This window comes from Variovorax sp. Varisp36 (assembly GCF_047304235.1).
GTDB lineage: Bacteria > Pseudomonadota > Gammaproteobacteria > Burkholderiales > Burkholderiaceae_C > Variovorax.
Map to the genome: position 1 here is coordinate 109,793 of NZ_JBGLYU010000003.1, position 57,503 is coordinate 167,295.

A 57,503-nucleotide genomic window follows, 5' to 3' on the forward strand; every position below is an offset into this window, starting at 1 on the left:
AGACACGGTGCTGTTCAGCTTCTCCGACCGTCCCGTGCAGCAGGCCATGGGCATCCTGCGCGAAGCCTTCCTCGAAGACGCCTGAACCGGGCGCCCGGCTTTTCTTCTTGTTTGTTCGACCCAGCGCCGCCCCATGCGGCAGGAGTTTTCATGTCCTTCGTCTTCACGCCTCCTTCCATCGTCGGCCTGCCCATCGTGGGCTCCGACCAGCAGTTCCCCGTGCGCCGCGTCTACTGCGTGGGCCGCAACTACGCGGCCCATGCGCGCGAGATGGGCTTCGACCCCGACCGCGAACCGCCGTTCTTCTTCTGCAAGCCGAACGACGACGCCTCCGTCGTGCCCGTGGCGGACGGCAAGGGCGCCTCGATCCCCTATCCGCCGCTCACCAGCAACTACCACTACGAAGCCGAGCTGGTGGTCGCCATCGGCAAGGGCGGAAAGGACATCCCGGCCGAGCAGGCCGCCAGCCACATCCACGGCTACGCCGTCGGCCTGGACATGACCCGCCGCGACCTGCAGATGAAGATGCGCGAGCAGGGCCGTCCGTGGGAAATCGGCAAGGCCTTCGACTTCTCCGCGCCCATCGCGCCGCTGCGCACGCTGGCCGACGTGGGCGAACTCAACGCCGGCACCATCACGCTCGAAGTCGACGGCGAGGTGCGCCAGAACAGCGACATCACGCACCTGATCTGGTCGGTGAACGAAGTCATCGCCAACCTGTCGACGCTCTTCACGCTGCAGCCCGGCGACCTGATCTTCACGGGCACGCCCGAAGGCGTGGGTGCGGTGAAGCCGGGCCAGACGATCAAGGTGAGCATCGAGCGCCTGCCTTCGCTCACCGTGCACATCGACTGACTCCCTCCACCGCGCAGGCCTGCCATGACTCCCTCGAAGAATCCTCCCTCGGTGCTGCTGGTCGGCGGGGGCATCGGCGGCATGGCTGCCGCACTGGCACTGGCGCGCCTGGGCGTTTCCATCGACCTGCTGGAGCAGAGCGCTGCCATCGGCGAGATCGGCGCCGGACTGCAGCTCGGCCCCAACGCCTTTGCCGCGCTCGATGCGCTGGGCGTGGGCGAGGCGGTGCGCCGCGGTTCGGTCTTCACCGATCGGCTCGTGATGATGGACGCCGTCGATTGCGGCGAAGTGGCCTCGGTGCCGGTCGGCGAAGCCTTTCGCGCACGTTTCAGGAACCCGTACGCGGTGAGCCATCGCGCCGACCTGCACGGCGCGATCCATGAAGCCGTGAGGCAGCACCCGCTGATCCGCTTCCACACCTCGGCGCAGGTCGAGGCCATCGACACCGGTGCGCACGGTGTCACGGCTGTCACGCGCGATGGCCGCCGCTTCCAGGCCGATGCCATCGTCGGTTGCGATGGCGTGAAGTCGGTGGTGCGCAGCAAGCTCATCGGCGACGCGCCGCGCGTGTCGGGGCACGTGGTGTACCGCGCCGTCGTGCCCGCGGCCGACATGCCCGCCGACCTGCGCTGGAACGCGCCCGTGGTCTGGGCCGGCCCCGACTGCCACCTGGTGCACTACCCGCTGCGCCATGGCGAGCAATACAACCTCGTCGTCACCTTCCACAGCCGCGGGCAGGAGGAGTGGGGCGTGACCGATGGCAGCAAGGCCGAAGTGCTTTCGTACTTCGAGGGCGTGCATGCGCGCCCGCGCCAGCTGCTCGACCGCCCGACCTCGTGGCGCCGCTGGAGCACCGCCGACCGCGACCCGGTCGAACGATGGAGCGAGGGCCCTGCCACGCTGCTGGGCGATGCGGCCCATCCGATGATGCAGTACCTCGCGCAGGGCGCCTGCATGGCGCTCGAGGATGCCGTGACGCTCGGTGCCGCTGTGCAGGCCTGCGGTTTCGACATGCCCGCCGCGTTCAAGCTGTACGAAGCGGCGCGCATTGCCCGCACGGCGCGCGTGGTGCTGTCGGTGCGCGAGATGGGGCGCCTCTATCACGCCAGGGGCGTGGAGCGACTGGTGCGCAACAGCCTGTGGGCAGGGCGCTCGCCCGAGCGCTTCTACGATGCGGTCGAGTGGCTCTACGCCTGGCGGCCGGAGCATTGCCTGGACGACGCGCCCGAGACGCTGCGGCCCGGGGCGGTCGCCGTGCTTTCGCCGCATTGAAGCCTGCTTCTTCCATCACCCATAACCATCGAGGCCACAGGCCCAGGAGACAAGACACCATGAACTTTTCGCGCGCACTGCTGACCGCGGGGCTTGCCCTGACCGTCGCTACAGGGGCGTTGGCGCAAGCCGGCGACTTTCCCAACAAGCCCGTGACCCTGGTCACGCCCTTCGCGGCCGGCAGCGGCCCCGACGCGGTGCTGCGCCTCGTCTCCGACAAGCTCTCGCGCCTGTGGGGCCAGCGCGTGCTGATCGACAACAAGCCCGGCGGCGGCGGCTTCATCGCCATCGACCAGGCCCGGCGCGCGGCGCCCGACGGCTACACGCTGCTGCAGCTCGACAGCGAGCACATCGCCGCGTTGCCGCACCTGTACAAGTCGCGCAACTTCGTGACGCTGCAGCACTTCGATCCGGTGGCCTCGCTGTTTCGCACGCCCTTCTTCGTGGCCGTGGCCACCGATTCGAAGTGGAAGAACATGAGCGACCTGATCGGCGCGGCCAGGGCCAACCCCGATGGCATCGTCTACGGCTCGTGGGGCGTCGGCAGTCCTGGCCACCTGGGTGCGCAGCAGCTCGAGGCGCTCACCGGCATCCACATGCGCCACGCGCCCTACCGCGAGGTGTCGCAGCTGTTTTCCAACGTGGGCGCCGGCGAGGTGCCGTGGAGCTTCGCGAGCATTCCGTCGAGCCAGGGCATCTACAAGGCCGGCAAGCTGCGCTACCTGGCCATCGCGGCGCCCAGGCGCATTCCGCAGATGCCCGACGTGCCCACCATGGCCGAGGCCGGCGGCCCGGCCTCGCTGGAGGTCAACTCGTTCGTGTCGCTGCTCGCGCCCAAGGGCGTGCCGGCGGCCGTCAAGGCGAAGATCAATGCCGACGTGGCCAAGGTCATCGCCGACCCCGAGATCCGCGCGCGCTTCGACACCTTCGCCTTCGAGCCGCTGGCCTGGTCGCCCGAGGAAATCGAGCGCAATGCCGAGGCCAAGTCGAAGGTGTATGGCGAGCTGGTGCGCAGGGGCAACATCAGCCTCGAATAGCGAGGACGCGCCTTGCCCGGCGCTTCGCTCGGCAGTTAAGCTGGCCTGCTCTGGTTTTTGACAACTTTCTCACACTTTTTTTCCATGCAAGCCACCAAGAGAGCTCTCCTGATTGCCTGCGGCCTGACTGCCGCCGCCGCACTGCCGCTGGCCGCCAGCGCACAGAACGCCGCCTGGCCGACCAAGCCGATCCGCCTGCTCGTGGGGTTCCCGGGCGGCTCCACGCCCGACATCGCGGCGCGCACCATCGCCGAGCCGCTGGGCAAGGCGCTGGGCCAGCCGATCGTGGTCGACAACAAGGCTGGCGCCTCGGGCAACATCGCGGCCGACCAGGTGGCCAAGGCCACCGACGACCACACGCTGGGCCTCGTCATCAACGGCAATCTCACGTCGTCGAAGATGCTGTACCCCAAGCTGCCCTATGACCCGGCCAAGGACTTCACGTACCTCTCGCTGATTGCCACGGCGCCGCTGGTGCTGGTGGCGCAGAACAACCTGCCCTCGGGCACCGCCTTCTTCGACGCGGGCCGCAAGGCCGGCGACAAGTGGAACTACGGCTCGGTGGGCATCGGCTCGGTCGGCCACCTGGGCATGGAACTGCTCAAGACCCGCGTGAGCGGCTTCAAGCCCGAGCACGTGCCCTACCAGGGCAATCCGCAGGTCGTCACGGCGATGCTGGGCGACCAGGTGCAGATGGGCCTGATCCCGCCGGGCGTGGCCATGCCGCAGATCCGCGCCGGCAAGCTCAAGGCCATCGGCCTCACGGGCGGGCGCAGCGCGCTGGTGCCCGAGATCCCGCCGCTGGCCGAGGCCGGCGTGAAGGACTTCAACCTCGAGGTGTGGGTGGCGCTGCTCGGTCCGGCCAACCTGTCGAAGGCCGCGCAGGCCCGCATCAGCCGCGAACTCGAAGTGGTCATGAAGAACCCCGACGTGCGACGCAAGCTCTTCGAGCAGGGCTGGCAGGCCGTGGGCACTTCGCCGGACGGCATGCGCACGCGCGTCAATGAAGAGGCCGCGATCATGACCAAGATCATCTCGGCCCGCGGCATCAAGTTGCAGTGATGACAGCGCAGACATTGAACGAGCCGGCGCGCGCGCTGCCGGTGTTCGGCGAATACGACGTGGTGGTGGTCGGCGGCGGCCCCGCCGGCATCGCGGCCGCCGTGAGCGCCGCGCGCCACGGTGCGAGCACGCTGCTGGTGGAGCGCTACGGCTTTCTCGGGGGCATGGGCACGGCCGGCGGCGTCACCAACTTCGCGGGCCTGTACGGCAAGCGCAAGGGCGAGATGACGCAACTGGTGCGCGGCGTGGTCGACGAGCTGATCGACCGCATCGCCGCGTTGAACGGCGTGAACGCGCCGCAGAACGGCATGGGCGGGCGCATCTGCGTGCGTTCGTACGACACCTCGGCCTACAAGCTGGCCGCCGACCAGCTGCTCGGCGCCGCCGGCGTGAAGCTGCTGTTCCACGCGCTGGCCGCGTCCGTCATCCGCGACGGCAGCCGCATCGACGCGCTGGTGGTCGAGACCAAGTCGGGCCGCCAGGCCATTCGCGCCAACGCCTTCATCGACGCCAGTGGCGACGCCGACGTGGCGGCCTTTGCCGGCGTGCCCTTCGAGGTGGGCGACGGCCACGGCAGCGGGCTGTTTCCGACCACGATGTTCCGCATCGGCCAGGTCGACGCGCCGGCCGCGCTGGCGGCTGTGGGCGAGTTCTCGGCCATCAACGACTACATGGCGCGCGCCGAGCAGCAGCATCCGGGCAAGTACAGGTTTCCGCGCGAAGGCGCCATCCTGCGGCCCAACAGGGACCCGCGCGAATGGCGCGCCAACGTCACGCAGATCCGCAATGCCCAGGGCCGCGCGATGAACGGCGTCGACGCGCGCGAGCTCAGCGAGGGCGAGCTCGAAGGCCGCCGCCAGATCGCCGAGTACTTCAAGTTCTTGAAGGCCGAGGTGCCGGGCTTCGCGCAGTCGGCCATCGTGGAGATCGCGCCCCAGGTCGGCATCCGCGAGACGCGGCGCATCCAGGGTCTGTATGCGCTCGGGCGCGAGGACATCCTGGGTTCGGCGAAGTTCGACGACAACATCGGCCTGAACGCCTGGCCGATGGAAATGCACGCCGACGGCCGCATCGAGTGGGCCTTTCCGCACGACGAAGCCAACGCCTACAACCACCTGCCCTGGCGCATGCTGGTGCCGCAGGCGGTCGACAACCTGCTGGTGGCGGGCCGCTGCGCGTCGATGACGCACGAAGGCCAGTCGGCCGCGCGTGCGAGCGGCGGCTGCTTCGTCATGGGGCAGGCCGCGGGCACGGCGGCGGCGTCGCTGGGCAGCACCGCGTTCGCCGGCGTGGACGTGGCCGCGCTGCAGAAGAAGCTGGCCGCAGACGGCGCCGATCTCGACCGCCAGAGGCTAGAGTCCGGGGCTTGATGAACTCGAACCCTGGACGAAAAGTGCACCTCCCTTCGTTGCCGACCTCCGCACGTCGCATCTTCCTGGCGCTGTCCTGCGCCGCCCTCGGCCTGCTGCAGGCCGGCTGCGCCAGCACGCCCGAAGGCGACCCGGTCCACGGCAAGGACCGGGTCGTGAGCTTCGTGGCGGCGAAGGACGGCCGCAAGGTCGCCATTGCCGGCGAGAACTACCACTACGTGTTCGACGGTGATCCGTCCGTGGCGGCGCTGCTGCGCTGGGATGGCCGCACCAAAGTCACGCCCGCGCTGATCGGCGAACTCAAGGTGGCGCGCAACCAGAGCTTCGAGGGCCAGTACGTGCTGATGGCCTTCGACGCCGACCTGACGCCCGAAGACCGCACCTTCCTCGTCCAGACCGGCTTCGCGAAGGCCGACGTGAAGTACGGCGACCGCACCGGGCCGGCACTGCGCTACTTCGGCACGGTGTACGGCAAGCGCTACGAGGCCGCGCCGCTGAAGTCGGCCGACAAGGTCGACTTTTCGCGGCGCCAGTACCTCAAGTACGTCGAGCAGGAAACGCTCAGCGGCACCTTCGCCAGGGCCGCGCCTTCGCCGCTGGTGTATGCCGACGACGGTTCGATGCTGCTGGGCGGCGTGCCGGTGCGCGTGGTTCAGGGCGGCACGGATTCCGGTTGCAGCGCCCGCTTCATGGGTGTCTGCTTCTACAAATAGGCCCATCGGGAGCGCCGGCTGACCGGCCCGCGACAGTTTTCGGGCGCGGCCTTTGCTATGGTCGAGGGTTGCTTTTCCGCTTGCCCTGAATGCCTCCGATGACCACCGATCACGCCACCGCCTCCCGCCTCGTCAACGAACTCGTCGCGCTCATGCAGCTCGAGCCACTGGGCGGCGACCGCTTCCTGGCGCAGAGCGAAGACATCGGCACGCCCGCCGTGTTCGGCGGCCAGGTGCTGGGCCAATCGCTGATGGCCGCCAGCCTCACCGTGGGCGCCGAGCGCCCCGTGCATTCGATGCACGCCTACTTCCTGCTGCCCGGCGAGCACGCGCCCATCGAGTACAGCGTCGACCGCGTGCGCGATGGCCGCAGCTTTACCACCCGCCACGTGGTGGCGCGCCAGCAGGAGCGGATCATCTTCGAGATGTCGGCCTCGTTCCAGACCGTGGACGACGGCGTCGAGCACCAGTTCGACATGCCCGAGGTGGCCGGCCCCGAAGGCCTGATCAGCGAGCTCGACCAGCGCATCGCCCTCGGCGATCGCCTGCCCGAGCCCTGGCGCGCCAAGGCGGTCCAGCCGCACGGCATCGAGTACCGCCGCGTCGACCCCGAGGACCTGATCGCCCCGCAGGTGCGCCCGGCCTCGGCGCAAAGCGCCATCTGGATGCGCGCCATCGCGCCGCTGCCCGACGACCCGATGGTGCACCGCGCGCTGCTGGCCTACGCCTCCGACCACGGCCTGCTGCGCGCCGCGATGCTGCCGCACGGCCTGAGCTTCATGAGCGGCCAGGTGCGCCCCGCCAGCCTCGACCACGCGATGTGGTTCCACCGCGATTTCCGCATGGACGACTGGCTGCTGTACGTGCTCGACTCGCCCAGCGCGGGCGGCGCGCGCGGCCTGTGCCGCGGCAGCCTCTATGCGCGCGACGGCCGGCTGGTGGCCTCGGCAGCGCAGGAAGGCATGCTGCGCATCCGCCGCAAGTAACAACGCCACACCGGAGCATCGCCCGCCATGCAGATTTTCTTCTCGCCCGCTTCCCCCTTCGTGCGCAAATGCATGGTCGTGGCGCACGAACTCGGCATCGCCGACCGCATCGAGAAGCTGCCCAGCGCGGCCGGCCCGGTGAAGCGCGACGCCACCATCATCCCGAAGAACCCGCTCGGCCAGGTGCCCACCCTCATCACCGACGACGGTCAGGTGCTCTTCGACAGCCGCGTGATCTGCGAGTACCTCAACGCCACGCAGTCGGGCAAGCTCTTTCCAGCCGACGGCAAGGAACGCTGGGCCCGCCTCACCGAACTCGCACTCGCCGACGGGATGACCGGCGCCGCGCTGCTGGCGCGCTACGAGACCGTGCTGCGTCCCGAGGAACTGCGCTGGGCCGACTGGACCGACGGACAGCTCGCCAAGGTGCGCACCGGCCTCGAGTGGCTGGAATCCGCAGCGCCGTCCTTCGGCGACCGCGTCGATATCGGCACCATCGCTTTCGGCTGCGTGCTGGGGTACATGGACTTCCGCTTTCCTTCGGTGGACTGGAGAGCCGAGGCGCCGAACAGTGCGAAGTGGTTCAAGGGGTTCAACCAGCGGGCTTCGATGCAGGCGACGGTGCCTACTGCCTGAGTTCCGTTCGGGGCGCGCTCACGCCGACGGGGTACCTTGCTCCGCGAATGTCCCCCGGCCTGCGGCCTCCTCCTTTATTTCGCTGCGCAAGGCACCCCATCGGCGTGATCGTTGAACGCAGCGCTCGTGCGGCCGGCACAAGCAGTGCGCTCATGTGCGAATGGCACCGGGTGCTCCCCGCAGCGAAATAAAGGGGGAGGCCGCAGGCCGGAGGACATTCGCGGAGGGGAGTACCCGGTGTCATTCGCACGCACCCCGAACCCGGACGCAAATCACAGCCTGGCAGGGGAGTCGATTCCTTGGCTAAATGCGGGCTCTCGCACGAACCAAGGAATCCCGAATGTCCTCTGAAGACCAGAAAAAAGTAGCCATCGTCACTGCAGGTGGCAGCGGCATGGGCGCCGCAGCGGCGCGCAAGCTCGCCGACGACGGCTTTCGCGTGGCCATCCTCTCGTCGTCGGGCAAGGGCGAGGCACTGGCCGCCGAGCTCGGCGGCATCGGCGTGACGGGCTCGAATCAGTCGAACGACGACCTGAAGCGGCTGGTCGACAAGGTCGTGGCCCAGTGGGGCCGTGTCGACGTGCTGGTCAACAGCGCAGGCCACGGGCCGCGCGCGCCCATCCTCGACATCACCGATGAAGACTGGCATCGCGGCATGGATGTGTACCTGCTGAGCGCGGTGCGTCCCGCACGGCTGGTCGCGCCGCTGATGGTGCAGCAGGGTGGTGGGGCCATCATCAACATTTCCACCTTCGCGGCCTTCGAGCCCGACCCCGTGTTCCCCACCTCGGGCGTGTTCCGCGCCGGCCTCGCGGCCTTCACCAAACTCTTTGCCGACACCTACGCCGCGAAGAACGTGCGCATGAACAACGTGCTGCCCGGCTTCATCGACAGCCTGCCGGAGAAGGCCGAGTTCCGCTCGCGCATTCCAATGGGCCGCTACGGCAAGAGCGCGGAGATCGCGGCGGTCATCGGTTTTCTCGCCTCGGAAGGCGCGGGCTACATCACCGGTCAGAACCTGCGCGTGGACGGCGGCATCACGCGCTCGGTGTAGTGGCCCAAATCACAAAGCGGCGCCGGGGCGCCGCTTTGTGTTCGTGGCCGATCGGGCCGATCAGCCGAAGGGGTTGGCGGTCGCGAACCAGAGGGCGATGCCCGTCGCGATGATGAATGCGCCGTCCGTCACGCCCGCGATCAGGAAGAACTTGGTCTGCAGCGTGTCGACCAACTCGGGCTGGCGCGCGGTGCTTTCCAGGAACTTCTGGCCGACCAGTCCGATGCCGAGGCACGAGCCGAGCGCGGCGATGCCGATCAGCAGGGCGACTGCGAGGGGAAGGATGTTGAAGCCGGTCATGGTGTTTTCTCCTGGTGGTTGATTGATGGATCGATGGAGGTACTTTCCCAGAGGGGGTGCGCACGGTCCATGACGTGGGAGGTCATGGGCGGCATGAAAAAAGCCGGCCGCATGAAGCGGCCGGCCTTTCGTGGAACGCTGCTGGCGCTACGGAAGCTGTGTCCAGTTCTGGTTGTTCCCGCCGTTGCAGGTCCATGTGATCAGCGCCGTGTCCTGCGCCGTCGAGCTGTTCGGCACGTCCAGGCACGAACCCGAGGCGCGGTTGCGGATGCTCCCGCCGACCATGCTCCACTGCGCCGTGTTGCCCGCCGTGCACGCCAGCTGCACCACCGGCGCGTTCGTCGTCGCCGTGCCGTTCTGCGCCAGGCACAGCCCGCTGTGCTCGGCCACGAACTGCACGTAGCCGCCGGGGAGGCTCGTCACCGTGAACTTCTCGTTGCCCGCCGTACCGCATGGCCATTGCACGGCCGTCGCGCCGCTGGTGGTCGCCGCACCCTTGATGTTCACGCACAGGGTGGGGTTGAGGTCCGAGCGGATGCGCGAGATGACGGCCGGGGCCGTGTCCTGCGAGCGCACGTACTCGCGGATCGCCACCACGTCGGCGGCCGGCAGGCTGTTGGCATTGCCATGGCCGCTGCCGAGCACGTCCTGCAGCGTGGCCGCCTGGCCGTTGTGGAAGAAGGCGGCGGTGTTCCAGGTGCCCGACAGCGTCGGCGTGTCGAAGCCGATGCCCGCGAGCGGCTGGTTCATGCCCTTGCCCGACGAGGCCTGGATCGTGCCCACGTCGTGCCGGATGCCGTCGCGGAAGGTGCCGCCCGCGTGGCAGGTCACGCACTGCGCCGAGGTGAACAGTGCCTGGCCCCGCGCCGCATCGACGCTCAGGCTGCCATCGGCATTGCGCGCCGGGCTGCGCATGTACTTGTTCAGCGAGCTCAGGTAGGCCGCGAGGTCGTCGAGCTGCGCATTCTTGCCGGCCTTGGGCGCACCGAGCGGGTCGGAGGTGGCCGCGAAGTCCGCATTCGTCAGGAAGCCGGTGCCGCCGAACTCGTTGCGGATGTCGTTCTCGAAGTCCTGCACCTCGTCGAAGTTGGCCGTCCAGTGCAGCTTGCCGTGGCCCAGCCCGCGCCGCCCCTGCAGGCTGATGGTGCGGCGCAGGCCTTCGCCGCGCTGGGTGAAGTCCCACACCATGCCGTCGTCGCCGGCGTCTGCGTGGCAGCTCGCGCAGGAGATGTAGTTGTCCTTGCTCATGCGACGGTCGGAGGCGTTGTAGAACACCTGCTTGCCGCGCAGCGCCGCGGCCGCCATCGGTTCCTGTGCCACCGTCGCCACGTTCTGCAGGAAGATCGCGGCCGCCGTCTCGGACGACAGCACCGAAGCCACGTCGTGCACGGACACCGAGCGCGCCAGGAAGTTGTTGACGAACAGGCGCTTGCGCGTCGCGTCCAGGTACAGGCCATGCGGCGCGCTGCTGGTGTTGATCTCGCCGCGCACCGCGCGGCTGTACGGATCGACGATGGCCACGCGGTTGCCTTCCATCTGCGCCACAAAGAGGTAGTCGCCCGACGGCGAGAACAGCGCCGCGCGCGCCGGTGCGCGGTCGTCGAAGTCGATCTGCTCGGCGAACACTTCCGCGGCCGTCTGCAGGTTGACCTGCGAGAGGATGGAACGCACCGTCTTGTCGTGCTCCAGCGCAAGGCCGTCCCTGAACTTGCCGCGCACGATGTTGTCCTTCTTCGAGGGCAGCACCGCCCGCGTTCCGTCCGGCGAGATCACCACCTGGCTCAGGTAGTTGGCCACGCCGCGCGCGTGGCTCTCGGTGTCCACCGTGGCGGTGTCCACCGGCAGCGCGATGGTGGTCATGGCGCTCATGCCCTGCAGGCTGACCTTGTGCAATTGGCCGCCGGTCATCTTCGACTTGAAGCGCGTGACATAAGCCACCTGCGAGTCGGCGTTGACCGCGATGCCGCGCAGGTTGCCTTCGAGCGCGACCGCGCCGGTAGTGCTGCCGTTGCTCGGGTCGAAGCTCATCAGCACCGACTTGCTCTCCAGCGTGAGCAGACCTTTCGCACCGTCCGGCGTGAAGGCCACGCCGTAGGGGCCGCTGCCGTAGGCCAGTGGCACGGTGGTCGAGAGGCTGCCGTCGGCCGCGTTCAGCGCGACCAGCTTGTCCTCGCCCTGCACCGTGACCCAAATGCGTCCGTCGGGGCCGACGGCCAGCGTCTTCGGCTCATCGCCCACGCGCGTTTCCCAGCGCTTGGCCAGGGTCTGCGCATCGATGGCGGCGACCGTGCCGCTGTCGGGGTTTACCGAGTACACCGAATTCGCATCGCCCGCGATGTTGGTGGTGTGCGTCGGCGCCCGCGCCGTGACCGGGGCGATCACGGTGAGGTTGTAGGTGTAGAAGGTCTCGCGGCCGTTCACGTCCTTCACCGTCAGCGTCACCGTGAAGTGGCCCGGGCGGTTGTAGGTGTAGGTGTAGTTCGGCTGGTTCGAGTACGCCGTCTGCGTGCCGTCGCCGAAGTTCCAGCGGAACTGCGCGCCGCTGCTGCCGAGCGTGCCCGGGTTGAACACCAGCTGGCCGTTGACCAGCTTCGGACCGCCGCCGATGCCGGGGTCGCCGATGATGGCCTGGCCGCGCAGCGTGTTGACCTCGGTGTCGCTCAGCACGCGGCTGTAGACGCGCACCTCTGCCAGCGTGCCCTTGAAGAGCGCGGCATTGCCCTGGATCTGCCCCAGCACGCTGAACTTGTTCGTGAGGCCCTTGTTGCCCGTGGGGCCGGTGGAGGTGGTCTTCACGCCGTCCACGTACACGGCCTGGGCGCCGGAGGCCGCGTCGCGCGTCAGCACCACGTGGTGCCAGGTGCCGTCGTTCACCGCCGCGGTGGAGGTGGTGCCGGCGTCGTTGCCAGCCGACAGCTTGATGCGCCCGCCGTTGTCGAGCCAGCCCCAGAACACGTCGTCCGTGCCGCTCGCCTGGTCGCGCCCGAAGATGCCGGGCGCGGTCCACGAGTTCGCACCGCCCGCCTGCGTGGTCTTCATGTAGAAGCTCAGCGACGCGGTGCCGCCGAGCACGGTGGCCACTGAATCGTTCTTCAGCGGCACGCCGGCGGTGCGGTTCGCGAAGTTCAGGCCGATGCTCTCGAACGCGTCGCCCGCGACCGGCGTGCCGTTGTTGCTGCCGATCTGGTCGGACAGGTTGCCCGCCAGCGTCCAGTAATGCATCAGGTTGATGTCGGTCGCGTTGCCGGTGTTGAAGGTCGACTTGTAGTCGGCCGCGATGGCGTTGCCCGCATAGTCCTTCACGCCGTTGGCCGGCAGGAACACTTCATAGCTCGTGCCGGGTTGCAGCGGCTGGTCGGGCGAGAAGTTGATGATGCCCAGCTGCACGCTGTAGGTGCCCGCCAGCGTGTTGCCGCCCACCGGCCGCACGATGAAGGTGTTGGAATTCACGCTCTCGGGCCGGATGTTGTCCGTCATGCCCAGGCCGATGCGCGAGGTCAGCGCTTGCTGCTTCGCGCCGTTGGCCGGCGAGACCTGCTTGACTTCAGGCTTGGTGGTGTCGGGGTCCACTGCATGCACGATGAAGCCGCTGCCCGAGCCGTGGTCGTTGCCCACGAAGACGAGGTTGCCGAACATCGCGACCTGGCCGTTGTCCGAGTGCGTGAAGTTCGGGTCGTCCTCGCGCAGGATGCTGCCGCGGCCCACCTCCACGTGATTGAGCGGATTGCTCACATCGACCTTGTGGATGCGCGTTTGCGCGCCCTGGATCACGTAGTTGTCCTGCGTGGCGCAGTACAGCATTTCGTCGATGACGAGCCGGTTGTCCTCGGCCACGAAGCGCGAGCGGTCGCTCAGGTCGTAGCTGTACATCCTGGCGCCGCTGTTGCGCGCAGAGGCGTGCAGGTTCCTGCCGTCGAAACAGGTGGCGTAGTAGAACGGCGTGGTGCCCGCGATGGAATCGAGCACCTTGGGGTTGAGCGGATCGGAGATGTCCAGGCTCGCGAAGCCGCCGTTGCTTTCCATCGCGGTCAGCACCATGTGGTTGCCCATCGTGAAGATCGGGCCGATGCGGAAACCGCCGAGTTCGCCGGTGGGCACCGGATTGGGCTTGCCCGCACCGCGGTTCGCGATCACGGCGTTCGCAGGGTCCCTGGCATCGACGATGAAGATGCCCCGGCCGGCCGATGCCACGTACAGGTAAGGCGCCTGCCACCAGAGCTGCCAGGCGACGTCCTCGTAGTCGCCCCCGTTGACGCCTGGCAGTGCTAGCTTCTTCACCTGCTTGATGTCGTTGATGTCGGAGAAGTCCCAGAACTCGATGCCGTTGATGCTGGGCAGGACGACATACGTCTTGCCGCCGATCTTCGCGGTGCCGAAGGAATGGGTCTCGCGGAACTCCTTGGTGCGAGCCTCGGGTTCGTAGATCTTCTTGACGAGTTGAATTTGGCGCGGGTTCGACACGTCGTACAGCAGGAAGCCGCCCGGCCCGAGGCCGCTGTCCGGCGCGAAGGAGGTGAGGAAGTAGCCGTTGATCATGATGCCCGCGTTCATGCCGTAGTCCTTGCGGCCCGGGTAGGTGGCGGGCACCTCGCGCGACTCGTAGGCGCTGCTGTGTGCCGGATCGAGCGGGTGCGCCGCGCTGGTGATCATCGACACCGGCTTGAACAGTTCCGCCGAGGTGTAGGTGAGGTTGCCCAGGCCCGGACCCTGCAGCGGGAGCGGGTCGGCGACAGCTTCGGAAACCGCCGCCGCCATGTTGCCCAGGGTCGTCATCGGACTGACCCCGGTGATTGCCGCGTGCGTCAGCAGTGTGACGAACGGCACCATCAAAGCCATCAGGTAATACCGGATCTTCATCGTCGCCTCCAAGTTGTGGTGTTCACTCGCGAAAGCGCGCGCGCAGGGCGCACCCCGGCCGGCGACGAGTGCGCCGCCTGCCGTACAGCCTCTCCCTCTCTTTTTTTCCGGCGGCGCTGCGTTACTTCTTCGTGCCGCCCGATTCGTAGATGCCCCACGCCTCCTCGGCGCTTGCGCCGCGGTGGATCATGGCCATCAACGCATTCACCACCGCCGACGGGTTGGCGTGCTGGTACACGTTGCGCCCGTACACCATGCCGACCGCGCCCTGGTCCAGCAGCACGCGCGAGCGCGCGAACACCTGCTGCAGGTCTTCGCGCCCGCCGCCGCGCACGAGCACGGGGCAGCGCGCGGCCTGCACCACGCGGTGGAACTCGGCGGGATCGGCGGTGGGGTCGGCCTTGACGATGTCGGCGCCCATCTCGCGCGCAAGGCGCACCAGCGTGACGATTTTTTCGGCGTCGCCATCGACCATGTAGCCGCCCTGCTCGCTGTGCGGGCGCATCACCAGCGGCTCGATCATCAGCGGCATGCCGTAGCGGTCGCAGTCGGCGCGCACGCGCGCGATGTTCTGCACGCACTGGCGCAACAGGTCGGGCTCGTTCGGCAGCATGAACAGGTTGACGACCACGCAGGCTGCGTCGCGTTGCACTGCCGGCAGTACCGGGTCGTGCTCGTTCTGCAGCACGGCCCACATCACGCGGTGGGCGGTGGCGTTGTAGGGGTTGCCCATGTCTATGCGCTGCACCAGCGCGGGCTTGTCTCGGCCCGGGCGGTCCTGCAGCAGATCGGCCTGGCCGTAGTTGAGCTGGATGGCGTCGGGGCCGGCGGCCACGAGCTTGTCGATCACCTGCGGCATGTCTTCCAGCCCGTTGAGGAACGAGGGCTCGTTGCACACGCCGTGGTCGAGCGCGATGTCCAGGCAGCGCCCGTTGTTCAGCAGCCGGTTCAGGCGTGCGGTCTTGTCCTTCGACATACGAAAGAGGTCCTTGTATTGAAAGTGGAGAGGATCAGGCCAGCGCGTTCAGGTGCTTGGCCGCAACGGCGTCGACGAGTTGCAGTGCGTCGTCGCGCAGGCGCACCGAACCGGCCGCTGCGTTCTCGACTGCCTGCTTGCTGACGCGCGCGCCGCACAGCGCCACCGAGACGCTGCCGCGTGCCAGCGTCCACGCGATCATCAATTGGCCGAACGAGCATTCGAGCTGCTTGCGCAGCGGCTCCAGCTCGTCGAAGAAGGCCTTGAGCTTCGCGCGGTTCTGCGCGCTGAAGCGCGGGTTGCTCGCGCGCTGGTCGTCGCCGGTGAACTTGCGCCCGGGGTCGATCGGGCCGGCCAGCAGGCCCAGCGCCAGCGACGAATAGCCCAGCACCGCCACGTCGTGCTCGCTGCAAAGTGGCACGAGCGCCTGCTCGATCTCGCGGTCGATCAGGCTGTAGCGCTCCTGCGCCGCATCGACCGGGCCATGGCGCAGGTATTCGGCGAGCGTTTCGGGGCTCACATTGCTCACGCCGATGGCGCGGATCTTTCCCTGCTTCTTGAGCTCCAGCAGCGCGTCCATCGTTTCCTCGACCGGCGTGGTGCTGTCCTGCCAGTGCGTGATGTAGAGGTCGATGTAGTCGGTCTGCAGGCGCTTGAGGCTCTCTTCGCACTCATGGACGATCGATTCGCGCCCGAGGTAACGATGCACCGGGTGGCCATCCTCTTCGAAGAAGTGCGTTCCCTGTTGCGTGTGCCATACCAGTCCGCACTTGGTGGCGATGACGGCCTCGTGGCGGCGTCCCTTCAACGCGGTGCCGACGATGCTCTCGGAGCGCCCGAGCCCGTACGCCGGCGCGGTGTCGATCAGGTTCACGCCCGCGTCGAGCGAGGCCTGGATGGCCAGCACGGCGGCCGCGTTGTCCCCGCCGCCCCACATCCAGCCGCCCATCGCCCAGGTGCCCAGGCCGATGGCCGAGCATTCGATGCCCGACGGGCCGAGGGTGGTCTTCTTCATCGATGCGTTGTTGCTGCTGTTCATCGCTTGGTCTTTCTCGTGTTCAGGATGTGGTCGATGGTCACGGCCGCGAGCAGGATCAGGCCCTTGATCACGTCCTGCCAGTAGGGCGACACGTCGAGCAGGATCAGCGAGCTGGTCACCACCGACAGCAGCGCAAGCCCGAGCACCGCGCCCAGCACGGTGCCCGAGCCGCCCTTGAGGCTGGCGCCGCCGATCACCGCCGCGGCGATCACGTTGAGCTCCATGCCCATGCCGAAGGTCGGCGTGGCGGCGCCGAAGCGCGCGGTGTAGATCACGCCCGCCAGGCCCGCCGAGGCCGCGCACAGCACCGTGACCCAGAACTTCACGCGGCCCACGCGGATGCCGGAGTAGAGCGCGGCCTTCTCGTTGCTGCCGGTGTAGAACACGCGGCGCAGCAGGGTGGAGCGGCGCAGCAGGAAGTCGCTCACCACCACGATCGCCAGGAAGATCAGGATCACGGCCGGAATGCCGAACAGCGTGCCCTGGCCGATGAACTTGAACTCCGCCGGCAGCGAGAACAGCGACTGCGGCGTGCCCTGCGTGAGCGCGAGGCACAGGCCGCGCACGATGACCATGAAGGCCAGCGAGGCGATGAAGTGGTTCAGGCCGATGCGCGTGACGCAGCCGCCGATCATCGCGCCGATCATGGCGCTCGCCGCAATGGCGATGAGCCCGGCGGTCCACGGGTCGAAGCCCATGAGGAAGAGCTTGCCCGTGACCACCATGGCGAAGCACACCACCGAGCCCACCGACAGGTCGATGCCACCGACGATCAGCAGGATCGTCATGCCGACGACCACGATGCCTTCGATGGAGAACGACAGCAGCATGGCGCGCACGTTGTCCCAGGTCAGGAAGTAGGGCGACGCGAAGCTCATGCCCGCGCACAGCACGGCGATGATGAGCAGCAAGCCCATCTCGCGCATGCTGCCGAGCTTGCTGGCGGGTTTTGCGGGGGGTCTTCCTTGCTGTCTTGCTGGAAGGCCTGCGTCGAGTTGGGCCGGGTAGTTCATGTCGGATGCTCCACTGCGCGTTGTCTTGCTTGTCGGTTGTGTTCTTGATGTTTGTGTTCTTGGCGCTCTTGTTCGGGGCGCGTGCACAGGCCACCGGGTGCTCCCCTCCGCGAATGTCCCCCGCCTTCGGCTCCTCCTTTATTTCGCTGCGGGGAGCACCCGGTGCCCTGTGCACAGTGGGCGCTGTCGTTGTGTCCTGCGATCAACCGCGGCGTCCATTGATCACGCTGGCGGGGTGCCTTGCGCAGCGAAATAAAGGAGGAGGCCGCAGGCCGAGGGACATTCGCGGAGCAAGGTACCCCGTCGGCGTGAGCGCGCCCCGAACCGACCGAACCGACCAAAGCGCCGCACGAACCCTGTAGGTCTTTCATGCCGCTTCCTGTTCGCAGAGTCCGGAGGCGAGCCGCAACAGGGCTTCCTCCGTCATCTCGTTAGATGCCAGTTCGCCCGCGAGCCGGCCATCGCGGATCACCAGCGCGCGGTCGCACAGTCCGATGATCTCGGGCAGCTCCGACGAGATCACGATCACGCCCACGCCCTGGCCGGCCAGCTCGCGCAGGATGTGGTGGATCTCCGACTTGGCGCCCACGTCCACGCCGCGCGTGGGCTCGTCCATCAGCAGCACCGATGGGTTGGTGGCCAGCAGCTTGGCGATGGCCACCTTCTGCTGGTTGCCGCCCGACAGGCTCGCCACCTCGATGGCCACGCCGTCGGACTTGAGCTTGAGCTTCGCACCGAGGTCGACCGCCAGCCTGTGCTCGGCCGCGCGCTGCAGCAGCCCGAAGCGCGAGCTGACGCGCGCGAGCGCCATCGAGGCGATGTTCTGCGCAATGGGCAGGTCGAGGTACACGCCGGCCGCCTTGCGGTCTTCGCTGAGGTAGGCGATGCCCTCGCGCAGCGCGTCCCCGTACTTGCGGATCGCCAGTGCCCTGCCGCGCAGGCGCACGGTGCCGCTGCGCGCGGGGCGCAGGCCGCACACGGTCTCTGCGAGCTCGCTGCGACCGGCGCCCATCAAGCCCGCGATGCCGAGGATCTCTCCGCGCTTCAGCGTGAACGACACGCCGTGCACGCGCTCGCCGTCGGCGATGTCGGTCACTTCGAGCACGTGTTCCTCCGATGCAGGCGCTTGCTGCTTCGGCGGGTAGTAGTTGCCCAGGTCGCGCCCGACCATGCGGCGCACCAGCCCGTCGGCGTCCAGTTCGGCCAGCGGCCCGCAATGCACGTTGCGCCCGTCGCGCAGCACGGTGACGCGGTCGCAGTGCGCAAAGATCTCGGCCATGCGATGGCTGATGTAGATGATGCCGATGCCCTGCGCCTTCAGGTCGTGCAGCACCCTGAAGAGCGCGGCCGATTCGTTGTCGGTGAGCGCGGCGGTGGGCTCGTCGAGGATCAGCACCTTGCAGTCCAGCGTGAGCGCCTTGGCGATCTCGATCAGCTGCTGCGTGGAAATGCTCAGGTCCTTCACCAGCGCAGCCGGGTCGACGTCCTGCCCCAGCCGCTGCAGCACCTTGGCGGCGCGCTCGTCGAGGCTCGCGTAGTCCATCCATGCGTGCCTGCCGGCGTTGATCTCCGGCATGAAGATGTTCTCGGCCACGGTGGCGTCGGCGCACAGGGCGATCTCCTGGTGCACCAGGCCGATGCCCAGGCGCATGGCGTGCGCGGGGCCGTCGATGACCACCTTCCGGCCGTCGAGCGAGATCTCGCCCTCGTCCGGCTGGTGGATGCCGTCGATGATGTTCATCAGCGTGGACTTGCCCGCGCCGTTCTCGCCGCACAGGGCGTGGATCTCGCCGCGCTGAAGCGAGAAATCCACGCCGGAGAGCGCGCGCGAAGCGCCGAAGCGCTTGCCGATGCCGCGCAGTTCGAGCAGGTGGCTCACTCGCCGATTCCCTTGGTGCCGCGGCGTGCGAGGTACTTGTCCCAGTAGAAGTCGTCGGCATTGGCCTTGCTGACCACCGCCAGGCCGTTGTCCAGGAAGGGCACGGCCATCGGGTTGGTGCCGTTGCGTTTGGCATCGTTCATCGGGTCGATGAGCGTGGGGTTCCTGGCCAGGAACAGCATCATCATGCCCATGTAGCCCTGCATGCCCTGGTTCGGGTTGATGGCGCCGAACACGTCGCCCGACTTGATCATGTCGAGGATCTTGGCGTTGACGTCGCAGCACATCACCTTGATGTTCTTCTTGGTCTCCACCTTGGCCTGCGCCGCGCCGAGGGCCGAGTTGGCCTCGGGCATGAACAGCGCGCTCAGGTTCGGGTTGGCCTGCGCGAGGCTCAGCACCGCCTGGTAGGCCTTGTTCGGGTCCTGGTTGCTGGCGGCGCGGCCGACCAGCTTCATGCCCGGGTGCTTGGCCTTCATGCGGTTCACGAAGGCGGCGATGCGGCGGTCGTGGTTGTCCTGGCCAGGGTTCTCCAGCACGGCGTATTCGCCCTTGCCGTTGAGCGAGGCGGCGATGGCGTCGGCGGCCTGCGTGCCTTCGCGGTCGTTGTCGGAGGTGACGAACGATGTGCGCTTGGAGTTCGGCGAGTCGGCCGCGAAGGTGACGACCGGGATGCCCATCGCCGCGGCGCGATTGATCGGCTCGATGAACGGGTCGGGGTTCATCGGGTGCAGCAGGATGCCCGCGGGCTTGCGCGCCAGCTCCTGCTCGAAGGAGGCGAGCTGCTTGTTCACGTCGTACTCCGGCGTGCCGGTGTAGCGCGTGCGCACGCCCAGCGTGCGGCCGAGCTGCTTCATCATTTCGTAGACCGGAAACCAGTACTCCACGCCCGACACCATCACGTTCATCACGTAGACGTCGCTCGGGTTGCCGCGCAGCCCGCCGCCTGCTGCAGGGGCAGCCGCCTGCTGCTGCGCCAATGCGCTGGCGCCAGCCAGGCCGATGCCGGCTGCCGCGGCGGACTTCAGGAAATTACGCCTCATTTTTGTCTCCTCACGTTGGGGGGCACAGCTTGCGATGCCGCTTTTCAGGACAGCATCTTGATCTTCGGTGTCGCGTCACTTGTTATGACAGGTAGAATGTACGCGCTGGACGTTTGACGGGATAACTAGGGGAAACGCTACTGGCGAGGTGCTTTTATTCAGCCGAAGCTGTTATGACATGAAGCCAAACATACTGATCGGCATCGACATGGGATCGAGCAGCCTGAAGGCCCTGGCCCTCGAAGCCGGGAGCGGCCGCTCCATCGCCCTGTCACGCATGCCGCTGCCGCACGACCGGCTGCCTGGAGGGGGATGCGAAGTGGGCGCGACTGCGATCCGCACGGCCCTGACCCAGGTGCTGCGCGATGTCGCCCACCAACTCGGCGAGCGCGTGACCGAGGTTCGCGCCATCGGCTGCACGGGCCATGGCGCGGGGCTCTATGCGCTCGATGCGCGCAACGAACTCGTGGGGGGAAGGGCGGTTGCCTCGACCGACCAGCGTGCCGACGCACGGGCGCGCTCGCTGTCGCTCGGCCATGGCGAGGCGCTGTTCGCGGACGTCGGCTGCAGGCCGTGGCCGGGGCAGCCCACCGTGATCGCCGCCGCGCTGCTCGGCACCGATGCCGTGCAGCGCGGCGCGGTGCACCGGCTGCTGTTCGCGAAGGACTACCTCGGCTTCCTGCTGACCGGCGAGATCGCCACCGACGCGAGCGATGCGAGCACCGCTGGGCTGGTGTCGATCGCCACGGGCAGGTGGTCGCAGGCGGCCTTCGATGCCTCGGGCATCGCGGAGCTCGGGCCGCAGGTCTTCGGGCCGCTGCTGCCGAGCGGCGAAGTGATCGGCAGGCTGCGGCCTTCCGAGGCCGCGCTGTGCGGCCTGCCTGCCGGCATTCCGGTGGCGATGGGAGCCATCGACCTGCTCGCGTCGATGACCGCGATCTGCGCGGAAGGGCGCGGACGCGCGGTGTCGGTCTTCGGCACGTGGTGCGTGAACGCGGTGATCGGCCCGGTGATCGAGCCCAAGCCCGATGTTGCCGCCGTCGTGAACTTCGGCCGCGAGGACAAGCGGCTCTACATGGAGAACAGCCCGTCGTCGATGGCCAACATCGCGTGGCTGGCCGGCGTGCTGGGACTGCCCGATTCGCGCGCCGTCGTCGACCTGGCGATGTCGGTGCCGCTGGGCGCGGGCGGCCTGCGCTTCCTGCCGTTCGTCAATGGCGGTGGCGGCGTGACGGCGGGCTTCGTCGGCCTCAAGAGTCATCACACACGGGGCGACATGGCACGCGCGGTGGTCGATGCGGTCGTGGCACTGCATGCGCGGCACGCGGCACGCCTCGCGGCATGCGGCCTGCCTGTGTCCGCATCGACCGTGCTCGGCGGCGGCGCGAGCGATGCGCGCCTCGTGCGCCTGCTCGCATCCTTCCTCGGCCATCCGGTCGAACGCTGCGCCGACGACGAAACCGGCGCGCGCGGCGCCGCGATCTACGCCGCCATGTCGCAGGGCATCGGCCACGCCGGGCAGGGCAGCGCCTTGCTCGCGCCCTGCGACACGGTCGAGCCCGATGCCACCGAGGCCTGCGCCCATGCCGACTTCAACGCCGGCTTCAACGAACTGATCGACACCATGTCCCCTGTGTTTTTCCATCTGTCGGGAGGCTCGAGATGAGCGCCTGGCAGCTGCCCTTCGTGCGCCCGGCCTCGCTGGCCGATCGTCATTTCTCTACCGTGATCGTCGGCGCCGGCATCAACGGCGTGGGCGTGTTCCGCGACCTGTGCCTGCAGCGCGTGGATTGCCTCATCGTCGACAAGGGCGACTTCAGCGCGGGCGCCAGCAGCGCGCCCTCGCGCATGATCCACGGCGGCCTGCGCTACCTGGAGAACGGCAGCTTCTCGCTGGTGGCCGAGGCCACGCGCGAGCGCAACCTGCTGCTGCGCAACGCACCGCACCTGGTGCAGCCGCTGAAGACGGTGGTGCCGCTGTCCAGCTTCTTCGGCGGGCTGATGAGCAGCGCGCTCAAGTTCTTCGGCCGCACGCCGCCGCAGCGAACGCGCGGCCTGCTTGCGGTGGCCGCGGGCCTGCGCCTGTACGACCTGCTGGGCCGCCGCCAGCGCGTGATGCCCAACCACCGCATCAGCCGCGTGCCGCCGAATGACCGCAGCCTGTTCCGCGCCGCGGTGCGCTGGACCGCCACCTTCTTCGATGCGTGGATCAGCCACCCCGAGTGGCTCGTCCTCGAACTCATCGGCGATGCCTGCCGCGACCAGCCGCGCTCGGCCGCGGCCAACTACTGCCGCGTGACGGGCTGCGCGGGCAACATCATCACGCTGCGCGACGAGATCACCGGCGCGCTGGTGCGCGTGACGGCCGACACCGTGGTGAATGCCAGCGGCGCGTGGCTCGATCGCAGCACGGCCGTGCTCGGCGGCGCGGGCTCGCGCGTGATGGGCACCAAGGGCTCGCACCTCGTGCTCGACCATCCCGCGCTGCGCGATGCGCTCGAGGGCCGCATGGCCTACTTCGAGGCGGTCGACGGGCGCGTGTGCATCGTCTATCCCTTTCTCGACCGGGTGCTGGTGGGCTCCACCGACATCCCGGTGGACGACCCCGACCAGATCGGCACCGAGCCGGCCGAGGTCGATTACCTGCTCGACGTGCTGGCCGAGGTGTTCCCCAACCTGCGCTTTGGCCGCGGCGACGTGGTCTACACCTACGTCGGCGTGCGGCCGCTCGCGCGCTCCGACGCCGACAAGCCGGGGCAGATCTCGCGCGACCACTCGGTGGTGCTCGACCCGCCCAACGCCACGCGCGACATTCCCATCGTCGGCCTCGTGGGCGGCAAGTGGACCACCTTCCGCGCGCTCGCGGAAGAAGCGGCCGACGAGGTGCTGAAGCAGCTGGGCCGCCCGCGCACCGCATCCACCGAATTGCTGCCCATCGGCGGCGGCGCCGAGCTGCCGGCCGATGCGCAGGCGGTGGAGCGTTTTGTCGATCGACTGGTCGGCGCCTCGGGCATGAGCCGCACGCGTGCGCAGGTGCTTCTGAAGCGCTACGGATCGAAGGCGCTGCCGCTGGCGCAGCGCCTCGCCGCATCGGGCGACATGCCGCTGCGCCATGCGCCCGGCTACTCCGTGGCCGAGCTTTCGTACCTTTGCCTCGAAACCGGCGTGGTGCATCTCGACGACCTCGTGATCCGCCGCACGCTGCTGGCCATCCGCGGGTTCGTCACCGATGCCGCGCTGGCCGAGATGGCGGGCATCGCGGCCGAGGCGCTGGGCTGGGATGCGGCGCAGCAGCACGCAGAGCTGCATGCCTGCGCCACCGCCCTGCGCGAGCGCCACGGCGTGCGGCTTTCGCCGGTGGCAGCGGATGCGCCTGCATCTTTCGATGCATCATTGATGACTCCTCAGGCCCTGGGCCAACCCTCGACGTGAACTCTCCGACCGAAATCTCGACCGTGCTCGACCGCGACTCCGAGTCGCCCCTGTGGGCCCAGTTCCGCGACGCGCTTCGCATGCAGATCCTGCAGGGCGTGCTGCCCATCGGCGCCAAGCTGCCGTCCGAGGCCGAGCTCGGCGAGCAGTTCGGCATCTCGCGCATCGTGGTGCGCGAGGCGCTGGCAGACCTCGTGCGCAACAACCTCATCTACAAGATCAAGGGCCGCGGTGCCTTCGTGTCGGCCCGCGAGCGCGACGAGGATTTCGTTTCCACCGTGCTCGGCTTCTCCGACGAAATGGAGCGCAAGGGCCGCTCGGTGCGCACGCAGATCCTCACGCAGGAACTGCGCGCGCCCACCGAGCAGGAAGCCGCTTCGCTGGGGCTCACCGACGACACCCAGGTGGTCGCGCTCAAGCGCCTGCGCAGCGTCGACGGCGAACTGCGCCTGCTGGTGGAGACCGTGGTGCCCGCCGACCTCGCGCCGGGTTTGCACCGCACGCGTCTGGACGATCGCTCGCTGTACGACGTGCTGCGCCGCCAGTACGGGCTGCGCCTGGTGCGCGCCGAGCGCTGGATCGATGCGGTGCTGCCCGATGCCGAGACCTGCCGGCTGCTCAACCTGCCGCAGCCCGAGCCGCTGCTGCGCATCGAGTCGATCGCCTACGGTGCCAATGGCAGGCCGCTGGAGCACTACCGCGCGCTGCACCGCTGCAAGAGCAGCCGGCTGCACGTACAGACGACGACCTGAAAAAAGAAAAAGGCGCGCTCAGGCCTTCGCTGCGTTGCGCGAGGGCCACAGCACGGAGGCGATGGCGACCATCATCAGCGCCACCGCCACCCAGTCCTGCCAGTGCACGGCTTCGCCCAGCCACACCGCGCCGCTGAAGACGCCGAGCACCGGGATGAACATCACGCTGAGCGTCGAGGCGATGGGCGGCAGGCCGCGCGCCAGGTAGAACCAGGCGGCATGCGCGAAGCCGAAGATCAGCACGGCGTTGTAGCCGATCGAAGCCCAGGTCACGCGGCCCGGCCAGTACATCTGGCCGCGCTCGAACAGCAGCGAGAGCACCGTCATCACCACCGCGGTCAGCGCCGTCATCCAGAACGACAGCGTGAGCGTCGGCAGCCCGATGCGCGTGTGCCGCAGCAACTGCGTGCCCAGCGCCCATGTGGCGGCCGCCACCAGTGCCAGCGCCACGTAGCCGGGCCGCCCCGCGAAGTCGGTGAGTTCATGCCACAGCAGCAGCCCCACGCCGACCGCGCAGGCGCCCACGCCCAGCCACGCGCGCCGCGTGAGCACGGCGGAGAACAGCAGCGCGCCGATGACGGCCGAGAACACCGGCATCGTGTAGCCCAGGATCGCCGCGCGCCCGCCCGAGAGCGCCTTCACCGCGAGGATGATGCAGGCGTGCCAGACGAACATGTTGGTCGCGCCCAGCCACAGCAGCTCGGGCCACGCGCTGCGCGGCACGCGGAACGGCACCTTCATCCATACCAGCGCGAGGGCCAGCACCGGCACGCCGAGCCAGATCGAGATCGCGCGAAAGGCGAGAGGTGGATAGTCGGCGACGCCCAGTTTCATCACGGGCCAGTTGAACCCCCATGCAAGGGTCAGGAGAACGAGCAGTAGCAGCTGGCGCGGGGTGAAGGAAGGCATGGGCCGCGCCGGCTACAGCAGCCGCTTCAGATACCGCCCCGTGTGGCTCGCCTCGTTCGCCGCGATGTCTTCAGGCGTGCCTTCGCCCACCACCGTGCCGCCGCCCGCGCCGCCCTCGGGGCCCATGTCGATCAGCCAGTCGGCCGTCTTGATGACGTCCAGGTTGTGCTCGATCACGACGATGGTGTTGCCCGCGTCGCGCAGCTGGTGCAGCACCTTCAGCAGCAGCTCGATGTCGGCGAAGTGCAGGCCGGTGGTCGGCTCGTCGAGAATGTAGAGCGTGCGGCCGGTGTCGCGCTTGCTGAGCTCCAGCGCGAGCTTCACGCGCTGCGCCTCGCCGCCCGACAGCGTGGTGGCCGACTGGCCCAGCTTGATGTAGCTCAGGCCCACGTCGAGCAGCGTGCGCAGCTTGCGCTCGATGGTGGGCACGGCCTTCAGGAATTCGTGCGCCACCTCCACCGTCATCTCGAGGATCTGCGCGATGTTCCTGCCCTTGTAGAGCACCTCGAGCGTCTCGCGGTTGTAGCGATGGCCGTGGCACACCTCGCAGGGCACGTACACGTCGGGCAGGAAGTGCATCTCGACCTTCACTACGCCATCGCCCTGGCAGGCCTCGCAGCGCCCGCCCGCCACGTTGAAGCTGAAGCGGCCGGGGCCGTAGCCGCGCTCGCGCGCGGTGTTGGTCTCGGCCATCAGTTCGCGGATCGGCGTGAACAGGCCCGTGTAGGTGGCCGGGTTGCTGCGCGGCGTGCGGCCGATGGGGCTCTGGTCGACGTTGATGACCTTGTCGAAATACTCGATGCCCTCCACCGATTCGTGCGCGGCCGGCTCTTCGTGCGCGCGGTACAGCGTGCGTGCAACGGCGGTGTAGAGCGTGTCGTTCACCAGTGTCGACTTGCCGGAGCCCGACACACCGGTCACGCAGGTCAGCAGGCCGACCGGGAAGGCCACGCTCACGTTCTTCAGGTTGTTGCCTGTGGCGCCGACCACGCGGATTTCCTGCAGGTCGGTCTGCGTGGCGAGGTGGGCCGCCTCGCGCGCGGCGCGGCGTTCGGCCGCGGGGCTCTGCGGAAAGCGCGAGGGCTTCCTGCCTTCGTTGAAGGCCGGCTTCTTCACGACCGGCAGCCAGGCGGTGCGGTGCCTGGGCACTTCGATCTTCTTGGTGCCCGAGAGGTACTGGCCCGTGAGCGAATCGGGGTTGGACGACACCTCGGCGTACGTGCCCTGCGCCATCACGCGCCCGCCATGCACGCCGGCGCCGGGGCCCATGTCGATCACGTGGTCGGCGGCGTGGATCATGTCCTCGTCATGCTCCACCACGATCACGCTGTTGCCGATGTCGCGCAGATGCTTCAGCGTGCCGATCAGGCGGTCGTTGTCGCGCTGGTGCAGGCCGATGCTGGGCTCGTCGAGCACGTACATCACGCCCGTGAGGCCCGAGCCGATCTGCGAGGCCAGGCGGATGCGCTGCGCCTCGCCGCCCGAGAGCGTTTCGGCGCTGCGGTCCAGGCTCAGGTAGTTGAGGCCCACGTCGTTCAGGAACTTCAGCCGCAGGCCGATCTCGCGCACCACCTTGTCGGCGATGTCGGCCTTGGCGCCGCGCAGCTTGAGCGTCTGGAACCACGCGAGCGAGTCACGCAGCGTGAGATGGCTCAGTTCGAAGATCGCCATGCGCGGCGGCTCGCTGCCATCGGCCGGGCGGGCCGATTCGTCCACCAGGAACACGTTGCGCGCTTCGGGCCGCAGCCGCGAGCCGCCGCAGTCGGGACACGGCTGCAGGTTGCGAAAGCGCGCAAGGTCTTCGCGCACCATCACCGAATCGGTCTCGCGGTAGCGCCGCGCCATGTTCGGGATGATGCCCTCGAAGGGGTGCTTCTTCGTGAGCTTCTTGCCCGCGAAGTTGCCCGACTCCATGGTGTAGTTGAACTTGATCTCCTCGGCCGCCGAGCCGTTCAGCAGCACCTGCTGCACCGAGGCTGGCAGCGACTCGAAGGGCGCATCGACGTCGAACTTGTAGTGCTTCGCGACGCTCTCGATCATGCTGAAGTAGTAGCCGTTGCGGCGGTCCCAGCCCTTGATGGCGCCGCTGGCGAGCGAGAGCGAGGGGAAGGCCACCACGCGCGCCGGGTCGAACACCTCGCGATGGCCCAGGCCGTCGCAGCTCGGGCAGGCGCCCACGGGCGAGTTGAACGAGAAGAGGCGCGGCTCCAGTTCCGACAGCGAGTAGTGGCAGATCGGGCAGGCGAACTTGGCGTTGAACAGGTGTTCCTTGTCGGGCGCACCCTCGGCGCCGAGTTCGAGCGCTATCGCGCGGCCCTCGGCCAGGCGCAGCGCGGCCTCGAAGCTCTCGGCCAGGCGCTGCTGCATGTCGGGGCGCGCGCGCAGGCGGTCGATCACCACGTCGATGTCGTGCTTCTCGGTCTTCTTGAGCTTGGGCAGGTCGTTGTATTCGTAGGTCTGCCCGTCGACGCGAAAGCGCACGTAGCCGGCCGCCTGCATCTCGGCGAAGAGCTCGAGGAACTCTCCTTTTTTCTCTCTTGCCACCGGCGCCAGGATCATCAGGCGCGGCTCGTCGGGGATGGCGAGCGTGGCGTCGACCATCTGCGAGACCGTCTGCGCCTGCAGCGGCAGGTGATGGTCGGGGCAGTAGGGCGTGCCGGCGCGCGCGTACAGCAGGCGCAGGTAGTCGTGGATCTCGGTCACCGTGCCCACGGTGGAGCGCGGATTGTGGCTGGTGGCCTTCTGCTCGATGCTGATCGCGGGCGACAGGCCCTCGATCACGTCCACATCGGGCTTGTCCATGAGCTGCAAAAACTGCCGCGCATAGGCCGACAGGCTCTCGACGTAGCGCCTCTGCCCTTCGGCATACAGCGTGTCGAAGGCCAGGCTCGACTTGCCCGAGCCCGACAGGCCGGTGATGACCACCAGCTTGTTGCGCGGGATGTCGAGATCGACGTTCTTCAGGTTGTGGGTGCGCGCACCGCGGATGCTGATGCGCTGCTGCGCCAGCACGGCGCCGAGGTAGGTGTTTCGCTCGAGTTCCGCGTCGCGTGCGCTTTCCTCGTCGGCGGCGGCGTATTCAGTGGCTTTTGAATTCAAAGGGGGCGATCGTCCGAGGGCAACCGGACATGATAGACCGCCGCGCATTTCATGGCGAGGTGCCGGGTTGCGGCGCAGACGGATGCACCGGCTCCGAGCTGCCGATGGCCCGTCCCACCATGTGCTCGGCCAGCGTGTCGTACAGCGGGCGGCTGATCATCCGCGAGACCAGGCTGGCCAGCATGGCCGCGGCCATCAGGCTCAGCACCATCGAGTGGCCGTCGACCATCTCCATCACGATGATGAAGGCGGTGAGCGGTGCCTGGGTCACCGCGGCCAGGAAGCCCGCCATGCCCATGGCAATGAGCGCGGGGCCGAGGTCGCTGCCGGCCAGCCGCGCCACCGCGTTGCCGATGCCCGCTCCGATGGACAGTGACGGCGCGAAGATGCCGCCCGGCACGCCGCACCAGGCCGTCAGCCAGGTGGCGATGAACTTGAGCACGGTGTAGATCGGCGTCAATTCGTCATGCCCCTGCAGCATCTGCTTGACCGCCTCGGAGCCCGCGCCGAAGGTGGCGCCGCCCGTGACCAGCCCGATGACGGCCACCGCCAGTGCGCCGCAGGCCGCGAAACGCACCGGAAAGCGCGCCCGCCAGCGGTTGAGGCGCCCCGGCACACCGGTGAGCGAGGCGCTCAGCAGCCGCGCGAACAGCCCGCCGGCCGCGCCGCTCAGCAGGGTGACCAGCAGTCCCGGCCCGAGTGCCTCCCAGCCCAGCCGGGGCACGCGGATCACGCCGAAGTAACTGGTATTGCCGAAGGCCGATACAGCCACCAGGCCCGCCAGCACGATGGCCGTGATGATCAGGCCGCTGGAGCGCGCCTCGAGCCGGCCCGACAGCTCCTCGATGGCGAACACCACGCCCGCCAGCGGCGCATTGAAGGCCGCCGCGATGCCGGCCGCGCCGCCCGCCACCAGCAGCGCGCGTCCGTCGATGGCCGTGTTGGGCGACAACCAGCGGCGCGCATGCTGCATCACCCCGGCAGCTACCTGTACCGAAGGCCCCTCGCGCCCGATCGACAGCCCGGCCGCGAAGCCTGCTGCGCCCAGCCCGATCTTGGCGAGCGTGAGCCGCAGCGAGGCGAAGGCGAAGCGCCGCTCTTCGGGCAGGGCCGGATGCAGCGCCGCCTTGATCTGCGGAATGCCCGAGCCGCCCGCGCCGGGAAAGAAACGCAACGTGAACCAGACGATCCCGGCCGTGAGCAGCGGCGTCGTCAGCAGCACCGCCCAGGGCCAGCTGCGGTAGAAACTGTGGAACTGGCCGAAGACCCAGTCGCTCGCCATGGTGAAGCCCACCACGAAGAGGCCGGCCGCAATGGCGTAGCCGAGCACGATCGCCCGGTCGAGCCAGATGCGGCCACCGCGCAATTCGGCGCGCAGATGCTCGAAAAAGTCGGGTTCTCTGTTCATCGGGAAGGCTCATTCTGGCATTCGCCGGGCATGCCGCCGACAGCCTTGGGGCACAATCGAGGGTTCCTCTCAACCTCCTCCTTCATCTACTTATCAGGGGCAGTGCATATGGCATCGGTCAATAAAGTCATCGTCGTCGGCAACCTGGGGCGCGACCCCGAAATGCGGACCTTCCCGAGCGGCGATCAGGTCGCGAACGTCACCGTGGCCACCACCGATCGCTGGAAAGACAAGCAAAGCGGCGAAATGCGCGAAGCCACCGAATGGCACCGCATCGTCTTCAACGGCCGCCTGGCCGAAATCGCCGGCCAGTACCTGCGCAAGGGCTCGCAGGTGTACGTCGAAGGCAGCCTGCGCACGCGCAAGTGGACCGACAAGGACGGCATCGAAAAGTACACCACCGAAATCCGTGCCGACCAGATGCAGATGCTCGGCAGCCGCCAGGGCCAGGGCGGCCCGTCGGGTGGCCCCGGCGATGACGACGGCGGCTACTCGCAAGGCGGTGGCGGCGGTGGTTATTCGCAGGGCGGTGGCGGTGGCGGCGGGTACGCCGCGCGTGCGCCCGCGGCGGCACCGCGCGCTCCGGCGCCGGCTCCACGCCAGGCTCCGGCCAAGTCGTCGTCGGGCTTCGACGACATGGATGACGACATTCCGTTCTGAACGGGCCTTTTTACTTTTTGAACAAGAGCCAGGCGTCGCGAGACGCCTGGCTCTTTGCAATTGGGGAGATGACGGGGTAGAGCTAATACTTTGATTTTCAAAATTAGGCAAAAATCATTTGTAACGCCCTTACATTCCCCGTATTTTGTTCCAAAATGCAACCGTTGCGTTCTCTGCCGTGCCACACTGTTGTCCACGGAGCTACCCGGCTCGTACAAGCGACAGGATCAAACCCATGTCTTTGTCCGTCTGGGCCAGGATTCGCCTGCCGCTGGTAATTTTCATCCTCGGCGCGGCGCTATCGATCGCCCTCAGCATTTCGGCGCGCCAGGAGATCGGGCGCAGCGCCCAGGCGCGCTTCGACGCAACCGCGTTCGATCTGGCACGCAAGGTCGAGGCTCGCTTCGACGACTACATTGCCGTCCTCATCGGCCTGCGTGCGCGATTCAACACCTCCGAGGCCGTGACGCGAAGCGATTTCAGGGACTACGTCGCGGGGCTGAACCTTGCGACCGCGTACCCCGGTTTCCAGGCCGTCACCTATGCGCCCCGCGTTGCGGCGGGCGACAAGCAGTTCTTCGAGGCACAGGTCCGTGGCGATGCCAGTCTCGACGCCAGCGTTGCCTCCCGCTTCGCCATCAAGCCGCCCGGCGAGCGTGACACCTACTACCCGCTGATCTACATCGAACCGCAGGCCGGCAACGAGAAGCTGCTCGGCAACGACCTGGGCGCGATGCCCGACAGGGGGGATGCGCTCGAGCAGGGGCGTGACACCGGCGGGCTCGTCTCCTCCGGGCGCAAGGTGCGCATCCCGGGTCGCGAGTCCGACATCGGATTGGCGATGCGGCTGCCGGTCTATCGCACGGGGCAGCCGCTCGATACGCTCGAGCAGCGGCGCAGCGCCTATATGGGTTCGGTCGGCGCGGGCTTCAGCATCGCAGGCATGCTGCGCGACATGGTGGGCGACGATGCCGCGAGGACGCTCCGGCTGCGCCTGATCGATGCCGGCCCGGGCCAGGGGGCGGTCGGCACGCGCGTCGAGACCAGGTTCGTGAAGCCGACCCCCTTCGGCGAGCGGCAACTGCTGTTCGACAGCGCGGCCTTGGCGAAGTCGGCCGTCGCACCGGCGCGCAGCCTCGAGCGTGTGCTCGGCTTCGAGTTGGGCGGCCACTCCTGGCTGGTCGAGGTCGGCCAGGACGAGCGCCAGGTCTTCGGTCCGCTCGACAAGGCCATCCCCTGGTTCATCGTCCTCGGCGGCCTGGCCACCAGCATGCTGATTGCCGGCATCGTCTTTTCGCTGACCACTTCACGCAGCCGGGCCCAGGTCCTGGCGACCGAGATGACCAGCCACCTGCGCACCAGCGAACGACAGTTGGAGGATGCCCAGCACCTGGCGAGCCTGGGCAGCTGGATCCTCGATCCCGAAACCGGAGCCCTGCAATGCTCCGAGGAAGCCCGGCGCATCCTCGGTTTCGAGGCCGACCCCTTGCTGCCAGACCTGCCGGCGCTGCTCTCGCGAGTTCCGGACTCGGAACGCTCCGAGGTCGAACAACAGATCGCGCAGGCCTCCCGGTCCATGGAACGCAGCGAATTCGAGCACCGCCTGTGCCTGCCCGATGGCACCGAACGCTGGCTTCATGTCATCGCGCAGTCGGCCGAGGAAGACGGAAAGACGCTGGTGCGCGGTACCGTGCGCGATGCCACGCGGCGCCGCAAGGATGCGTTGCGCCAGAAGCTCGAGTACGAGATCGCCCGGCTGCTTGCCGGCGATGGCGCGGCAGAGACGGTGATCACGCAGGCGCTGGAGGCAGTATGCACCGAGCTGCGCTGGGACTGCGGCATGTTGTGGAGCGTCGGCGACGACGGCCTGGTTCGCTGCGCCGCCGCCTGGCATGCCGACAGCGGCCCGGCCGTGCGGCAATTCGTCAGCGACAGCCGTTCGCTCGAATACCGGCCTGGCGAAGGCTCGATGGGCCGCGCCTGGGGGACCGGCGGCGTCGTGCAAATCGACACGCGGGCAGCCCCGGGCGACTTTGTGCGCGATGCGATGGCGGGGCAGGCCGGACTGGCTGGCGGCCTCGTTGTGCCGATGGTCACCACCGGTGTGACCACCGCGCTGGAGCTTTTTGCCCGCAATCCGTACGTGGACGACGCCGAGACGCTGGAGTCGCTGCGTGTGATCGCCCTGCAGATTGCCCAGTACGAGCAACGCAAGCTGGCCGAGCGAAATCTTCGTTTCATGGCCAGCCACGACGAACTCACCGGGTTGTTCAACCGCGCCGCGCTGCAACACGAGCTTGATCGCGCCATCAAGCGCAGCAACCGCCATCAGAAGCAGTTCGCGGTGATGTTCGTCGACCTGGATCGCTTCAAGCACATCAACGACACGCTCGGCCATGGCGTGGGCGACGAGATGATCAAGACCTGCGGCGAGCGCCTCACGGCGCTGCTGCGCGAGGACGACGTGGTGGCGCGTTTCGGCGGCGACGAGTTCGTGCTGCTCCTGGAGAACCTGTCCAGCGCGAACGATGCCGCGGTACTCGCCGAAAAGGTGCTGGCCTGCTGCGCCGAGCCTTTCGTCATCGAGGGGCGCGAACTGCACGTCAGCGCCAGCGTCGGCGTGAGCATCTACCCGGACAACGGCGGCGACGCCGAAGCGTTGCTGAAGAACGCCGACACCGCGATGTACCGGGCCAAGGAAAGAGGCCGCAACACCTTCCGGTTCTACGCGGCGAAGATGAATGCACAGAGTACCGAGCGGCTGATCCTGGAGAGCGCACTGCGCCATGCCGTGGAACGAGGCGAACTGGAGATGCACTATCAGCCGAAGATGAATCTGCAGACCCGGCGCATCGTCGGTGTCGAGGCGCTGATGCGCTGGCACCATCCGGTTCTGGGCATGATTCCGCCCGTGCAGTTCATTCCGATCGCCGAAGAGATCGGCTTGATCGTGTCCATGGGCCGGTGGGCGCTGGAGAGGGCCTGCGCCGATGCGCGCGCGTGGCGGAATTACGGTCTGCCGGACGTGTTGATGAGCGTCAACCTGTCGCCGCGCCAGTTCGAAAGCCAGACACTCGTCGCCGACATACGGGGCATCCTGGAAGCCTCGGGCCTGGAGCCGGCGCTGCTCGAGCTGGAAATTACCGAAGGTGCGGTGATGGAGAACCCCGAATATGCGGCCAATTTGCTCCGGACGATTCGAGACATGGGCGTCGGCCTCGCCATCGACGATTTCGGAACGGGCTATTCCTCGCTCTCCTATTTGAAGCTTTTCCCGCTGTCGACCGTCAAGATCGACCGTTCCTTCATCAACGATCTCTCGCAGGACGCCGATGCACGGGCGCTCATCGACGGCATCATCACCCTGGCCCACGGGCTGCGAATGAAGGTGGTGGCCGAGGGCGTGGAAACCGAAGCACAACTCGACTACCTGCGCATCCGCGGATGCGACGAGGTCCAGGGCTATTGGCTGTGCAAGCCCGTGCCCGCCGACGAGGCACGCAATTTCATGGCGCGTCACCTGCGCAACCAGTTTGCTCCGTCGGTAGCGGCCTGACGGCCGGACCTTCGGGCAATCGTCACCGGGCACGTTGCTCGGACCTACTCGCAACTTCACAGGAGCATTCATGATCGATTCCACCCAAGGCAAGACGCTCGAGCAGACGATTGCCGCCATCCAGGCCCTCGACCTCACGCTGATCAAGTTCAAGGCCAGCCGCAAAGAGGACGGCTACGGCTGGTCGGCCGGCTACGCGGACCAGATGGAGGTGGCCTACAAACGCTACCTGATACTGCACGCCAAGCACCCCGACCTGACGCTTGCTCCCGAGCAGGACGTCGACCGCTTCTGGCACATGCACATCCTCGACACGAGAAAGTACGCAGCCGATTGCGAAGCCACCTTCGGCCATTTCCTGCACCACTTCCCGTACCTTGGCCTGCGCGGCGAGGATGACGCCAAGGCGCTGCAGGAGGCCTTCCTGGAAATGCAGCGCTTGTCTGCCGAGGAGTTCGGCGAGCCGATGCCCCATCGCGAGCCGGGCAAGGATTCAGCCGCATGGTGCTCGCTCGAAGCGGGCAAGCCTTCAGCCGCATGGTGCTCGCTCGAGGCAGGCAAGCCTTCGGCCGCGTGGTGCTCGCTCGAGGCGGGCAAGCCTTCAGCGGCGTGGTGTTCGCTCGAGGCGGGCAAACCTTCAGCGGCGTGGTGTTCGCTCGAGGCGGGCAAACCTTCAGCGGCGTGGTGTTCCCTCGAGGCAGGCAAACCTTCAGCTGCGTGGTGCTCGCTCGAGGCGGGCAAGCCTTCAGCTGCGTGGTGCTCGCTCGAGGCGGGCAAGCCTTCGGCCGCATGGTGTTCGCTCGAGGCGGGCGCCGCGGCAGGAGCTTCGGTGAAGGCCGGTGTGTATGAGTCGGCAGCTTCGCGTGCGGGTTCGAATCTGCGCGAATAAATGAAGGAATAGCGGCGCCACCGCGAAGGCGGTGCTGGCACCGCATCCCGGCTCGCTGACATTCCTGGCTTCGCCGGAGGCCTCGCCGACTTCAGCATCAGCGCCTGGCTGTACATCGACAGCCTGGCGACCTGGCCGCGGGTCTTCGACTTCGGCAGATGGGCTTTGCGCCCATCGACCTGGGCGCCACCACGCAGAACTGGCTGGACCGCTCGCAATATTCCAGCGACCCGTCCCGGAAGGGCCGCATCGACGACTTCCGGATCTACGGCGGCGCGCTGGGCAGCGCGGAGGTGGCGGCGCTGGCTGCCGCGTAGCGGGCTTCTTCTAGACCGGCCCCGCCAGCTGGCCCTGGCAGACGTACTTGGTGTGCATGTAGTCGTCCAGGCCATGCACCGAGCCTTCGCGGCCGTAGCCCGATTCCTTCACACCGCCGAAGGGCGCGGCCTCGGCCGCCAGCGCGCCTTCGTTGATGCCGACGATGCCCGACTCCAGCGCGTCGGCCACGCGCCAGATGCGCCGCACGTCGCGCGAGTAGAAGTACGCCGCGAGTCCGAAGGGCGTCTCGTTGGCGGCGGCGATCACCTCGGCCTCGCTCTCGAAGCGCGTGACCGGCACCACGGGCCCGAAGGTTTCCTCGCAGCTGCAGGCCATCGTCGCGTCGGCGTTCACCAGCACGGTGGGCGCGTAGTAGTTGGGGCCGTCGCAGCGCGCGGAGCGCAGCCGCTCGCCGCCGACCACGATGCGCGCGCCCCTGGCCACGGCGTCGCGCACGTGCCGCTCGATCTTCTCCACGGCGCGCGCGTTGATCATCGGGCCGATCTGCGAGCCGGGTTCGGTGGCGGGGCCGACCTCGAGCGCGCCGACCCGCGCAGCCAGCTTGTCGACGAACGCGTCGTGCACGCGGGCCTGCACGAACACCCGGTTCGGGCTCACGCAGGTCTGGCCGCCGTTGCGGAACTTGGCGGCCATCAGGCCCTCCACGGCGGCATCGACGTCGGCGTCGTCGAACACGATGAAGGGCGCATTGCCGCCGAGCTCCAGCGACAGCTTCTTGAGCGTATCGGCCGAACGCCTTGCGAGGTGCTTGCCGACCGGCGTCGAGCCGGTGAACGTGACCTTGCGCACGCGCGCATCGTCGAGCCAGGCATCGACCACCTCGGGCGTGCGCTCGCGCGAGGCCGTCACGATGTTGAGCACGCCCGGCGGCACGCCGGCTTCTTCGGCCAGCGCCACCAGCGCGAGCGAGGTCAGCGGTGTGTCTTCCGCCGGCTTGCACACCACCGTGCAGCCCGCCGCGAGGGCCGGTGCGATCTTGCGCGCGATCATGGCCGCCGGAAAGTTCCATGGCGTGATCGCCGCGATCACGCCCACGGGTTCCTTCAGCGCGAACATGCGCCGGCCCGGCACGGGCGCCGGGATGATGTCGCCGTTGGCACGCGTGGCCTCCTCGGCGAACCATTCGATGTAGCTGGCCGCATAGGCGACTTCGCCGCGGCCCTCGGCCAGCGGCTTGCCCTGCTCGCGCGAGATGAGGCGGCCCAGGTCTTCCTGGTGCGCGATCACGAGGTCGTTCCAGCGCTTGAGGATCTGCGCGCGCTGCTTGGCCGGCACCGCGCGCCATGCGGGAAAGGCGGCGTGCGCGGCATCGACGGCGGTGCGCGCATCGGCGGCCGTGCCGTCGGGCACGCTCGCGAATACGGCGTCGGTGGCGGGATCGCTGACGTCGAGGCGGCGCGAATCGCTCGCTTCGCGCCATTCGCCGCCGATGAGCTGGCGTCCGGGCATCAGGTTCCTGTATTCGGGTTCGAGTGTCATGGTCGGAGGGTCTTTCTCTTCATTCAGGATGCGGTTACGCGCTCGGCGATCGCGATGCCCACCTCGGTGGTGCTGGCCGAGCCGCCGAGGTCGGGCGTGCGCGGCCCCTCGCGCAGCACCGCCTCGATCGCGCCCAGGATCGCGTCGTGCGCGGCGCGGCCCGCGCCCTGGCCCTGCGTGAGGAAGTCCAGCATCAGCGCGCCGGACCAGATCATCGCGATGGGGTTGGCGATGTTCTGGCCATGGATGTCGGGCGCCGAGCCATGCACCGGCTCGAACAGCGACGGGAACTTGCGCTCCGGGTTGAGGTTGGCCGATGGCGCGAGGCCGATGGTGCCGGTGGTCGCGGGCCCGAGGTCGGACAGGATGTCGCCGAACAGGTTGCTCGCCACCACCACGTCGAAGCGCGTGGGCTGCAGCACGAAGCGCGCCGACAGAATGTCGATGTGCTGCTTGTCGACCGTCACCTCGGGGTAGTCGAGCCCGACGGCGTCGGCGCGCGAATCCCACCACGGCATGCTGATCGCGATGCCGTTGCTCTTGGTGGCCACCGTCAGGTGCTTGCGCTTTCGTGCCCGCGCGGTCTCGTAGGCGTAGCGCAGCACGCGGTCGGCGCCATGGCGCGAGAAGACCGATTCCTGGATCACGATCTCGCGCTCGGTGCCCTCGTACATCACGCCGCCGAGCGAGGTGTATTCGCCCTCGGTGTTCTCGCGCACCACGAGGTAGTCGATGTCGCCGGGCTTGCGGCCGGCGAGCGGGCAGGGCACGCCCTCGAACAGGCGCACCGGGCGCAGGTTGATGTACTGGTCGAACTCGCGGCGGAACTTCAGCAGCGAACCCCAGAGCGACACGTGGTCGGGCACGGTGGCGGGCCAGCCGACGGCGCCGAAGTACAGCGCGTCGACGCCCTTGAGCTGCTCCTTCCAGTCGTCCGGCATCATCTGGCCGTGCTGCGCGTAGTAGTCGCAGCTGGCCCAGTCGACGGTGCGGCAGTCGAGCTCGAAGCCGAAGCGTTCCGCGGCGGCCTGCACCACGCGCAGGCCCTCGGGCATCACTTCCTTGCCGATGCCGTCTCCGGCGATCAGCGCGATGCGGAAGGTGGGTGTCATATCGGTCTTTCTCATGAAGCGTGGACGGCCGCGCGGTCCATCTCGTCGAGCCAGCCGCGGCGCAGCTCGGGTACCGAGCGCGCCAGCAGCTCGTAGTAGGGGTGGTGCGGGCCGCGGTCATAGTCGGCGCGCGCCACCTGCGCGAGCTTGCGGCCGTGCTGCATGACAACGATCTCGTCGCACACCGCGCGCACCGTGTGCAGGTCGTGGCTGATGAAGAGATAGGACACGCCGAGCTCTCGCCGCAGCTGCGCGATCAGGTCGAGCACCGCCGCGCCGACCACGGTGTCCAGCGCCGACGTGACTTCGTCGCACAGGATCAGGTCCGGGTCGGCCGCCAGCGCGCGCGCCAGGTTCACGCGCTGCTTCTGCCCGCCCGAGAGGCCGCCCGGCAGGCGCCCGGCCACGGTCTGCGGCAGCTGCACCAGGTCGAGCAGCTCGCGGATGCGCCGCTGCAGCGGCTCGCCGCGCAGGCCCTTGTAGAACTGCAGCGGCCGCGCCAGGATGCGCTCGATGGTCTGCGACGGGTTCAGCGCCGTGTCGGCCATCTGGAACACGATCTGGATCTGGCGCAGCTCTTCCCGCTCGCGCTGTGCCAGCGTTGGCTTGAGTGCGCGGCCGTTGAACAGCACGCTGCCGTGGCACGGCTTGAGCAGGCCGGCGACGGCGCGCGCCAGCGTGGTCTTGCCCGAGCCCGACTCGCCGATCACGCCGATGGCCTGGCCCCGGTGGAGCTTGAGATCGATGTTCTCGAGGATCATCTTGGCCGGCCGTCCCTGTGCGTCGACAGGGCCATAGCCGGCGGAAAGCTCGCGCACCTCGAGCAGCAGCTCGGCGCCGCCCGGGGTCGCGCCGGATTCGCGCGGCGCCGGGCGGGCGGCGGCCAGCAGGCACTTCGTGTACTCATGGGCCGGCGTCGCGAGAATCTGCTCGGTGGCATTCACCTCCTGCATCCGGCCGTTGCGCAGCACCAGGATGTGGTCGGCCATCTGTGCCACCACCGCGAGGTCGTGGCTCACGTACACCGCGGTCGCGCGGCGCTCGCGCACCGCACGGCGGAAGGCGCGCAGCACCTCGATCTGCGTCGTCACGTCGAGCGCGGTGGTCGGCTCGTCGAGGATCACGAGATCGGGGTCGGCGATCAGCGCCATGGCCGCCATCAGCCGTTGCAGCTGGCCGCCCGACACTTGGTGCGGGTAGCGCGTGCCGATGGTCTCCGGCTCGGGCAGCGCGAGCTCGCGGAACAGCTGGATCGCCTTCGCCTCGGCCTCGGCGCGCGTGCACAGGCCATGGATGCGGCACGGCTCGACCACCTGGTCCATGATCGTGCGCGAGGGATTGAAGGAGGCCGCCGCGCTCTGCGCGATGTAGGTGACCGTGCGTCCGCTCAGCGCGCGCTGCCGGGGTGCATCGAGCGCCAGCACGTCGGTGCCGCCGATGCGCACGCTGCCTGCCGAGATGCGGCAGCCCTGGCGCGCGAAGCCCATCAGCGCGAGCGCCGTGGTGGTCTTGCCGGAGCCCGATTCGCCGATCAGCGCCAGCACCTCGCCGGGCTGCACGGAGAAGCTCAGGTTGTCGACCAGCGTGCTCGCGCCGGCCGTGATGCTCAAGTCGTTGACGATCAGTGTTGCGCCCATGTCAGTGGCTCCCGTTTGCGCCGGGAACACCGCGGAACCGGCTTTGCCGGGCCGCTGGTGTTGCCCCCGGAGAGGGGGAGGGAGGCCACACGAAGTGGGCAAGCCTGGGGGTGAGCTTCATCTTGCTCCTCGTTCGCGGGCGGCGCGGCCCGGCAGGTTGTCGATGACGAGGTTGACCGAGATGGTCAGGCTCGCGATGGCCAGCGCCGGCACGATCACCGAGGCGCCGCCCATGGCCAGTGCGCCGATGTTCTCCCGCACCAGCGAGCCCCAGTCGGCTGCCGGCGGCTGGATGCCGAGGCCGAGGAAGCTCAGGCTCGCCAGCAGCAGCACGGTGTAGACGAAGCGCAGGCCGAGGTCGGCCAGCATCGGCCCGAGGATGTTGGGCAGGATCTCGCGCAGCATGATGTAGAGCGTGCCCTCGCCGCGCGTGCGCGCCACGGTCACGTAGTCGAGCGCGTTGATGTTGACGGCCAGCGAGCGTGCGATGCGATAGGCGCCCGGCACGTAGATGATGGCCGCCGTCACGACCAGCATCGGCACCGAGGAGCCGAAGCCTGCCACCATGATGAGCGCGAACATCTTGCTCGGTATCGCGGTCAGCGTGTCGAGGCAGCGGCTGAGCAGCGTGTCGGTCCAGCGTCCGCTGGCCGCGGCCAGCAGCGCCAGCGTGGTGCCGGTGCCGCTGGCCAGCAGCGTGGCGAGCAGCGCGACGCCGACCGTATAGCGTGCGCCTTCGACGATCAGCGCCAGCATGTCGCGCCCGAGGTAGTCGGTGCCCAGCCAGTGCGCCGCGCTCATGGGCGCGAAGACGCTGTTGCCGCCCATGGTGCCCGAGGAGTGCGACAGCAGCCAGGGCCCGAGCGCGGCCGCGAGCAGCCAGAACAGCAGCACCGCGAGGCCCAGCAGGCCGGAGACGCCGAAGCCGCGAAGCCAGCGCAGCGGATGCCGCCCGCGTTGCTCGCTCGGCGCTGCGACGGCGGTGGCCGTGGCGCCCAGGGCCGATGAGGAGGTGGATGTTTCCATGGGGCTCGCCTCAGCGGTGGCGCAGTCGGGGGTTGGCGACGATGCCGCAGATGTCGGCCGCCGTCACGAGGATCAGGTAGCCGGCGCAGAAGATCATGGCGCAGGTCTGCACCAGCGGCATGTCGCGCTGCGAGACGCCGTCGACCATCAGCTTGGCGATGCCGGGATAGTTGAAGATCGTCTCGACGATGATCACGCCGCCCAGCAGGTACGACAGGCTCAGCGCCACCGCATTCGCGATCGGTCCGACCGCGTTGGGCAGCGCATGCGCCAGCACCATGCGCATCGGCGAGGCGCCCTTGAGCCGCACCATCTCGATGTAGGGCGCCTCGAGCTGGTCGATCACCGCGGCGCGCGTCATGCGCATCATCTGCGCGACGATCACGCAGCACAGCACCAGCACCGGCATCGCGAAGGCGCGCAGCAACTGTCCGACCGACTCGATCTCGTTGACGAAAGAGAGCGCCGGCAGCCAGCGCAGCTTGACCGCGAACACCAGCACCGCGAGCGTCGCGACCAGGAACTCCGGCACCGACACCACCGCCACCGCCGACGTGGAAGCTGCGCGGTCGAACCAGGAGCCGCGCCACACGGCCGAGGCGATGCCCAGCGCCAGCGCGATCGGAACCGAGAACAGGGCCGTCACGGCCGCGAGCAGCAGCGAATTGGGAAGGCGGCTTGCCACCAGCTCCGACACCGGCATCTGCGTGGTGGCCGAGCGGCCGAGGTCGCCCCTGGCCATGCCGAGCAGCCATTGCGCATAGCGCCGCGGCGCCGGCACGTCCAGCCCCATCTGCGTGCGCAGCGCGGCCAGCGCCTCGGGCGTGGCTTCCTGGCCGAGCTGCTCCTGGGCTGCATCGCCCGGCAGCACGGCGGTGATCGAGAACACGATCACCGACACCGCCAGGAGCGACAGCAGCGCCAGCGCGATGCGCTGGACGAGGAGCTTGAGGATCACATGGTTCATGAAGAATGTTCCGGCGCGCGGATCAGGCTTCCAGCCACACGTTCTCGGCGAAGTTGTAGCCCATCAGCCCGCCCAGCGGAATCGGCGACAGCCCCTTGAGCTTGGAGCTATGGCCGTCGATGCTCGCAAGGAACAGCGGGATGCCGATGCCGGCGTCCTGGTGGATCATGGTCTGCATGTCGGCGTACATCTGCTTGCGCTTGGCCAGGTCGGTCTCGGCGCGCGAGGCCAGCAGCAGCTGGTCGAACTTCTCGTTCTTCCAGCGCGACTCGTTCCAGGCCGCACCCGACTGGAAGAACTGCGTCAGCAGCACGTCGGCGCTCGGGCGCGGGTTGACGTTGCCGAAGCCCACCGGGCTGTTGAGCCAGTGGTTCGACCAGTAGCCGTCGGCCGGCATGCGCTTGATGTCGATCTCCAGGCCCGCGCGCTGCGCGGTCTGCTGCAGCATCAGCGCCATCTCCACCGAGTAGAGTGCCGCCGGCGAAGCCACCATCGGCACCTTGCCGGTGACGCCGGACTTCTGCAGATGGAACTTGGCCTTGTCGAGGTCGAACGGGCGCTGCGGCAGGCCCGCGAAGTAGAAGCGGTTGGTCGGATCGATCGGCTGATCGTTGCCGAGCACGGCGTAGTCGAGCGCGATGGTCTTCTTCATCTGCGCACGGTCGAACATGTACTTCATCGCGAGCACGAAGTCGGGGTTGGCGCCGGGGCCCGTGTCCTTGCGCATGATGAGGTCGGAGTACTGGCCCGACTGGGTGAGGAAGATGCCGAACCCGGGCGTGCCCTTCACGCGCTCCACCGAGCGCGGATTGACCGAGCCCACGAGGTCCATGCCGCCGGACAGCAGCGCGTTGACGCGCGCGCTCTCGTCGCCGATGCCCACGAACTCGATCTCGTCGAGGTAGGGCTTGCCGGGTTTCCAGTAGGCGTCGTTGCGCACCATCAGCGAACGCACGCCGGGCTTGAATTCCTTGAGCTTGTACGGGCCGGTGCCGATGCCTGCGTTGAAGTCGGTGGTGCCCTCCTTGACGATCTGGAAGTGGAAGGTGCCCAGGATCACCGGCAGGTCGGCGTTCGGCGCGCTGAGCACCATCGTCACCTCGTTCGGGCCGCTGGCCTTGACGCTCTCGATCTGGTCGGCGAGCACCTTGGCCTTGGAGGCGGTGGCGGGGTCCTTGTGGCGCATGACCGAGAACACGACGTCGGCGGGCGCGAGCGCCTTGCCGTCGTGGAAGTTCACGCCCTTGCGCAGCGTGAACACCCAGGTCTTCGCGTCCTTGGTGGTGAACGATTCGGCCAGCGCGGGCTGCGGCGCGAGGCTGCCGTCGAGCGAGGTGAGGCCGTTGTAGACCATGTTGCAGCGCGAGTAGTCGGTCTGGTTCGACTGCTTGGCCGGATCGAGCGTGTCGGTCGCCGCGGCGGTGGCGCCGGCCACCCGGAGGCGGCCGCCCTTCCTGGGCGTCTGCGCATGGGCGGACATCGCCGCGCCCGCGATGCCGCCGGCCAGCGTGGCCTGCATGCCGCCGGCCATCAGCATCGAAAGGATGTCGCGCCGCGTGGCGCCGCGCTTGAGCGACTCCATCATGCGCAGGCTTTCGCCGGGGCCGACGAGTCTGTCGAAACTCTTGTTGCTGCTGTCGCTCATGATGAAGTGCTCCTGGGGCCGTGGGTTGGAAAAAAACGAACGCGTGTTGCGGGACTGCGGACCCTCAGGCCAGCCTGTCCTTGAGCCGGTAATAAAAGCCCACCGCCGGCAGGAACCACGGCGGGCCGAAGTGGCCGGGAATGGCGGGCCAGTCGCGGCCCCGCCAGGGGTTGGCGGACGCGTCGCCGTTCATCACGGCGGCCATGCGTTCGCCCATGTGGACCGACATCTGCGTGCCGTGTCCGCTGTAGCCCATCGCGTAATAGAGGCCGTTGCGCTCGCCGGCATGCGGCAGGCGGTCCTGCGTCATGTCGACCAGTCCGCCCCAGCAATAGTCGAGCCGCACCGCGCCGAGCTGCGGGAAGGTCTCGGCCAGCCCCGCGCGCAGGATGTCGCCGCTCGCGGCATCCGACTGCGGGCTGGAAATCGCGAAGCGCGCGCGCCCGCCGAACACCAGCCGGTGGTCGGCCGTGAGCCTGAAGTAGTGGTGGATGTTCGCGATGGTCGTGTAGGTGCGCCGGGCCGCGAGCAGCGCCTGCGCGCGCTCCGCGCCGAGCGGTTCGGTGACCACGATGAAGCTGCCGATCGGCACGATGCGCCGGCGCAGCCAGCCGAAGCTGCCGTAGCCGCCATGGCGCGTCGCGCCCGTGGCCAGCAGCACCTGCTGCGCCGTGACCACGCCGCGCGCGGTGTGCAGCCGGTGGGCATGGCCCTGGCCCAGGCGTTCGATGCGGCGCACTTCCGTGCCCGTGTGGATCGCGGCGCCGTTGCGCTGCGCGGCCACCGCCAGCCCGTGCGCGAAGCGGCCCATGTGCATCTGGGCGCTGCGCTTGTAGAGCAGGCCGCCGTGGAAGCGCTCGCTCTGCACCTCGGCGCGCACGCGCGGTGCGTCGAGGATCTCGACGTCGTTGTCCACACCGTCGTCGATCAGGCGTTGCACGCTGCGTTCGAGCGCGGCCATCTGGTTGGCGCGCGTGGCGAGCTTGAGCTTGCCGTGGCGCATGAAGTCGCAGTCGATGGCCTCGTCGCGCACCAGCCGCGCCACGGTGTCGACCGCGTCGTCGTAGGCGTTGTACCAGCCGCGCGCCCGCTCGACGCCGACCTTGGCCGCCACATCGGCGTAGTCGACCGCGAGGCCGTTGTTGACATGCCCACCGTTGCGCCCCGAGGCTTCGGCCGCCACGCGCGGGCCGGCTTCCAGCACCGCGACCCGGGCGCCGCGCCTGGCCATTGCCAGTGCGGCCGAAAGGCCGGTGAAGCCGCCGCCGACGATCGCGACATCGACCTGCGCCGGCAGCTCCTGCGGCGCGGCCAGAAACGCGGGGGCCGAATCGGTCCAGTAGGAGTCGAGCTTCATGGCATCCGGCCCACGCAGGAGCGAGCCGGCATGCCGCGGCGATCGAGGGCGATTTGCCTGGGGCGGGGGCTCATGGTTTCAAGTTCCTTGGACGACAAATGCGACAAGCTCATGACGAAGTGATTGCAGCACGCAGCCATGCCGCAGGTATTGGGAAATACGGCATCCGGCGCATGAAAGCTGCGGTTTGGAGGGGGTGCGGCGGCATGCCGTGCGGTCTGCCCCTGGCGCGTGCGGCCATGCACCTCGGTGCGTCGCGGCGAAGTCGATCGGCACGCTTTTGAAGCGCAGGCCGGCATCGGGGACGAAGCGTCCGCCGATGAACTGCCCCGGAGGCACGCGGATCTTGAGCGGGCGACGACTTGCATGGGAAGAATGGAAGGAGGCCACGATGGCGCCGGAGAATGGACGGACGATGCTAGGCAGGTCGGCGCGGCATTTGTGTGCGTAAGCGAACCCGTGGCGGCAGCGAATTGCAAACCCCGGGCCCTTGGCAGGCGAAGCTTGCGAGTTGCGCCGGCAGGCGATTTCGGTCTGGCATCGGGCGCTGATGTCGTCCAAGATGCAAGGGACATCCCCTTCGCTACAGAGACCCTTCAATGCCCGATCAGACCCCGAATGCACCCGACGACGGCGTGGTGCTCCGACCGATGACGTCCGCCGACTTGCCCTCCACGCATGCGCTGTCGGCCCAGTTGCGCTGGCCGCACCGGCTGGCCGACTGGGCGCAGGTGTTCGCGCATGCCGAGGGCATCGTGGCCGAGCGCGACGGCGAGATCGTCGCCACCGCACAGCGCTGGCACTGGGGCGAGCGCCATGCCAGCATCGGCCTCGTGATCGTGACGCCGGCCTGCCAGGGCCGGCGCATCGGGCACAGGCTGATGAGCGCGATGCTCGAAGGCCTGGAGGAACATACGGTGCTGCTGCATGCCACCGCCGAAGGGCGCGGCCTGTACGAGCGGCTGGGCTTCGTGCGAACGGGTGAACTGAGGCAGCACCAGGGCATCGCGCAGCCGGCGCCGCTGGTTGCGCTGCAGCCGGGCTGGCGCCTGCGGCCCGCCGGCCTGAACGAGGCGGCCACCCTGCAGGCGCTCGACGCTGCGGCGCGCGGCATGCCGCGCGATGCGCTGATCGCCGACCTGCTGGCCAACGCCGATGCCTGCGTGGTGCTCGACCACGACAACGAAGCGCGCGGCTTCGCGATGCTGCGCCGCTTCGGGCGCGGGCATGTCATCGGGCCTGTGGTTGCGCCCGACCTCGACGGCGCGAAGGCGCTGATCGCCCATCTCGCCAGCGTCAACGCCGGGCACTTCACGCGCATCGACATCGACTTCGACAGCGGGCTGGCCGAGTGCCTGGAGAGCATCGGGCTGCTGCGCGTTGATGCGCCTACGACGATGGTGCGTGGTGTGCCGCTGGTTACGCCGGCTGGCGGGCCTTCGCTCTTTGCTGTTGTTACTCAGGCTGTTGGGTGAAGACTTGCTCTTTGGTGGGGCGATCACGCCGACGGGGGACATTCGCGGAGGGGAGTACCCGGCGGCCTGTGCACGCACCCCGAATACAGCGCCCGAAAACGCACCCACAAACAAAACCCATGACCACCACCTTCCTCTACAAATCCGACCCCGTGCGAGGCCGCCTGTGGGCCGAAGTGTTCCGCCGCCGCGCCCCCGACATCGACTTCCGCATCTGGCCCGACATCGGCGATCCCGCGCAGGTACGCTTTCTTGCCGCCTGGGAGCCGCCGGACGATCTGGCCGAGCGCTTTCCGAATCTCGAAGTGCTGTTCTCCTCGGGCGCGGGCGTCGACCAGTTCGACTTCGCCGCGCTGCCGCCCGCGCTGCCCGTGGTGCGCATGGTGGAGCCCGGCATCGTGGGCGGCATGGTCGAGTACGTGACGCATGCGGTGCTCGGCCTGCATCGCGACATGCCGCAATACAGGCGCCAGCAGCAGGAAGGGCAGTGGAAGCCGCTGCCGGTGCGGCCCGCGGGTGAACGGCGCGTCGGCGTGCTCGGGCTCGGCTCGCTCGGGCAGGCCGTGCTGGCGCAACTCGTCGGCATGGGTTTTGATTGCGCGGGATGGAGCCGCTCGCGGCACACGGTCGACGGCGTGCAATGCCATGCCGGTGCCGACGAGCTGCCGGCCTTTCTTGCGCGCACCGACATCCTCGTGTGCCTGCTGCCGCTGACCGATTCGACGCGCGGCTTCCTCGACGCGCGGCTGTTCTCGATGCTGCCTGCCGGTGCCGGCCTGGTGCATGTGGGTCGTGGCCCGCAACTCGTCGACACCGACCTGCTGGCCGCGCTCGCCAGCGGCCAGGTCGGCGAAGCCGTGCTCGACGTGACCGACCCCGAACCGCTGCCGCCGGCGCATGCCTTCTGGCGCCATCCGCATGTGCAGCTCACGCCGCACATCGCGAGCATGACGCAGCCGCTCAGTGCCGCCGAAGCGGTGCTCGACAACGTGCAGCGCTTCGCCGCGGGCGAGCCCATGATCGGGCTGGTCGATCGCCAGAAGGGGTACTGAGCGCGAGTTGCCGGAGGCACGCCGCACGATCTGCTGTCGCGGCACGCACAACGGCAGCGTGCTTCGTGCAGAGGCCTCAAAGCAGCACCAAGCCGAGGGTCGCGCATCCTAAGCTGAGGGCATCGAAAGCCTCCTTCGCCACCAGCTTCCTCCGGACACAGCCCATGACGCATCCCTCCGCATTGCCTCACCAAGCCGCGCTCGACGCGATCGATCGTGCGCACCTGATCCACCCCGTCTCGCCCTGGCGCGTGCATGAGCAGCGCGGCCCCACCGTGCTGGCCTCGGGCCGCGGCGCCTGGCTGACCGACAGCAACGGCCACGAACTGCTCGACGCCTTCGCCGGCCTGTGGTGCGTGAACGTGGGCTACGGGCAGGAGAGCGTGGTGCAGGCCGCGGCCGAGCAGATGCGCCGGCTGCCCTACGCGACCGGCTACTTCCACTTCAGCAGCGAGCCGGCCATCCGCCTTGCCGAAAAGCTGGTGCAGATCACGCCGGCATCGCTGACCCGTGTGTACCTCACGCTGGGCGGTTCCGAGGCGGTCGATGCCGCCGTGCGCTTCATCGTGCAGTACTACAACGCGACCGGCCGGCCGTCGAAGAAGCACTTCATCGCGCTGGAGCGCGGCTACCACGGCTCGTCGTCCACCGGCGCGGGCCTGACCGCGCTGCCGGCCTTCCACCGCGGCTTCGACCTGCCGCTGCCCACGCAGCACTACATTCCTTCGCCGAATCCGTACCGCCAGCCGGACGGGGTCGACGCGCAGTCATTGATCGCCGCATCGGTCGCGGCCCTGCGCGCCAAGGTGGCCGAGCTGGGCGCGGACAACGTGGCCGCATTCTTCTGCGAGCCGATCCAGGGCTCGGGCGGTGTCATCGTGCCGCCCAAGGGCTGGCTCAAGGCCATGCGCGAGGCGGCGCGCGAGCTCGACATCCTCTTCGTGGTGGACGAGGTCATCACCGGCTTCGGCCGCACCGGCCCGATGTTCGCGTGCGAGGCCGAAGGCGTGGAGCCCGACCTCATGACCATGGCCAAGGGCCTGACCGCCGGCTACGTGCCGATGGGCGCCACGATGATGTCGGAGAAGGTCTATGCCGGCATCGCCGATGGCGTGCCCGAAGGCGCCCTGGTCGGGCACGGCGCGACCTATTCGGCGCACCCGGTCAGCGCCGCGGTCGCGCTCGAGGTGCTGCGGCTCTACGAAGAGGGTGGCGTGCTCGCCAACGGCCAGCGTGGTGCGGCGCACTTTGCGGCCGGGCTCGACGCGCTGCGTGCGCATCCGCTGGTGGGCGACGCCCGCCACCGCGGCCTGCTGGGCGCGCTGGAACTGGTGAGCGACAAGGCGAGCAAGCGCGGTTTCGACGCATCGCTCGGACTGCCGGAGCGCATCTTCGCCGCCGCCTACCGCAATGGCCTGGTGTTCCGCGCCTTCGGCGACCACGTCCTCGGCTTCGCGCCCGCGCTCACGTTCACCGAGGATGAGTTCGCGCACCTGTTCGCGCGGCTGAGGAAGACGCTCGACGAAGTGCTCGACGCGCCCGACGTGCGCGCCGCACTGGCGGCCTGAACAAACCGGCGCACAAAAGCTCCGCAAGACCGGGCGGCGACGCAGAATCAGACTTTCCTTCTCTCCAGGCACCGCGATGTCAGAAGCTTTCAAGATCGACCGACTCGACCTGCGCATCCTGGCCCAGCTGCAGAAGAACGGGCGCATGACCAACGTCGACCTGGCCGATGCGGTCGGGTTGTCGCCCAGTCCCTGCCTGATCCGCGTGAAGCGGCTGGAGCAGGCTGGCTACATCGCGGGCTACGGTGCGCACCTGCGGCTCGAAAAGCTCGGCGACACGCTGACCGTGTTCACCGAGGTCACGCTGTCGGACCACCACCGCGAGGACTTCGTGCGCTTCGAGGCCGCGATCCGCGAGGTCGACGAGGTGCTCGAATGCCACCTCGTCAGCGGCGGCTACGACTACCTGCTGCGCTTCCTCACGCGCGGCGTGAATCACTACCAGGAAGTGATCGAGGGGCTGCTCGAACGCAACATCGGCATCGCGAAGTACTTCAGCTACATCGTCATCAAGTCGCCGTTCATCAAGACGCACTGTCCGATCGAACGGCTTTTCCCCCACGAGCGCTGACCGGCGCCTTCATCCATCCATGCCCGAAACCCATCTTCCCTCTGCTTTGCCCAACCGCTTCGTGCGGCTCGCGGAGACCGACCGGCCCGCGTTGACGCTGCACATCGACGGCGAGGCCCGCACCGCGCTGGCCGGCGACACCCTGCTGGTGGCGCTGCTGAGCAACGGACGGCGCGTGCGCGACAGCGAGTTCGGCGACGGACCTCGCGCCGGCTTCTGCCTGATGGGCGCCTGCCAGGATTGCTGGGTGTGGACGCCGGCGGGCGAGCGGCTGCGCGCCTGCTCGACGCCCGTCGAGGCGGGGATGTCGGTGCTCACGCGACCGCCCGCGGCCCATTGGCCCGCCACGCCCGACCTGCAGCAGCTGCTGGCGCGCGGCGCCGCGGCGGCCGTGCGGTGAGCGCGATGCCGCCAACTTCGCCTTCGCCGCGCATCGTCGTGGTCGGCACCGGCCCTGCGGGCGTGCGCGCCGCTCAGGCGCTGGTGCGCGCCGGTGTTCGGCCCGTGGTGGTGGACGAAGGCCGGCGCGACGGCGGACAGATCTACCGCCGCCAGCCCGAAGGCTTCAAGCGGCCCTACGCCAAGCTCTACGGCACCGAAGCCGAGAAGGCACAGGCGCTGCACCACGACTTCGACGCGCTGCGCGCCCACATCGACTACCGCGGCGAGACGCTGGCCTGGAACGTGAGCGAGGGCGCGCTGCACGTCGTGCATGCCGGCGAGCCGCAGGTGCTGCCGTTCGATGCCTTGCTGGTCTGCAGCGGCGCGACCGACCGCCTGATGCCCGTGGCGGGCTGGCACCGCGCCGGCTGCTACAGCCTGGGCGCCTCGCAGATCGCGCTGAAGGCGCAGGCCTGCGCCATCGGTTCGCGCGTGGTCTTCATGGGCAGCGGCCCGCTGCTGTATCTCGTGGCGTCGCAGTATGTGCAGGCCGGCGCTCAGGTGGCGGCGGTGCTCGACACCGCGCCGGCCGCCAAGTCCTGGAGTGCCGTGCGCGGGCTGCTCGCGCGGCCGCGGCTGGCGCTGCGCGGGCTCGCGCTGATCCGCGGGCTGCGCGGCGCGGGCGTGCCGGTGCTGCAAGGCGTGGTGCCGCTCGCCATCGATGGCGACGACAGCCTCGGCGTGCAGGCCGTTGCCGTGCGCGATGCCCGGGGGCGCGAGCAGCGCTTCGCGTGCGATGCCGTCGGCCTCGGCTGGCACCTGCGCGCAGAGACGCAGCTGGCCGATCTGGCGCGCTGCGAGTTCGACTTCGAGCCCGTGAGCCGGCAGTGGCTGCCGCACATCGATGCCGACGGCCGCAGCAGTACGCGCGGCGTGTACCTGGCTGGTGACGGCGTCCGCATCCTCGGTGCCGACGGCGCCGAGGCCGCCGGCCGGCTGGCCGCGCTCGCGGCGCTGGCCGACCTCGGCCACGCGCCGGGCCGCGCGCTCTACGACACGGAGTCCGCCGCGCTGCGCCGCACGCTGGCGCAGATGAACCGCTTCCGCGAAGGTCTCGCGCGCGCCTTTCCGTGGCCGCATGCGCAGGCCGCGGCACTGCCCGACGAGGCGGTCGTGTGCCGCTGCGAAGCCGTGACGGCGGGCGAACTGCGCCGCTGTGTCAACGAGATGGACAGCCACGAAGTCAATCGCGCCAAGGCCTTCAGCCGCGTCGGCATGGGGCGCTGCCAGGGCCGTTTCTGCGGCCATGCGTCGGCCGAGATCGTGGCGCAGGCCAGCGGCGTGCCGGTGCAACTGGTGGGTCGCCTGCGTTCGCAGGCGCCGGTCAAGCCATTGATGATGAATACGCGCGAGGTCAGTCCATGAGCGAAACCACGAACACCGACGTGCTGGTGCTCGGCGGTGGCCTGATGGGCACCACCGCTGCCTTCTTCCTGCGCCGCCAGCACGGCCTGTCGGTCACGCTGCTCGAGCGCGAACTGGTGGGGCGGCAGGCCAGCGGCACCAACTTCGGCAACGTGCGCCGCCAGGGCCGCGTGCTGGCGCAGATGCCGCTGGCCAACCGCGCGCGCGCCGTCTGGGGCCGCGTGAACGAACTGCTCGGCGAAGACCTGGAGTTCGTGCCCTACGGCCACCTGCGCGTTTGCTACACCGAGCAGCAGGCCGTGGTGCTCGAGCAGCACGCGAGAGACGTGAAGCCGCTGGGCCTCGACCTGGAGCTCTTCAGTGCCGCGCAGCTGCGCAAGCGCTGGGGCATCTTCGCGCCCGAGGTGGTGAGCGGTTCGCTGTCGCCGAACGACGGCCATGCCAACCCGCGCCTGGCCGGACCGGCCTTCGCGCGGGCGGCGCGGCACGCGGGCGCGAACATCGTCGAGCATGCCGAGGTGATGAAGGTCGAGCGTGACGGCGGGGGCTTCGCGGCGCACACCGCGGACGGCCGGCGCTTTCGCGCGCCGCAGCTGCTCGTGGCCTGCGGCGCCTGGTCGAACCGCATGGCCGAGCAGTTCGGCGAGCCCGTGCCGATGGAGGCGCGCGGACCGCAGATGGGCGTGACCGAGCCGCTGCCCTATGCGGTAGGTCCGTCGATCGGCGTCTCCTCGCCGATCGAGCAGGAGGGGCTGTATTTCCGCCAGATCTCGCGCGGCAACATCGTCTTCGGCGGCGGCTTCAAGGGGCCGGCGCACGCCGACCGTATCCGCGCCTACGTCAAGCCCGACAACGTGCTGCGCCAGATGCGCGAACTGCGCCGCGTGGTGCCGGCGTTCGAACACGTGCAGCTGATCCGCGTGTGGAGCGGCATCGAGGGCTACATCGCCGACTGGCAGCCGGTGATGGGACCCAGCGCCCGCGTGCCCGGCCTGCACTACGCCTTCGGCTTCTGCGGCGAGGGCTTCGCGATCAGCCCCGGCGTGGGCGAGACCATGGCCGAGCTGATCGCCACCGGCCGCACGTCGACGCCGATCGAGAGCTTCTCCATCGGGCGCTTTGCGGCGGCTTCGCAGAAACGGGCGGCTTGAAAGAAGCGATCGCCGGTCATGCCGGCGATCGCTCCAGATTCAGAGGCCGACCAGCGCCGGCAGGCCGCCGATGTCGGAGATCTCGGTCGTGCCGTAGGCTGGAACGCCGGGTTCGTGCTTGCGATTGACGAAAGCCTTGTCCTTGATGCCCACGTCGCGCGCCGACATGTGGTCATAGCGCATCGACGACGACACGTGCAGGAAGTCTTCCGGCTTCGCGTTCAACGAGTCGATCATGTATTCGAAGGCGCGCAGGCGGGGCTTGTAGGCCTTGGCCTGCTGCGCCGTGTAGACCCGGTGGAAGGGCACGCCGAGCAGCTTCACGTTGTGCACGAGCTGCGCGTCCATGGCATTCGAGATGATGACCAGCGGGATCTTGTCGGCGATCCTGGCCAGGCCTGCCGTCACGTCCGGGTGCGGGCCCCAGGTGGGCACGGCGTTGTAGATTTCCGAGACGTCGGCCTCGCGGAACGGCACGCCCCAGCGGTTGCAGGTGCGCAGGACCGAGTTGTAGACGACGTCGTAGTAGGGCTGCCAGTCGCCCAGCACCTCGTCGAGCCGGTAGGCCGCGAAGTCCTCGCAGAACCGCTCGATGTTTTCCGGACTGACGCGGTCGGCGAAGAGCCTGCGCGCCATCGGTGCCATCTGGAAGTTGGTGAGAGTGCCGTAGCAATCGAAGCTGATGTACTTGGGCCGGAAGACAGTGGTCATGGAAGCTCCTTGTGAATATTCGAATCGCGATATGGGAATGGATCGATGGCAGGCAGGGTGCCTTGGGCGGCCATCATGACGAAGGCGTTGCGATGGCGATGGCCGCCGTGCTCAGCGCCCCGCCTCGACCGCATCGGCCAGCTCGGCCAGCGTGTGGAAGTGATGGTCGGGCACGGTGTGCTTCGACTCGATGGTGCCGCCGGAGCCCTTCTGCGCATGGCGGCGCTCGATCCAGCAGGTGGCGATGCCGAGCTGTTTCGAGATGCCGATGTCGTGGTACTGGCTTTGCGCCACGTGCAGGTTGTCCGCCTGCTTGAACCCCCAAGCGCCTTCGAAGCGGCCGCGGGCGTAGGCGAAATAGCGCGCGTCGGGCTTCTCGCACAGTGCGTCGTCGCAGCTCAGCAGCATGTCGAAGGGCGAGCCCAGGGTCTTGTCGAAATGCGCCAGCGCCCAGGCCTGCGCGTTGGTCATCGTCACCAGCTTGAAGCGCTTGCCGAGCCGCTTCAGCGCTTCCACCGAATCGGGGAACGCCGGCCACCGGGCGACCGAGTCGCGCAGGCCCTTCGCAATGGCATCCGTGTCGGGCAGGCCCAGCGCGGGGGCGATGGCGTGCCAGCAGCGCTCGAGGTCGTCGGGATACCAGCCGGCGCTGCCATCAGCGCGGGCTCGCCGGTAGGCGGCGAGGAAGTCGTCATCGCTCACGTCGGCATCGGGCGCCGCGCTGCGCAGGTAGGCGAGCATGCCGCCCTCGAAGTCGATCAGCGTGCCGACGACATCGAAGGTGAGGACCTTGAAATCTTGCAGTGACATGGGAAAGCTCCACGGATGAAGAAAGAGAGTTCATCGAGCATAGGAGCGCTCCCTGCTTGCGCAGGCCCGAACTGGGGCCGCGCTACGGCACAGGATGTCGTTGTCGGCGCCGGGCCGGCATCTTCTTGCGCGGGCGGTTCAGCTCCCCCCGGCGTGGCCCTTGTGTTGCGGCAGGTCGTCCGTGATCGTGAACCATGGAGCCTTCGAGCCGACGAAGATGTGCGCGCTCGGCCGGACGGTGGGCGTGTCGACCAGCGTGCCCAGCGTGACGTGCACGAACTGCCCGCCTCGCACGACCGAGCACAGCAGCGAGCCGCACTTGGCGCAGTGCAGGTCGCCCGCGTCAGGCTTGCCGTAGACCGTGATGCCGTCCTCGCCCTGTGTGATGGCGAACTTGCCGCGCTCGATGCCCGCGAAGGGCTTGAAGGCCGAGCCCGTCGCGCGCCGGCAGTCGGAGCAATGGCAGTTCAGCGCGTAGGCAAACTCATCCGCCACCGAGTAGCGGACCGCGCCGCACAGGCATCTGCCGGCGAGCATGCGCGGCCGGGAGCTCAACCCGCCAGGCCCACGAACACGTTCTGCACGTCGTCGTTCGCGTCGATGGCCGCCAGAAAGGTTTCGACTTCTTCCAGGTCTTCCGCGCTCAGGCTCGCCGGATCGACCGGGTTCTTCGGCTTGTAGCCCAGCTTGGCCGACAGCACGGTGAAGCCCTGGGCCGGCAATGCGCGGCTCACGAGGTCGAGGTCGGTGGGGTCGGTCAGGAAGACCGCCGCATGGCCTTCGCCGGCCGGCTCGAAGTCTTGCGCGCCGGCTTCGATGGCGGCCACTTCGGGGTCGGCGTCGGGCCTGGCGGGTTCGGCTTCGATCATGCCGACGTGGTCGAAGTCCCACGACACCGAGCCCGAGGTGCCCAGCTGGCCCTTGCGGAACAGCACGCGCATTTCAGGCGCGGTGCGGTTCACGTTGTCGGTCAGGCACTCGACCATCACCGGCACGCGGTGCGGCGCGAAGCCTTCGTAGATCACGTGCTCGAAATGCACCGCCTCGCCCGTGAGTCCCGCGCCCTTCTTGATGGCGCGGTCGAGCGTTTCCTTGGGCATCGAGACCTTGCGGGCCTGCTCCACGACCAGCCGCAGGCGCGAGTTGGAGGCCGGGTCGGCGCCCGCGCGCGCGGCGATCATGATTTCCTTGGCGAGCTTGCCGAAGAGCCGGCCCTTGGCATTGGCCGCCAGGTCCTTGTGTTTTGCTTTCCATTGGGCGCCCATGTCTGATTCCTCGAATGTGTGTTGCGGCCTTGTCTGGCTCTTTTGCAGAAAGAAGGGCTGGACGACCGGATTGGGGCGACTACTGTAGCCTTCTTCCCATGACCTCTTCACGAGCCACACCGTACTCCACGCCGTTCGAGGCAGGCAACGGCAACCAGACCACCACCTGGGCCGAATGCGTGGCCTTCTACCAGCGGCTGGCCGACCACTTTCCCGGCGTGCTGCACTGGGGCGAGATCGGCGTGTCGGACACCGGCGTTCCCCTTCACGCCGGCGTGGTCACTGCGGACGGCGTGTTCGACCGCGAGACGCTCAAGCAGCAGGGCCGCCCGGTGTTCTTCAACAACAACGGCATCCACCCCGGCGAGCCCGAGGGCATCGACGCCTGCATGGCGCTGGTGCGCGATTTCTGCACCCGGCCCGAGCAGCTCGCGGCACTGGGCGGCACCGTGTTCCTGTTCATCCCGGTCTACAACGTGGACGGCTGCATCAACCGCCAGGACACCTCGCGCGTGAACCAGCTCGGCCCCGAGTCGTTCGGTTTCCGCGGCAACGGCCGGCACCTCGACCTGAACCGCGACTTCATCAAGTGCGACAGCCTCGCCGCGCAGGTGTTCAACAAGTTCTTCACCGCGTGGGACCCGGACGTGATGGTCGACACCCACACCTCCAACGGCGCGGACTACAGCTACACCATGACGCTGATCCCGACCCAGCCCGACAAGCTGGGCGGCGGGCCGGGACAGTTCCTGCGCGAGAGCATGCTGCCGGCGATCTACGCCGGCATGGACCGGCGCGGCTGGCCAACCTGCCCATACGTGAACCTGCTGGCCGAGACGCCCGACGACGGCATCGAGGACTTCCTCGACCTGCCGCGCTTTTCCACCGGCTACGCGGCACTGCACCACACCATCGGCTTCATGCCCGAGACCCACATGCTCAAGCCCTTTGCCGACCGCGTGGCTGCCATGCGGACGCTGGTCGAGGTGGTGCTGGAGTTCACCGTGGGGCATGCGGCGCGCATTCAGGAACTGCGCCGCGAGGCCCGGGCCACCACGGCGCAACAGGCGCGCTGGCCGCTGGCATGGCGCAACGACCGCAGCCGGCCGGCGAGCTTGCGCTTCAAGGGCTATCGCGCGGTTCGCACGCCCAGCCGGCTGGGTACTTATGAGCGCCTGGCCTACGACCGCGGCCAGCCTTGGGAGAAGGACATCGTGCACTTCGACCGCTGCGTCGAAGTCGCGTCCGTCGCCGCGCCCAAGGCCTATCTCGTGCCCCGGGCCTGGCGCGAAGTGATCGAGCGGCTGGCGTGGAATGGCGTCGAGTTGCAGCGTCTCGAAGCGGACCGGCTGTTCGATGCGGCGCGTGTGTATCGCATCCGGAGCGTGGTCTCCCGCGCGAACGCCTACGAAGGGCACATGTTCCATGATGAGGTGGTGCTCGCTGCGCACACCGAGCCCTTCCAGGCGCATGCGGGCGACGTGTGGGTGCCGCTGGACCAGGCCAATGCCCGCTACGTGGTCGAGACGCTGGAGCCCGAAGCCCACGACAGCTTCTTCCGCTGGGGCTTCTTCAACAGCGTGCTGGAGAAGAAGGAGAACTTCTCGGCCTACGTCTTCGAGGACACCGCGCTTCGGATGCTGGAGGAAGAACCCGCGCTGAAGCGGCAGTTCGAGCAATGGAAGGTCGATCACCCCGACAAGCTGTCCGATCCGCAAGCGGTACTGGGTTTTCTCTTCGCCCATGGACAGCGCCATGCGGAGCCTGGGTGGCGGCGCTATCCGGTGGTGGCGCTGATGGCTTCCTGAGCGGCGCAGAGCGCGGCAGGAGCAAGTTTCTCCAAGTCCTGGATGCGGGACACCCTTACGCTGCAGTCATTCCACAACGCCCTCGGGCCATCACACATGCATTCCGCCGAATCGTCACGGCAGCAAGCCGGCATCTTTCATCGCCTGCACGCCGGGCCCGACCCATTGGTGCTGGTGAACGCCTGGGACGCCGCCAGCGCGCGCATCGTCGAGCGCGCCGGGGCCACGGCCCTCGGCACCACCAGCGCGGGCATGGCCTGGTCGCTCGGCTACGCGGACGGCGAGCGCATGCCGGCCAGCGAGTTGCTCGCGGCCTGTGCGCGCATCTGCCGCGTGGCGGGCGTGCCGGTGAGCGTCGACATCGAAAGCGGCTTCGGCGACAGCGCGCAGGCGGTGTGCGACGTGGCGGGCGCGCTGATCGACATGGGTGCGGCCGGCATCAACATCGAGGACGGCACGCGGCCGGGCACGCGCGAGCTGGCGTCGCCGGAGGTGCTGTGCGAGCGCATCGCCGCCATCCGCAAGCTGGACGCGCGCTTTTTCATCAACGCGCGCACCGACGCCTACTTTGTGCCTTGGGACGACCCGGCGGCGCGCTTCGAGGAGGCGAAGCGCCGCGCTCGGCTCTACGCGGCGGCGGGCGCCGACGGCATCTTCGTGCCCGGCATGTCCAGCCTCGAAGAAATCGCCGGCATGGCCGGTGCGGTGAGCCTGCCCGTGAACGTGTATGCGGGCTATGCCGGTGCGCCGCCGGCCGAGGGCTTTGCGCGTGCCGGCGCGCGGCGCATCAGCCTCGGCTGCGGCCCGCTGCAGTCGGCGCTGGGGCTGGTCGGCCGCATCGCCAGGGAGGCCTTCGAGCATGGCCGCTTCGGCGCGATGGGCGAGGGCATGCTGTCGGTCGGTGAGATCAACGGGCTCTTCGCCGCC

Annotated in this window: 48 protein-coding genes (2 of these 48 running past the window's edge); 26 read left to right on the plus strand and 22 right to left on the minus strand. The window is 68.4% G+C overall.

Annotated elements, in window-relative coordinates:
* The 10 genes from gtdA to ACCD11_RS03355 form a co-directional block, all read left to right on the plus strand.
* A protein-coding gene (gene gtdA, locus ACCD11_RS03310) for a gentisate 1,2-dioxygenase (RefSeq protein WP_413312350.1) crosses the window boundary here: on the plus strand, positions 1-85 show its end. It extends 977 nt beyond the left edge of the window; only the last 85 of its 1,062 coding nucleotides appear in the window; the start codon falls outside the window, past its left edge; the stop codon is at positions 83-85.
* A 65-nt stretch (positions 86-150) separates the two neighbouring features.
* Positions 151-855 carry a fumarylacetoacetate hydrolase family protein gene (locus ACCD11_RS03315; protein WP_007835403.1) on the plus strand — a complete coding sequence of 235 codons (705 nt, stop codon included), beginning with the start codon at positions 151-153 and terminating at the stop codon, positions 853-855.
* 24 nt (positions 856-879) lie between these two features.
* Positions 880-2,127, plus strand: a complete 1,248-nt coding sequence (locus tag ACCD11_RS03320; protein ID WP_413312352.1) for a 3-hydroxybenzoate 6-monooxygenase — start codon at positions 880-882, stop codon at positions 2,125-2,127.
* Positions 2,128-2,186: 59 nt separating this feature from the next.
* A complete protein-coding gene (locus ACCD11_RS03325) occupies positions 2,187-3,164 on the plus strand; it encodes a Bug family tripartite tricarboxylate transporter substrate binding protein (protein WP_007835399.1) in 978 nt (325 codons plus the stop codon).
* Positions 3,165-3,248: 84 nt separating this feature from the next.
* Entirely contained in the window at positions 3,249-4,226 is a 978-nt protein-coding gene (locus ACCD11_RS03330; RefSeq protein ID WP_413312354.1) for a Bug family tripartite tricarboxylate transporter substrate binding protein, read from the plus strand.
* Positions 4,226-5,596, plus strand: coding sequence for an FAD-dependent oxidoreductase (locus ACCD11_RS03335; protein WP_413312356.1), 1,371 nt, complete (start codon positions 4,226-4,228; stop codon positions 5,594-5,596). The genes ACCD11_RS03330 and ACCD11_RS03335 overlap by 1 nt, the downstream gene beginning before the upstream one ends.
* A 23-nt stretch (positions 5,597-5,619) precedes the next feature.
* Positions 5,620-6,309 (plus strand): hypothetical protein, encoded by a 690-nt coding sequence (locus ACCD11_RS03340; RefSeq protein WP_413312357.1) that lies wholly within the window; start codon positions 5,620-5,622, stop codon positions 6,307-6,309.
* Between the two features lie 98 nt (positions 6,310-6,407).
* Complete coding sequence (locus ACCD11_RS03345; protein WP_007835388.1) at positions 6,408-7,295, plus strand: acyl-CoA thioesterase; 888 nt, start codon at positions 6,408-6,410, stop codon at positions 7,293-7,295.
* Between the two features lie 27 nt (positions 7,296-7,322).
* Positions 7,323-7,931: a glutathione S-transferase gene (locus ACCD11_RS03350; RefSeq protein WP_413312359.1), complete on the plus strand. Its 609-nt coding sequence runs from the start codon at positions 7,323-7,325 to the stop codon at positions 7,929-7,931.
* A 340-nt stretch (positions 7,932-8,271) separates the two neighbouring features.
* Complete coding sequence (locus ACCD11_RS03355; protein ID WP_413312360.1) at positions 8,272-8,985, plus strand: SDR family oxidoreductase; 714 nt, start codon at positions 8,272-8,274, stop codon at positions 8,983-8,985.
* Between the two features lie 60 nt (positions 8,986-9,045).
* Here ACCD11_RS03355 and atpE read toward each other — a convergent pair whose 3' ends face one another.
* The 7 genes from atpE to ACCD11_RS03390 all read right to left on the minus strand — a co-directional run bounded on the left by atpE (position 9,046) and on the right by ACCD11_RS03390 (position 20,092).
* Complete coding sequence (atpE, locus tag ACCD11_RS03360) at positions 9,046-9,285, minus strand: F0F1 ATP synthase subunit C (RefSeq protein ID WP_007835387.1); 240 nt, start codon at positions 9,283-9,285, stop codon at positions 9,046-9,048.
* A gap of 147 nt (positions 9,286-9,432) precedes the next feature.
* A complete protein-coding gene (locus tag ACCD11_RS03365) occupies positions 9,433-14,142 on the minus strand; it encodes an Ig-like domain-containing protein (protein WP_413312363.1) in 4,710 nt (1,569 codons plus the stop codon).
* Positions 14,143-14,263: 121 nt separating this feature from the next.
* On the minus strand, positions 14,264-15,118 hold the full coding sequence (locus ACCD11_RS03370) for a class I fructose-bisphosphate aldolase (protein WP_007835385.1): 855 nt from the start codon (positions 15,116-15,118) through the stop codon (positions 14,264-14,266).
* Positions 15,119-15,152: 34 nt separating this feature from the next.
* Entirely contained in the window at positions 15,153-16,157 is a 1,005-nt protein-coding gene (locus tag ACCD11_RS03375) for an aldo/keto reductase (RefSeq protein ID WP_413312365.1), read from the minus strand.
* Positions 16,154-17,170: an ABC transporter permease gene (locus ACCD11_RS03380; RefSeq protein WP_413312367.1), complete on the minus strand. Its 1,017-nt coding sequence runs from the start codon at positions 17,168-17,170 to the stop codon at positions 16,154-16,156. Before ACCD11_RS03380 ends, ACCD11_RS03375 begins: the two co-directional genes overlap by 4 nt.
* Before the next feature lie 367 nt (positions 17,171-17,537).
* Positions 17,538-19,049 carry a sugar ABC transporter ATP-binding protein gene (locus ACCD11_RS03385; protein ID WP_007836733.1) on the minus strand — a complete coding sequence of 504 codons (1,512 nt, stop codon included), beginning with the start codon at positions 19,047-19,049 and terminating at the stop codon, positions 17,538-17,540.
* On the minus strand, positions 19,046-20,092 hold the full coding sequence (locus ACCD11_RS03390) for a substrate-binding domain-containing protein (RefSeq protein ID WP_413312369.1): 1,047 nt from the start codon (positions 20,090-20,092) through the stop codon (positions 19,046-19,048). The genes ACCD11_RS03385 and ACCD11_RS03390 overlap by 4 nt, the downstream gene beginning before the upstream one ends.
* 178 nt (positions 20,093-20,270) lie before the next feature.
* Between ACCD11_RS03390 and ACCD11_RS03395 the strand changes: the two genes are divergently transcribed.
* From ACCD11_RS03395 to ACCD11_RS03405, 3 genes are read left to right on the plus strand one after another with little or no spacing between them, the layout of a single operon-like run.
* Positions 20,271-21,758: an FGGY family carbohydrate kinase gene (locus tag ACCD11_RS03395; protein WP_413312371.1), complete on the plus strand. Its 1,488-nt coding sequence runs from the start codon at positions 20,271-20,273 to the stop codon at positions 21,756-21,758.
* The gene (locus ACCD11_RS03400; RefSeq protein WP_413312372.1) at positions 21,755-23,524 is read left to right on the plus strand and encodes a glycerol-3-phosphate dehydrogenase/oxidase; all 1,770 of its coding nucleotides are present in this window, start codon (positions 21,755-21,757) and stop codon (positions 23,522-23,524) included. Before ACCD11_RS03395 ends, ACCD11_RS03400 begins: the two co-directional genes overlap by 4 nt.
* Positions 23,521-24,276: a GntR family transcriptional regulator gene (locus tag ACCD11_RS03405; protein WP_007836740.1), complete on the plus strand. Its 756-nt coding sequence runs from the start codon at positions 23,521-23,523 to the stop codon at positions 24,274-24,276. Before ACCD11_RS03400 ends, ACCD11_RS03405 begins: the two co-directional genes overlap by 4 nt.
* Before the next feature lie 18 nt (positions 24,277-24,294).
* On the opposite strand, the gene ACCD11_RS03410 is transcribed toward ACCD11_RS03405, so the two are convergent.
* From ACCD11_RS03410 to ACCD11_RS03420, 3 genes are read right to left on the minus strand one after another with little or no spacing between them, the layout of a single operon-like run.
* Positions 24,295-25,185 carry a DMT family transporter gene (locus ACCD11_RS03410; protein ID WP_413312374.1) on the minus strand — a complete coding sequence of 297 codons (891 nt, stop codon included), beginning with the start codon at positions 25,183-25,185 and terminating at the stop codon, positions 24,295-24,297.
* 12 nt (positions 25,186-25,197) lie between these two features.
* A complete protein-coding gene (gene uvrA / locus ACCD11_RS03415) occupies positions 25,198-28,284 on the minus strand; it encodes an excinuclease ABC subunit UvrA (RefSeq protein WP_413312376.1) in 3,087 nt (1,028 codons plus the stop codon).
* A gap of 49 nt (positions 28,285-28,333) precedes the next feature.
* Entirely contained in the window at positions 28,334-29,692 is a 1,359-nt protein-coding gene (locus ACCD11_RS03420; protein WP_413312378.1) for a chloride channel protein, read from the minus strand.
* A 108-nt stretch (positions 29,693-29,800) separates the two neighbouring features.
* Between ACCD11_RS03420 and ssb the strand changes: the two genes are divergently transcribed.
* The 4 genes from ssb (at position 29,801) to ACCD11_RS03440 (ending at position 35,114) form a co-directional block, all read left to right on the plus strand.
* Positions 29,801-30,352, plus strand: a complete 552-nt coding sequence (ssb, locus tag ACCD11_RS03425) for a single-stranded DNA-binding protein (RefSeq protein WP_413312380.1) — start codon at positions 29,801-29,803, stop codon at positions 30,350-30,352.
* Between the two features lie 145 nt (positions 30,353-30,497).
* The gene (locus ACCD11_RS03430; RefSeq protein WP_413312381.1) at positions 30,498-33,908 is read left to right on the plus strand and encodes an EAL domain-containing protein; all 3,411 of its coding nucleotides are present in this window, start codon (positions 30,498-30,500) and stop codon (positions 33,906-33,908) included.
* 70 nt (positions 33,909-33,978) lie between these two features.
* Complete coding sequence (locus ACCD11_RS03435) at positions 33,979-34,797, plus strand: glycine-rich domain-containing protein (RefSeq protein WP_413312383.1); 819 nt, start codon at positions 33,979-33,981, stop codon at positions 34,795-34,797.
* A 158-nt stretch (positions 34,798-34,955) separates the two neighbouring features.
* Entirely contained in the window at positions 34,956-35,114 is a 159-nt protein-coding gene (locus tag ACCD11_RS03440; RefSeq protein WP_413312384.1) for a hypothetical protein, read from the plus strand.
* Positions 35,115-35,124: 10 nt separating this feature from the next.
* Here the strand turns inward: ACCD11_RS03440 and ACCD11_RS03445 are convergent, their stop codons facing one another.
* The 8 genes from ACCD11_RS03445 to ACCD11_RS03480 all read right to left on the minus strand — a co-directional run bounded on the left by ACCD11_RS03445 (position 35,125) and on the right by ACCD11_RS03480 (position 44,920).
* Positions 35,125-36,615, minus strand: a complete 1,491-nt coding sequence (locus ACCD11_RS03445) for an NAD-dependent succinate-semialdehyde dehydrogenase (RefSeq protein WP_413312386.1) — start codon at positions 36,613-36,615, stop codon at positions 35,125-35,127.
* Positions 36,616-36,638: 23 nt separating this feature from the next.
* Positions 36,639-37,727 (minus strand): tartrate dehydrogenase, encoded by a 1,089-nt coding sequence (locus ACCD11_RS03450; RefSeq protein ID WP_413312387.1) that lies wholly within the window; start codon positions 37,725-37,727, stop codon positions 36,639-36,641.
* A gap of 11 nt (positions 37,728-37,738) precedes the next feature.
* Positions 37,739-39,364 carry an ABC transporter ATP-binding protein gene (locus ACCD11_RS03455; protein ID WP_413312389.1) on the minus strand — a complete coding sequence of 542 codons (1,626 nt, stop codon included), beginning with the start codon at positions 39,362-39,364 and terminating at the stop codon, positions 37,739-37,741.
* Positions 39,365-39,481: 117 nt separating this feature from the next.
* Positions 39,482-40,390 (minus strand): ABC transporter permease, encoded by a 909-nt coding sequence (locus ACCD11_RS03460; protein ID WP_413312390.1) that lies wholly within the window; start codon positions 40,388-40,390, stop codon positions 39,482-39,484.
* Between the two features lie 10 nt (positions 40,391-40,400).
* Entirely contained in the window at positions 40,401-41,357 is a 957-nt protein-coding gene (locus ACCD11_RS03465) for an ABC transporter permease (protein ID WP_413312392.1), read from the minus strand.
* A gap of 22 nt (positions 41,358-41,379) precedes the next feature.
* Positions 41,380-43,002, minus strand: a complete 1,623-nt coding sequence (locus ACCD11_RS03470) for an ABC transporter substrate-binding protein (RefSeq protein WP_007828495.1) — start codon at positions 43,000-43,002, stop codon at positions 41,380-41,382.
* Positions 43,003-43,066: 64 nt separating this feature from the next.
* Positions 43,067-44,359, minus strand: coding sequence for an NAD(P)/FAD-dependent oxidoreductase (locus ACCD11_RS03475; protein WP_413312393.1), 1,293 nt, complete (start codon positions 44,357-44,359; stop codon positions 43,067-43,069).
* A gap of 78 nt (positions 44,360-44,437) precedes the next feature.
* A complete protein-coding gene (locus ACCD11_RS03480) occupies positions 44,438-44,920 on the minus strand; it encodes a hypothetical protein (protein ID WP_413312395.1) in 483 nt (160 codons plus the stop codon).
* A gap of 38 nt (positions 44,921-44,958) precedes the next feature.
* Between ACCD11_RS03480 and ACCD11_RS03485 the strand changes: the two genes are divergently transcribed.
* The 7 genes from ACCD11_RS03485 to ACCD11_RS03515 all read left to right on the plus strand — a co-directional run bounded on the left by ACCD11_RS03485 (position 44,959) and on the right by ACCD11_RS03515 (position 51,982).
* Complete coding sequence (locus tag ACCD11_RS03485; protein ID WP_007828491.1) at positions 44,959-45,834, plus strand: GNAT family N-acetyltransferase; 876 nt, start codon at positions 44,959-44,961, stop codon at positions 45,832-45,834.
* Positions 45,835-45,953: 119 nt separating this feature from the next.
* Positions 45,954-46,886 carry a 2-hydroxyacid dehydrogenase gene (locus ACCD11_RS03490; RefSeq protein WP_413312397.1) on the plus strand — a complete coding sequence of 311 codons (933 nt, stop codon included), beginning with the start codon at positions 45,954-45,956 and terminating at the stop codon, positions 46,884-46,886.
* A gap of 164 nt (positions 46,887-47,050) precedes the next feature.
* Entirely contained in the window at positions 47,051-48,454 is a 1,404-nt protein-coding gene (locus ACCD11_RS03495) for an aspartate aminotransferase family protein (protein ID WP_413312398.1), read from the plus strand.
* Positions 48,455-48,530: 76 nt separating this feature from the next.
* Entirely contained in the window at positions 48,531-49,025 is a 495-nt protein-coding gene (locus tag ACCD11_RS03500; RefSeq protein ID WP_007828485.1) for an Lrp/AsnC family transcriptional regulator, read from the plus strand.
* Between the two features lie 19 nt (positions 49,026-49,044).
* Complete coding sequence (locus tag ACCD11_RS03505; RefSeq protein WP_413312400.1) at positions 49,045-49,425, plus strand: (2Fe-2S)-binding protein; 381 nt, start codon at positions 49,045-49,047, stop codon at positions 49,423-49,425.
* 5 nt (positions 49,426-49,430) lie between these two features.
* Positions 49,431-50,831, plus strand: coding sequence for an FAD-dependent oxidoreductase (locus ACCD11_RS03510; RefSeq protein ID WP_413312402.1), 1,401 nt, complete (start codon positions 49,431-49,433; stop codon positions 50,829-50,831).
* A complete protein-coding gene (locus ACCD11_RS03515; protein ID WP_413312404.1) occupies positions 50,828-51,982 on the plus strand; it encodes an NAD(P)/FAD-dependent oxidoreductase in 1,155 nt (384 codons plus the stop codon). Before ACCD11_RS03510 ends, ACCD11_RS03515 begins: the two co-directional genes overlap by 4 nt.
* A gap of 39 nt (positions 51,983-52,021) precedes the next feature.
* Here ACCD11_RS03515 and ACCD11_RS03520 read toward each other — a convergent pair whose 3' ends face one another.
* The 4 genes from ACCD11_RS03520 to ACCD11_RS03535 form a co-directional block, all read right to left on the minus strand.
* Positions 52,022-52,693 carry a haloacid dehalogenase type II gene (locus tag ACCD11_RS03520; RefSeq protein ID WP_007828477.1) on the minus strand — a complete coding sequence of 224 codons (672 nt, stop codon included), beginning with the start codon at positions 52,691-52,693 and terminating at the stop codon, positions 52,022-52,024.
* A 111-nt stretch (positions 52,694-52,804) separates the two neighbouring features.
* Positions 52,805-53,503: an HAD-IA family hydrolase gene (locus ACCD11_RS03525; RefSeq protein ID WP_007828475.1), complete on the minus strand. Its 699-nt coding sequence runs from the start codon at positions 53,501-53,503 to the stop codon at positions 52,805-52,807.
* A gap of 138 nt (positions 53,504-53,641) precedes the next feature.
* Positions 53,642-54,040 carry a GFA family protein gene (locus ACCD11_RS03530; RefSeq protein ID WP_413312407.1) on the minus strand — a complete coding sequence of 133 codons (399 nt, stop codon included), beginning with the start codon at positions 54,038-54,040 and terminating at the stop codon, positions 53,642-53,644.
* Positions 54,041-54,054: 14 nt separating this feature from the next.
* Positions 54,055-54,768 (minus strand): YebC/PmpR family DNA-binding transcriptional regulator, encoded by a 714-nt coding sequence (locus ACCD11_RS03535; protein ID WP_007828471.1) that lies wholly within the window; start codon positions 54,766-54,768, stop codon positions 54,055-54,057.
* 98 nt (positions 54,769-54,866) lie between these two features.
* Between ACCD11_RS03535 and ACCD11_RS03540 the strand changes: the two genes are divergently transcribed.
* Together ACCD11_RS03540 and ACCD11_RS03545 are read left to right on the plus strand one after the other, a co-directional pair.
* On the plus strand, positions 54,867-56,576 hold the full coding sequence (locus ACCD11_RS03540; RefSeq protein WP_413312409.1) for a M14 family zinc carboxypeptidase: 1,710 nt from the start codon (positions 54,867-54,869) through the stop codon (positions 56,574-56,576).
* A gap of 96 nt (positions 56,577-56,672) precedes the next feature.
* Positions 56,673-57,503 carry the 5' portion of an isocitrate lyase/PEP mutase family protein gene (locus tag ACCD11_RS03545; RefSeq protein ID WP_413312410.1) on the plus strand. Its footprint extends 9 nt past the window's final position, so the window shows 831 of its 840 coding nt (coding positions 1-831); the start codon lies at positions 56,673-56,675; its stop codon lies off the right edge, out of view.

Coding starts and splice junctions, on each gene's coding strand:
- ACCD11_RS03315 (WP_007835403.1), top strand. CDS start 151: ATGTCCTTCGTCTTCACGCCTCCTTCCATCGTCGGCCTGCCCATCGTG.
- ACCD11_RS03320 (WP_413312352.1), top strand. CDS start 880: ATGACTCCCTCGAAGAATCCTCCCTCGGTGCTGCTGGTCGGCGGGGGC.
- ACCD11_RS03325 (WP_007835399.1), top strand. CDS start 2,187: ATGAACTTTTCGCGCGCACTGCTGACCGCGGGGCTTGCCCTGACCGTC.
- ACCD11_RS03330 (WP_413312354.1), top strand. CDS start 3,249: ATGCAAGCCACCAAGAGAGCTCTCCTGATTGCCTGCGGCCTGACTGCC.
- ACCD11_RS03335 (WP_413312356.1), top strand. CDS start 4,226: ATGACAGCGCAGACATTGAACGAGCCGGCGCGCGCGCTGCCGGTGTTC.
- ACCD11_RS03345 (WP_007835388.1), top strand. CDS start 6,408: ATGACCACCGATCACGCCACCGCCTCCCGCCTCGTCAACGAACTCGTC.
- ACCD11_RS03350 (WP_413312359.1), top strand. CDS start 7,323: ATGCAGATTTTCTTCTCGCCCGCTTCCCCCTTCGTGCGCAAATGCATG.
- ACCD11_RS03355 (WP_413312360.1), top strand. CDS start 8,272: ATGTCCTCTGAAGACCAGAAAAAAGTAGCCATCGTCACTGCAGGTGGC.
- atpE (WP_007835387.1), bottom strand. CDS start 9,285: ATGACCGGCTTCAACATCCTTCCCCTCGCAGTCGCCCTGCTGATCGGC.
- ACCD11_RS03365 (WP_413312363.1), bottom strand. CDS start 14,142: ATGAAGATCCGGTATTACCTGATGGCTTTGATGGTGCCGTTCGTCACA.
- ACCD11_RS03370 (WP_007835385.1), bottom strand. CDS start 15,118: ATGTCGAAGGACAAGACCGCACGCCTGAACCGGCTGCTGAACAACGGG.
- ACCD11_RS03375 (WP_413312365.1), bottom strand. CDS start 16,157: ATGAACAGCAGCAACAACGCATCGATGAAGAAGACCACCCTCGGCCCG.
- ACCD11_RS03380 (WP_413312367.1), bottom strand. CDS start 17,170: ATGAACTACCCGGCCCAACTCGACGCAGGCCTTCCAGCAAGACAGCAA.
- ACCD11_RS03390 (WP_413312369.1), bottom strand. CDS start 20,092: ATGAGGCGTAATTTCCTGAAGTCCGCCGCGGCAGCCGGCATCGGCCTG.
- ACCD11_RS03395 (WP_413312371.1), top strand. CDS start 20,271: ATGAAGCCAAACATACTGATCGGCATCGACATGGGATCGAGCAGCCTG.
- ACCD11_RS03400 (WP_413312372.1), top strand. CDS start 21,755: ATGAGCGCCTGGCAGCTGCCCTTCGTGCGCCCGGCCTCGCTGGCCGAT.
- ACCD11_RS03410 (WP_413312374.1), bottom strand. CDS start 25,185: ATGCCTTCCTTCACCCCGCGCCAGCTGCTACTGCTCGTTCTCCTGACC.
- ACCD11_RS03420 (WP_413312378.1), bottom strand. CDS start 29,692: ATGAACAGAGAACCCGACTTTTTCGAGCATCTGCGCGCCGAATTGCGC.
- ssb (WP_413312380.1), top strand. CDS start 29,801: ATGGCATCGGTCAATAAAGTCATCGTCGTCGGCAACCTGGGGCGCGAC.
- ACCD11_RS03435 (WP_413312383.1), top strand. CDS start 33,979: ATGATCGATTCCACCCAAGGCAAGACGCTCGAGCAGACGATTGCCGCC.
- ACCD11_RS03440 (WP_413312384.1), top strand. CDS start 34,956: ATGGGCTTTGCGCCCATCGACCTGGGCGCCACCACGCAGAACTGGCTG.
- ACCD11_RS03445 (WP_413312386.1), bottom strand. CDS start 36,615: ATGACACTCGAACCCGAATACAGGAACCTGATGCCCGGACGCCAGCTC.
- ACCD11_RS03450 (WP_413312387.1), bottom strand. CDS start 37,727: ATGACACCCACCTTCCGCATCGCGCTGATCGCCGGAGACGGCATCGGC.
- ACCD11_RS03455 (WP_413312389.1), bottom strand. CDS start 39,364: ATGGGCGCAACACTGATCGTCAACGACTTGAGCATCACGGCCGGCGCG.
- ACCD11_RS03460 (WP_413312390.1), bottom strand. CDS start 40,390: ATGGAAACATCCACCTCCTCATCGGCCCTGGGCGCCACGGCCACCGCC.
- ACCD11_RS03465 (WP_413312392.1), bottom strand. CDS start 41,357: ATGAACCATGTGATCCTCAAGCTCCTCGTCCAGCGCATCGCGCTGGCG.
- ACCD11_RS03470 (WP_007828495.1), bottom strand. CDS start 43,002: ATGAGCGACAGCAGCAACAAGAGTTTCGACAGACTCGTCGGCCCCGGC.
- ACCD11_RS03475 (WP_413312393.1), bottom strand. CDS start 44,359: ATGAAGCTCGACTCCTACTGGACCGATTCGGCCCCCGCGTTTCTGGCC.
- ACCD11_RS03485 (WP_007828491.1), top strand. CDS start 44,959: ATGCCCGATCAGACCCCGAATGCACCCGACGACGGCGTGGTGCTCCGA.
- ACCD11_RS03490 (WP_413312397.1), top strand. CDS start 45,954: ATGACCACCACCTTCCTCTACAAATCCGACCCCGTGCGAGGCCGCCTG.
- ACCD11_RS03495 (WP_413312398.1), top strand. CDS start 47,051: ATGACGCATCCCTCCGCATTGCCTCACCAAGCCGCGCTCGACGCGATC.
- ACCD11_RS03500 (WP_007828485.1), top strand. CDS start 48,531: ATGTCAGAAGCTTTCAAGATCGACCGACTCGACCTGCGCATCCTGGCC.
- ACCD11_RS03505 (WP_413312400.1), top strand. CDS start 49,045: ATGCCCGAAACCCATCTTCCCTCTGCTTTGCCCAACCGCTTCGTGCGG.
- ACCD11_RS03510 (WP_413312402.1), top strand. CDS start 49,431: ATGCCGCCAACTTCGCCTTCGCCGCGCATCGTCGTGGTCGGCACCGGC.
- ACCD11_RS03515 (WP_413312404.1), top strand. CDS start 50,828: ATGAGCGAAACCACGAACACCGACGTGCTGGTGCTCGGCGGTGGCCTG.
- ACCD11_RS03520 (WP_007828477.1), bottom strand. CDS start 52,693: ATGACCACTGTCTTCCGGCCCAAGTACATCAGCTTCGATTGCTACGGC.
- ACCD11_RS03525 (WP_007828475.1), bottom strand. CDS start 53,503: ATGTCACTGCAAGATTTCAAGGTCCTCACCTTCGATGTCGTCGGCACG.
- ACCD11_RS03530 (WP_413312407.1), bottom strand. CDS start 54,040: ATGCTCGCCGGCAGATGCCTGTGCGGCGCGGTCCGCTACTCGGTGGCG.
- ACCD11_RS03535 (WP_007828471.1), bottom strand. CDS start 54,768: ATGGGCGCCCAATGGAAAGCAAAACACAAGGACCTGGCGGCCAATGCC.
- ACCD11_RS03540 (WP_413312409.1), top strand. CDS start 54,867: ATGACCTCTTCACGAGCCACACCGTACTCCACGCCGTTCGAGGCAGGC.